Source organism: Streptomyces sp. NPDC051976 (assembly GCF_040680795.1).
Taxonomy (GTDB): Bacteria; Actinomycetota; Actinomycetes; order Streptomycetales; family Streptomycetaceae; genus Actinacidiphila.
Genome location: NZ_JBFAXL010000055.1, coordinates 1 through 57,432 on the forward strand (window position 1 = coordinate 1; position 57,432 = coordinate 57,432).

Genomic DNA, 57,432 nt, shown 5'->3' on the forward strand with positions numbered 1-57,432 from the left:
GGCGAAGTCGACACCACCCACGCCCGCATCGCCCAACTCGACGAATACGTCGGCCTGCCCACCGGCCACCCCGAGTCCTACCGCTCCGTCCTCCTGCGCGAAGTCCTCGAACCCCTCGCCATCCCCACCACCCACTTCCTCGGCCCCGACGGCACCGCCACCGACATCCCCGCCGCCTGCCACGCCTACGACACCGCCCTCACCCAAGCAGGCGGCGTCGACCTCCAACTCCTCGGCATCGGCACCGACGGCCACATCGGCTTCAACGAACCCTGCTCCTCCCTCGCCTCCCGCACCCGCATCAAAACCCTCACCCAGCAGACCCGCGCCGACAACGCCCGCTTCTTCGACGACGACATCACCCAAGTCCCCCACCACGTCATCACCCAAGGCATCGGCACCATCCTCGAAGCCCGGCACCTCATCCTCCTCGCCACCGGCGAAGGCAAAGCCGAGGCAGTGGCCCAGACCGTGGAGGGACCGGTGACCGCACTCGTCCCCGCCTCCGCACTCCAACTCCACCCCCACGCCACCCTCGTCATCGACGAACCCGCCGCCACCAAACTCAAACTCGCCCCCTACTTCCGCGACACCTACGCCGCCAAACCGGCCTGGCAGAGCATCTAGCGCTGCGCGCGGCTTCGGGGGACCTGTGCGGGTGGTCGTTCGCGCGGGCTTCGTCCTCAAACGCCGGACGGGCTGAAAGATGCTTCTGGCGGGGCGCTCCCTCGGGCTTCGTCCTCAAGCGCCGGACGGGCTTGATATTGATCGCCCGGGCGAGGGCATCGCGTCCTCAAACGCCGGACGGGCTGATTTTTGTGCGCCCAGGGACGCGGCGCGGCGGACGCCGACGGCGGTGAAGGCCCGCGAGGAGGCCCGCAGGCAGCCACCATCCGCACGGGTGGGCGGGTGGGAGGAAACGCAGGCGGGCGCGCAGCGCCCCGGGCATGGAAACGGCGGGCTGGGTGGGTGGGTCAGAGCGCCGTGGTGATCGCTTCCGCTGGGGCGCTCGTTGAGGGGCTGGCGCCGCAGGCGAGTGCCGCGCCCATGGCGGAGACGCAGGCCAGGAGGGCGAAAAGGCTGGGATAGCCAAGGGGCCCTGCAAGGGCCGTAGAAGCGAAGGGGGCGAGGGCTCCGGCGATCGTGACGGGGGCGGCGAGGAGGCCGGAGAGGTGGCCGTAGTGGGTGGCGCCCCAGCGGTCGGTGATGGCGGTGGCCTGGAGGAGGGTGATGTTGCCGCGGACCATTCCGGCGAGCATCGCGAGGGCGATGAGCAGGGGGAGGGGGCCGGGCACGGCGGCGAGGAGGGCGGTGGTGGTTCCGCCTGCGGCGATGAGTGTGACGGTGCGGGTGGTGGGGCCGGTGCGTCGGGCGAGGGTGGCGTAGAGGGTGCGGCCGAGGGTCTGTCCGAGGCCGCCGAGTCCGAGGGCCCAGGCGGCGGTGGTCGTACTCGCGCCGCGTGCGGTGAGCAGGGGGACGAGGCCGATGACGACGGCGTAGACCGCGAAGCCGGACAGGGTGAACGCGGCGGTGAGCAGGAGGAAGGGGCGGGTGCGGGCGGTGGTGTCGTGGCCCGCGGTCGGGCTGTGCGCGCGGTCCATGGAGACGGACGGCCATGGAGCGCGTAGGGCCAACGCGTGGGCGGGGACGGTGACCGCGGCGAGGATCGCGGCGAGTACGAGGTAGGCGCCGCGCCAGCCGAGGTGGTTGGCGAGAGTGGCGGTCAGGGGTGCGAAGACGGTGCTGGCCAGGCCGCCCGCGAGAGTGACGGTGGTGAGCGCGCGGACGCGGGCGGGTCCGTACCAGCGGGTGAGGGCGGCGAAGGCGGGCTGGTAGAAGGTTGCGGCCATGGCCACTCCGGCGACTGCCCAGGCCGCCAGGAAGACGCCGACGTCGGGCGCCGAGGCGACACCGGTCATGGCGAGGACGCCCAGGGCCGATCCGGCGGTCATCAGGACGCGGGGGCCACGGCGGTCCAGGGCGCGGCCGAGGGGTATGCCGATCGCGGCGGAGATCAGGAGCGCGAGGGAGAAGGCGGCGGTGACCAGGGAGTGCGGCCAGCCGGTGTCGGCGGATATGCGCGGGGCGAGGACGGGGAAGGCGTAGTAGACCACGCCCCAGCTGGTGATCTGGGTGACGCACAGAGCGGGGAGTACGGCGCGGGGCCGCGACCGGTCCCCTGTGCTGGTCGCGGCCGCGGTGGTGTCGGCCCGGGGCATCGGGTGCGTCAGCCGCAGCAGCCGCCGGACGACGCCTGGTCTGCTTCCCCTGCGGCGGTGGCGCCGACGCCGATCCGCACGAGCGTGGGCGCGGGTGAGGGTGCGGGTGCGCAGCAACCGCCGCCGTTCTGCTGGGCGTTGGGCTCGTCGAAGAGGCCCGCGCCGCCGCAGACACCGGATTCGGGGAGGGTGAGTTCGACGCGGTCGGCGGCTTCCAGGTCTCCGGCGATGGCGGCGGCGACCGAACGGACCTGCTCGTAGCCGGTCATGGCGAGGAAGGTGGGGGCGCGGCCGTAGGACTTCATGCCGACGAGGTAGATGCCGGGTTCGGGGTGGGACAGTTCCTGGTGGCCGTGGGGGTAGACGGTGCCGCAGGAGTGCTGGTTGGGGTCGATCAGCGGGGCCAGCGCGAGGGGGGCCTGGAGGCGTTCGTCCAGGCCGAGGCGCATCTCGGTCAGGAAGGAGAGGTCGGGGCGCAGGCCGGTCAGGACGATGACCTCGTCGACCGGGTCGAGGCGGCGGCCGTCGTCGCCGACCAGGACGAGTCGCTCGCCGTCGCGCTCGATGGCGTCGGTGCGGAAGCCGGTCACCGCGTCGGCGTACCCCTCGTCGACGGCTGCCTTCGCCGCGAGGCCGAGGGCGCCGCGGGCGGGGAGCTGGTCGGCGCTGCCGCCGCCGAAGGTGGAGCCGGAGATGCCGCGCCGCAGGACCCATACCGCGTGGGTGCCGTCGGCCTCCTTGGCGAGTGCGGCCAGGCCCGCGAGGGCGGTGAAGGCGGAGGCACCGGAGCCGATGACGGCGGTGCGCTTCCCGGCGTAACGGGCCCGTACGGCAGGGTCCTTGAGGTCGGGGACGCGGTACGAGACGCGGTCGGCGGCGGCTCGCTCCCCCAGCGCGGGCAGGCCGTTGCCTCCCGCGGGTGAGGGCAGGGTCCAGGTGCCGGAGGCGTCGATGACCGCTCGGGCGAGGAGGCGCTCCTCGCGGCCGTCGGCGGTGACGAGGTCGACGGTGAAGGGCTGCGCGTCGCGGTCGGCGTCCACGATCCGGTCCCGGCCGACGCGGGAGACGCCGGTGACCGTGGCGCCGTAGCGGACCTTGTCGCCGAGGACGTCGGCGAGCGGCTGGAGGTACAGCTCCGCCCAGTCGGCCCCGGTCGGGTACGCGGCGGAGTCCGGCTTGGTCCACCCGGTGGGGGCGAGCAGCTTCTCGGCGGCCGGGTCGGTCAGTTCGGCCCAGGTGGAGAAGAGGCGTACGTGACCCCATCCGCGTACGGCGTCGGCGGCGAGGGGGCCGGTCTCCAGGACCGTCACGTCGAGGCCGCGTGCGGTGAGGTGGGCGGCGGCTGCCAGGCCGGAAGGTCCGGCGCCGATGACGACGACGGGGAGCTGGTCGGGCAGTGTGCTGGTGCTCATCGGTCTCTTCCTTCGGCGGTACGCACGGGTGAGGGGCGGCGGTACGAGGTCAGCAACAGCCCGCGTCGACGGCCTGGGCTTCCTGCTTGGCGGCGGGGGCGCAGCAGGCGTCGGCCTCGGCCGCCGCCTGGGCCGTACCGCAACACGGAGCCGGGGCGGCTTCACGAGGAGGCTGAGCCTCGGTCGCTGCCGGGGCGGTGCCGCAGCAGGCCGAGGCGGTGGTCGCGGTGGTGGTGGGCTCGCTCATCAGAACCTCCAGGCGATATCGATGTGTATCGATATCCCGAAGCTTGCCTCGCGCATCGACGAGTGTCAATATTGACGCATGTCGAAATCATGGTTGGTCGAGTTGCCGGTCCTCCAGGACGAAACAGCCGTGGTGGCGTGCTGCCCGCCCATCACCGCGGGCGAGCTGTCGGTGGCGGACGCGGAGAAGATGGCCGCGATGTTCAAGGCACTGTCCGACCCGGTGCGGCTGCGCCTGTTCTCCAAGATCGCCTCGCAGCCGGACAGGGAGGCGTGCGTGTGCGACATCCAGGACGTCGGCGTCTCCCAGCCGACCGTCTCCCACCACCTGAAGAAGCTCCGCGAAGCCGGACTCCTCACCTCCGAGCGGCGCGGCAACTGGGTGTACTACACCGTCGCGCCGTCAGTGGTGGCCGGGATGGGGCAGCTGCTCACCCTCCGCTGAGGCGTCCTGCGGCGCTTTCCGCCCCCTGCTGGTGAAGATGACCGCGACCAGGGCCAGGCCCACGATGCCGCCCGCGAGTTGGGCGCCGATGAAGCCGGGCAGGGAGGCGGGGGCGATGCCCGCGAAGGTGTTGGTGAAGGCGCGGCCGATGGTCACCGCCGGGTTGGCGAACGAGGTCGACGAGGTGAACCAGTAGGCGGCGCCGATGTAGGAGGCGATCGCGACGGGGGCGAAGCGGAGGCGGTCGGTGCGGGCGAGGCCGAAGATCAGCAGGATCAGGCCCGCGGTGGCGACGACCTCGCCGAGCAGGAGGTGGCGGGACGAGCGGTGGTGGGTGGACCACGTCACGAGCGCCTTGCCGAACATCGCGTTGGCCAGGATCGCACCGAGGATCGCCCCCGCGATCTGCGCGGGGAGGTAGACGGCGGTCTCGCGGAGGGTGACGCCGGGGGCGCCGCGGCGGGCGTTCCACCACTCGGCGAGCGTGACGACGGGGTTGAAGTGGGCGCCGGAGACCGGGCCGAGCAGGGCGATGAGGACGCCGAGGCCGAAGACGGTGGCCGTGGAGTTCGCCAGGAGCTGGAGTGCCACGTCATGGGTCAGCTCGGTGGCCTGGATGCCGGAACCGACCACGACCGCCACGAGCCCCGCGGTGCCGACCAGTTCGGCGGCGGCCCGGGCGCCCAGCGGCGCCTGCGGCGGCGTCCCGCCGGGAGCGGGCTGCGGCCCGCCGGGCACCGAGGCGGATGCCGAGGCGTCGGGTGTGGCGGCGTCGGTGGCGCTCACGGCGTCTCCAGGGATACGAGGCCCGTTCGGGCCGGTTGGGCAAAGGCTTCTGGTGCTGCGGGGTGCGTGCCGGGCCGATCGGTCGGCGGGGTTCCTACGGGCAGGAGCGCTTGACGTTGTTGTCCGCCGTCGCGCGCGCTGTGGCGGCCAGTTCCGCGAAGGACCCGGCCAGGGACTCCAGCACCTCGGGGCGCAGCTTGTAGTACGTGAACCGACCGCACGGCTCGGTCTCGACGACTCCCGCGTCGCGCAGCACCTTCAGGTGGTTGGACAGGTTCGTCTGTCTGGCCCCGGTCTCCTCGACCAGGTGCGTGGTGCACAGGGTCTCGCGGGCCAGGAGCCCCACGATCTGGAGGCGGAGCGGGTCCGCGAGCACCCGGAGGAGATCAGTGTCGACTGACATCAGCATGGAGTGATACTTTCACATCAGCGGGCGCTGATACCAGGCCCCCCGATGTCCGGTGTCCGCCCGCGGCGTCGCCCGCGTCGCCCTGGACAGTCCCCGGCCGAACAGAGAGGCCCCCAGCCGTGTCCGACAAGCCCTCCGTGCTGTTCGTCTGCGTCCACAACGCCGGCCGCTCCCAGATGGCCGCCGCCTGGCTCACCCACCTCGCCGGAGACCGCGTCGAGGTCCGCTCCGCGGGCTCCGCCCCCGGCACCGCGGTGAACCCCGCGGCCGTCGAGGCCATGGCGGAAGTCGGCATCGACATCTCGGCCGAGGTCCCCAAGGTCCTCACCATCGACGCCGTCCGCGAGTCCGACGTGTGCATCACCATGGGCTGCGGCGACACCTGCCCCGTCTTCCCCGGCAAGCGCTACCTCGACTGGAAGCTGGACGACCCCGCCGGGCAGGGCGTCGAGGCCGTACGACCCATCCGCGACGAGATCCGGACACTCGTCGAGGACCTGATCGCCGAGATCGCCCCGCAGGACGCGCGCTGAGCCACCGGCCCACCGCATCCGACGCCGCAGGCGTCAACTCAGGCTTGCCCCGGCCACATTGGGGTGGCCCGCGCCCAGGAAGAAGATGCCGGGGTAGCCGGGGGTGGAGAAGCCGTGGCTGGGGTTGGAGCGCAGGGTTGAGGTGTGGATGTCGAGGGTGCCCGTGTGGTTGTTGCTGACGTAGAAGAGGGCACCGCCGCCTTCGTGGGCGTCGTTGTGGGTGAGCAGGGAGCCCTCGATGTGGACGGTGTAGCGGTTGCCGTCGGTGTAGAGGGCGCCGCCGCTGCCGCCGCCGGGGGTGCCGGAGCGGGCGGGGTTGGCGCCGGTGCCGATGGCGGTGTTGTAGGACAGGACGCTGTTGAGGATCACCCAGGAGACGCCGATGCTGCTGAGGGCGCCGCCGTTGGAGCAGGAGCCGCCCTGGCCGGGGGCGCCGCCGAAGGTGCTGCCGGTGATGTAGACGGGCAGGCCCTCGTACTGGTCGAGGACGCGGATCGCGGCGCCGCCGAGGTCGGGGCCCGTACGGTCGCAGCGGTTGCGGACGAAGCGGGTGTTGACGGCCTTGAAGCGGCCGCCGCGGACGAGGACGGCGCCGCCGCCCCCGCCCTCCGTGGTGTCGCCGGTGGAGTTGCCGTCGGCGAAGGTGAGGTTCTGCACGGTGAGTTGGGGCGTGCTCTGGTTCTGGCAGTGCGAGGTGGTCCAGCCCTGGGCCTGGTCGCAGGTGTTCATGTAGAGGATGCGGTGTCTGCCTCCGCCGCTGAGGGTGACCTTGCCGCCGCCGTCCAGGACCACGCGGGTGCTGGCGGCGTTACGGACCTTGGCGGTCGCCGTCATGGTGATCACGACGGGGCTGGGCCCGCAGGAGAAGGTGATGACGCCGCCCTTGGCGACCGCGGCCACCACCGCGGCCGAAGTGCAGCTCGCGGCGGTGCCGTTGCCGACCGTACGGGTCGGGTGGGAGGTGTCCACGGCCCGCGCGGCGGCCGGAACCGCCGCGTGGCCTCCGGGGTTTCCGAACCGCGCCACGCCGCCCGGTGCCGCGGACGTGTGCGAGGGGTGCGGCTTCGGCTTCGGCTTCGGGGTGCCGCTGGGTGACGCCGCCGCGCTGGTGGCGGGGCCCGTCGCGCCGGTCGGCCTCGTACCGGCAGAGGTGGACGGGGAGTTCGCCTGCCGCGACGCGTCGTCGCCGGAGCCGCCCGAGCCGCCGCAGCCCGCGACGACCGCGCAGGTCAGCAGGCACACGCCGAGGCGTACGAGGGTGGGCAGTGCGGCACGTAGGGACGCCATCGCCCGATGCTAGGGCCTGTCCGGCGGATTGTGGGCGGTCCAGGCGTTTCTGGGGGCGCCCCGGACCCCCGGCGCCCCCCCCGAGAGCCGGGGCGGAGTCGCTAGCGGAGGGTCTGCTCGGACCAGATGATCTTGCCCGTCGCCGTGTAGCGCGTACCCCAGCGTTCGGAGAACTGCGAGACGAGGAAGAGGCCGCGGCCGCCCTCGTCGGTGATCTCCGCGTAGCGCAGGTGGGGCGCGGTGTTGCTGGTGTCGGAGACCTCGCAGATCAGCTTGCGGTCGTACAGCAGCCGTACGCCGATCGGGCCGCTGGCGTGCCGGATGGCGTTGGTGATCAGCTCGCTGAGGATGAGCTCGGTGGTGAAGGCGATCTCGTCGTCCAGGCCCCATTCGCGGAGCTGTTCGGCGACGGCGGCACGCAGTTCGGCGACGGCCGCCGGGTCGGAGGGCACCTCCCAGTCGGTGATCTGCTCCGGCTGGAGCACCCGGGTGCGGGCGACCAGCAGGGCGATGTCGTCGCGCTGGTTGCCGGGCAGCAGGGCCTCCAGGACGGCCGAGCAGGTCTCCTCGGGGGTCCTGATCCGCTCGGCCAGCACCGCCCGCAGGCTCTCGAAGCCGACGTCGATGTCGCGGGAGCGGTCCTCGATGAGGCCGTCGGTGTAGAGGACGAGCTGGCTGCCCTCGTCGAGGTGCAGCTCCACCGTCTCGAACGGCATGTCGGCCAGGCCGAGCGGCGGTCCCGCGGGCAGGTCGGGGTACTCGACGGAGCCGTCGGGGCGGACGATCGCGGGCGGCGGGTGCCCGGCCCTGGCCAGCGCGCAGATCCGCGAGACCGGGTCGTACGTGGCGTACAGGCAGGTGGCGCCGGTGATCGCGTCGTCGCCCTCGGCGGAGGTGGACTCCTGGTCGATCCGGCTGACGACCTCGTCGAGGTGGCCGAGGAGTTCGTCGGGGGGCAGGTCGAGCGACGAGAAGTTGTGCACGGCGGTACGCAGCCGCCCCATGGTCGCGGCGGCGTGCAGACCGTGCCCCACCACGTCGCCCACCACCAGCGCCACGCGCGCGCCGGACAGCGGGATCACGTCGAACCAGTCGCCGCCCACGCCCGCCTGCGCCGGGAGGTAGCGGTAGGCGACATCGAGGGCGCTCTGGTCGGGGATGCCGCGCGGCAGCAGGCTGTGCTGCAGCGACACCGCCATGGTGTGCTCGCGGGTGTAGCGGCGGGCGTTGTCGAGGCACAGCGCCGCGTGCGCGCCGATCTCCTCGGCCAGCGAGCGGTCGTCGTCCTCGAAGGGGGCGGAGCCGCCGGAGCGCCAGAAGTTGGCGACGCCGAGCATCACACCGCGGGCCCGGAGCGGGACGGTAATCAGCGAGTGGATGCCGTAGTCGAGGATCTCGCGGGAGTGGTCGGGGTCCTCGGCCCGCCAGGCGGCGTCGGCCTCCAGACTGGCCTCCAGCCTGGAGTGCCCGGTGCCCAGGCTCCACGCCTGGGCGGTGGCGGGGCCGAAGATGATCCTGCTGCCGAGGGTGATCAGCGGCGCCCTTCCGTCGTCGGGGCGGACCGCGACCCGCAGCATCTCGGTGCCCGTGCTGACGGCGGGCTCCTCGCCCAGCAGGACACCCTCGGCGAGGTCGACGGTGACGATGTCGGCGAAACGGGTGAGGCCCGCCTCGGCCAGTTCCTCGGCCGTACGGGTGACGTCGAGCGTGGTGCCGATCCGTACGGTGGCCTCGTGCAGCAGCCTGAGCCGTCCGCGCGCCTCGTCGGCCCGGCCGGACAGCGCCCGCAGTTCGGTGGAGTCCCGCAGGGTGGCCACGCTGCCCGGCGGTCCGCCGTTGCGGTCGGTGGAGCGGATGTTCACCGCCAGTAGCCGGTCCGCCACGCTGACCACCTCGTCGGTGACCGCCGCCCCCGAGCCCAGTACCTCGGCCACCGGGGCGGGGAAGCCGAGGTCGGCGATGCGCTGCCCCTCCACGTCCGCGGGCAGCCCGAGCAGCCGCCGCGCCTCGTCGTTGGCCAGCCGTACCCGCCCGTCGTCGTCCAGGATCAGCACCCCTTCGCGTACGGCGTGCAGCACCGCGTCGTGGTGCTCGTACATCCGGGTCATCTCGGGTGCGCCCAGCCCGTGCGTCTGGCGGCGCAACCGCCGGGTGACCAGCGCGGTGCCCGCCGTGGACAGCGCCAGGGCGCCGAGCGCGCCGCCGAGCAGATACGGGAGCTGCTGGTCGGCGACCCCGTGGACCTTGCTGATGGTGATCCCGGCCGAGCACAGGCCGATCACCTTGCCGTCGGCCCCGTAGACCGGCACCACGGCCTGCACCAGGCGGCCGATCGTGCCGTTCACGGTCTCGGTGATGGGGTGCCCGGCCAGCGGCTGGCTGATGTCGCCGACGAACTTCTTGCCGATACGGTTCGGCTTGGGGTGCGTGTAGCGGATGCCGTGGGTGTCGGTGACCACGATGAAGTCCACCCCGGAGGCGATCCGGGCGGCCTCGGCCCGTGGCTGCAGGAGCGCGGTGGGATGGGGCGCGTGCAGCGCGGCGACGATGCCCGGCGAGTTGGCGAAGGTCTGCGCCACGGCCAGCGACCGGTGCCGCGCGTCCTCCGTCGTGTCGTGCTCCGCCTGCGTCACCAGTTCGGTCACCGCGAAGGCGACCAGCATCAGGATGATCCCGACCTGGAGCAGGAACACCTGCCCGGCAAGGCTCCGCACGCCCAGCGTCCACCAGCCGCGTCGCTTCGGCGCCGCCCGTCCCTGCCCCGAGCGCGCGCGCCGCTCCTCACCGGCTGCGCGACGCAGCTGTCCGGGTCGGCTCCGTGAGGCCCGCTCGTCGCGACGCGCGTACGGCAACGCCCAGGACCGGCCCCAAAACCGGGCCATACGACTATGTCTACTCTGCCTGTCCGCCGTAGGCCACCGCATGCGCGCTGCCCTGGCGGAGGACCAGGCACTGGAGGTGCCCCGAAGGGGCGCGGGGAAGCGCGCTGCGCTTGCGGAGGCCCAGGCACCGGAGGTGCCCCGTAGGGGCGCGGGGAAGCGCGCTGCGCTTGCGGTGGACCAGGCACCGTAGTGCCCCGAAGGGGCGCGGGGAACTGCGCGACCAGCCGTCGCGTGGCTGCAGGTCACCACCGGCCCCAATGGGGCAGACGCGTTGTTTTCGGGCCACCGGCCCGGTGGGGGCGGGCCGCGCAGTTCCCCGCGCCCCTACGGGGCACTCCGGTGTCACCGGCGACGCAGCGCGAGCGCACCTTCCCCGCGCCCCTACGGGGCGCACCGTCCTCCGTATGCGCGGCCAGCGCAGCGGATATGCTGGGCGGGATGACCATTCATTCTGTGTGCAGATTGGGGGTCCCGACCGCGCAAGGTGAGTGCTGATGCGCTCCCATGACGCGTCGGGGGATTCCCGGCTTTCCCGTTGGCTGCGCGTGCGCGAGTTCGCCGTGCCGCCCTCCATGATCGAGACCGCGACCGCCCGCCGGGCTGTGGGCGACTGGGCGGGGGCGTGCGCCGCCGCCGGTGTCGACGTCGATCTCCATCCGCGCTCCGTGGCGCGTACCCATGGCCAGGAACTGGCCGCACTGCTACGGGCCGACCTCCGCCATCTGGCGCCTGACCTGCTGCGCTGGCACATGCCCAGGATCGCCCCTGACGGACTGCTGCGTCCGGGCCTGACCTTCACGCTCGCGCGGTACGACACCCCGGCGGGCGAGGGCGCGCTGCACCTGGTGGTGCGGACGCCGCCCGCGTGGGCGGACGCCGGGCAGCGGGTCAGCCTCGCCCTGTGGGACGGCTCCGCCCGCTCCCCGGGCGGCACCCGGGACCACCCCCATCCGCGTCCCGACCGGCGGTTCCGGCTGGACCTGCACCGCCATCTGTGGGACGCGCGCCGGGCCGGTGAGCTGCGGACCCGGGCCGGGGCGGGGGCCGACCCGCTCGGCCTGGCGCCGCCCGGACTGCGCTGCGCCGCCGACCGGTGGGCGGCCGAGGGGGGCATCCTGCTCGGGGCCGAGGGACGGGCCGCCGGTACGGGGGCCTTCACCGTACGGCTCGGGGCGGGGCGCCGGCTGGTGCTGGCGCTGGTTGCGGACGCGGATGCGGACCGGGCCGGGACGCGCCTGGTGCGGGTCGCCGACGACGGCGCCGTGACGGCGGCGCTGCCCGTACTGCCCGACGCGGCGACCTGGGTGCTGCCCGATCTCGACCTGCTCCAGGCCGGGTTGATCGAGGCCGACCGGCTGCACCCGCTGGTCGCGGATGCGTTGGTGCCCGGTCGTACGGTGTCCGGTGCGCGGCGGGTGCCCGGGGAGGCGGGAGCGCCGCGGCGCGTGGAGTGCCGGGGAGCCGAGCACCGGATCGGCCTGGTCGACGGGGTGTTGGCGGCGCTGGACCACGACCCGGACGAGATCCGCAGGGAGGAGTTGCTGGCCGCGCTGACCGGCACTCCCCTCCCGTGCCTGCGGGCGATCGACAGCGCCCACCGGCATCCGGAGTGCCTCCCCGATGTACGGGCCCGGCTGGACCACGGCGACATCCGGGGCGCGTTGGCCGTCGTGGAGGGCCTGTTGGGGCCCGACGCGCTGCTGCGCAACGGTGATCTGCGGGACGAGTTGGAGGCGGTCGCGCTGCGGCGCGTCGACTACGGGCTGTTCAGGGCGGGGCTGGCCGAGCCGCCGCGCGGGCCGTGGTTCGGCGGCGGCACCGCGCCCGCGGTGCCACGACGCCGCCGCATGCGTCCGCTGGCGGCCGGCCACCGCCGCTCCCGTACCCGAACCAGTACCGCGTCCGCCCGCTGAACACCCGCTGACGTCCGCGCTCTGCCGCGCCGCCATGCCCGCGCGGCGTACCCCCGCACGTTCCACCCCTGGCCCCATGCGGGCCCTTCACGAAACCAAAGGTGATCACATATGACCGTACCCACCCAACTCGACCTCGCCGGTCAACTCCTCGATCTGCTGCGGCGGACCGACACCGAGCCACGCGCCGACACCCAGCTCGAAGCCCTCACCCTGGCGGTCGCCGCCGACCTGCCCGTGCTGCTGTGGGGCGAGCCGGGGATCGGCAAGACCGCGGCGCTGACCCAGCTCGCGGCGGCGCTGGACCTGCCGCTGACCACGGTGATCGCCAGCGTGCACGAGCCGTCCGACTTCGCGGGGCTGCCCGTCGTCGGTGACGATCCCGCCGCGCAGGGCGTCCCGATGGCCCCGCCGGACTGGGCGGTTCGGCTGGCCACGACCGGCCGCGGGCTGCTCTTCCTGGACGAACTGTCCACCGCGGCCCCGGCGGTGCAGGCCGCGCTGCTCCGCCTCGTACTGGAACGCCGCATCGGCGCTCTCCAACTGCCGCCCGGGGTACGCATCGTGGCGGCGGCGAACCCGCGGTCGTCGGCGGCCGACGGCTGGGAGCTGAGCCCGCCGCTGGCCAACCGGTTCGTCCATCTCCAGTGGACCCACGACCAGGACGTCGTGGTCCGCGGCCTCGGCGGGACCTGGCCGCGGGCGACGCTGCCGCGGCTCGACGCCGAGGGCCTGGCGGACGCGGTGGTCTTCGCCCGCCGCGCGGTGTGCGGGCTGCTGTCCGCCCGGCCCGCGCTGGTGCACCAACTGCCCAGCACCGAAAGCCGCAGGGGCGGCGCCTGGCCGTCGCCCCGGAGCTGGGAGATGACCCTGCGGCTGATCGCCTTCGCGACCGCGGCGGGCTCCTCGCGGGAGACGCTCGCCCTGCTGGTCAGGGGCGCGGTGGGGGACGGCCCCGGCCTTGAACTGCTGGCCAGCATCGACCGGATGGACCTGCCGGACCCGGAGGAGTTGCTGGCCGACCCCGCCGGCGCGGTACTGCCCGAGCGCGGCGATCTGCGGCAGGCCGTACTCGACGGTGTGGTGGCCGCGGTCCGCAAGCGGCCCGAGCGGGCCCGCTGGGACGCGGCCTGGGCGCTGCTGGCCCGCGCGGTGGAGACCGGGGCGCCCGACCTGGTGGTCGTCCCCGCGACCACCCTCGCGACCCTGCGCCGCGAGGACTGGGCCGTGCCACCGTCGATCGAGCGGCTGGCCGGAGCGGTCTCCCTCTCCCAACGCGCGGACCGCGCAGCCGCCCGCACCGCGACCCGCATCCCGACCGCCGCCCAGGGCCGCCGATGACGCCGCACCCGGCGGACAGCGCCGCGACCTCCAAACCGGCCGTCGTCGCGGACGCCGATACCGCCGTCGGCTCCGCCGACAATGCGAACGCCGACGCCGTCCCTGCGCCAGAACCCGCTGCTGTCCCCGGTTCGGCGACCACCGCCGCGACCTCCAAACCGGCCGTCGATCCCGCTCGCGACCCGGACACCGAAACCGCCGTCGGCCCCGCCGACAATGCGAACGCCGACGCCGTCCCTGCGCCGGACCCAACCCCCGACCAGGAATCCGCCACTACCCGCGGCCCGGGCGCCGGACCCGGCCCGGGTCCCGGGCCAGGCGTCGGGCCGGACGCGGACCCCGCCGCCGACCTCGACTTCGGCAAGCTCTTCGCCGCCCGCCTGCACGCCGCCCGCGTGCGTCCGTATCTGGCCACGGCGTTGTTCGCGCTGCATGTGGTGGCGTCGCGGCGGGTGCCGACGATGGCTGTCGACCGGCACTGGCGGTGCTACGTGTCGCCGGGGTTCGTACGGCTGACGCCGGTGGAGGAGCTGGCCGGGGTGTGGGTGCACGAGGTGTCGCACCTGCTGCGCGACCATCACGGGCGCGGCGAACGGGTCGCCCGGGAGCGCGAGTTGACCGGGCCGGGCGAGCGGCTGCGGATCAACATCGCGGCGGACTGCGAGATCAACGACGACGTGTACGGGGACGGGCTGGCCCGCCCCGAGGGCGCGGTGGACCCGCGGCTGCTCGATCTTCCCGAGGGCGAGCTGATGGAGGACTATCTGCGGCTGTTCCGGCTCGGGGCGCACACCGACCGGCTGGCCTGGCTGGACTGCGGCAGCGGCGTCGACGGGTGGGAACGGGGCTGGGACCTGGGGCCGGACGGCGCGCACGGGCTCAGCGCGCAGGAGCAGGACGCGGTGCGGTTCCGGGTGGCGCGAGGCATCACCGGCGCACCCGGGAGCGCGCCGCGCGGCTGGCGGCGCTGGGCGCGGGAGGCGTTCCATCCGCCGCAGCCGTGGCGGCAGTTGCTGGGCGCGGCCGTGCGCTCGGCCACCTCCGCCCCCGGGGTGGGCGAGGACTACACCTACGGCCGCCCCTCGCGCCGCTCGGCCGGGATGCCCGGTGTGGTGCTGCCGAGTCTGCGCCGCAGACCGCCGCGGGTCTGCGTGATCGTCGACACCTCGGGCTCGGTCAGCGACGACGAACTCGGCAGCGCGCTGCTGGAGGTCGCCGCGATCGGCCGCGCGGTGGGCGGCCGCCGCGACCTGGTCACCGTCCTGTCGTGCGACGCGGCGGCCCAGGCCGTGCACACGCTGTGCCGCGCCGAGGGCATCGGGCTGGTGGGCGGCGGGGGGACCAATCTGCGCGCCGGGTTCGCCCGGGCGCTGCGCGCCCAGCACCGCCCCGACGTGATCGTGGTCCTCACCGACGGCCAGACGCCGTGGCCCGACACCCGCCCCCCGTGCCGCACGGTCGTCGGCCTCTTCCCCCGGCAGCGCTCCTCGTACGACGAGGACGGCCCCGACTACGTACCGGACGCGCCGCCCGACTGGGCCCGGGTGGTCGTCATCGGCTCGCCCGCCCCCGCTTGGTAGGCGTCCGGCGCCCCTCTCACCGGAGCGCGCCCCGACACCTCTTTTACATCACCGGCAAAACTTGTCTAGCCAAGTTTGGCCCGGGTTCTTCCCTTCGACAGCAACGGCCGATACCTATGACCCGTTCATGACGAACGACGCGCGAGCAACCGGCACCACCACCCCTCACCACCGCTCACGGCACACACACTCACCAACGGGACGAGGTACACGCATGCGACTGCGCTGGAGATCATTCGGCGGCCTGATCGCCCTGCTGGGCGCACTGGTCGCCGCCGCACCCGCCACCGCTCAGGCGGCGGGCAGCAGCGGGAACCTGATCGTCAACGGCGACGCGGAGACCGGCGGCTACTGCACCAACGACTGGGGCGCGGCCACCACGGTCCCCGGCTGGACCACCCAGGCCGGGGGTGTGGACGTGATGTGCCACACCGCGGGCTCCTTCGGGCTGCCGAGCGACGGGAAGACCCCGGGCAAGGCGTTCTTCGGTCCTGGCAACTTCGGCGACGGCTCCATGTCGCAGACCGTGGACGTCTCGTCGGCCGCCGCGGCGGTCGACGGCGGCGGGGTGACGTACAACCTCGCGGGCTGGCTGGGCGGTTGGACGGTCTACGGCGGATACGCCGCGGTCAGCCTGCACTTCAGGGACGCGGGCGGCCACCCGCTCGGCGCGGCCGCGAAGCTGCCGACGGTCTCCGCGAGCGACCGGGGGCTGGCCACCAAGTTCCTCTCCCGCACCGCCACCGGCGCGGTACCGGCCGGGACCCGGTCGATCCAGGTCGAGGTGCAGTTCCTGTCGACCTCGAACGAGACCGGCTACCTGGACAACCTGTCGCTCACCCTCTCCACCCCGGTCACCGCTCCGGCGCCGGTCACCCCGCCGCCGTCGCACGTGCCGGGCTACGACCACGTGTTCGTGGTGATGATGGAGAACACCGACTACTCCGAGGTCATGAACGACCCGGCGGACACCCCGTACATGCACAGCCTGATGAGCCAGGGCGCGACCCTGACCGACGCGCACGGCGTCTACCACCCGAGCGACGAGAACTACCTCGCCATCGCGGGCGGCGACACGTACACCAAGGGCGCCACGTACTTCCCCAACATCAACTCGCCCCAGCGCAACCTGGGCGACACGATCGAGGCGGCGGGCAAGAGCTGGAAGGCGTACGAGCAGGGCATGGGGACGCCCTGCAACACCAGCAACAACAACGACAGTTACTACGAGCCCGACGACGCGCCGTTCATCAACTACACGGACATCAGCGGCAACGCGTCCCGCTGCGCGGCGCACCTGTTCGACACCACGCAGCTCACCACCGACCTGCGGTCGGCCGCGACGACCCCCAACTTCTCCTGGATCGCGGCGGACGACTACTACGACGGCGAGGCGTCCGGCAACGGCAGCGCCACCAGCCTGAAGACGCAGGACGGCTGGCTGCAGCAGACCCTCGCCCCGGTGCTGGCCTCCCCCGCCTGGACCCAGCAGCGCTCGCTGCTCCTGCTCACGTGGGACGAGAGCCAGGGCGAGGCGTACAACCACCTGGCCACCGTGGTCGTCGGCTCGCAGGGCACCGTCCCGGCCGGGACCAGCAGCCCGCTGCACTACGACCACTACGGCATCGGCCGCACCGTCGAGGCGGCCCTCGGCCTGCCGGGCCTGACGGGCAACGACACCTACGCGACCCCGCTGAACGCCGCGTTCACCCCGTCGACGGCCACCACCCCGACCCTCACCGGCGACCTCGACGCGGTGTCCAACGGCGGCAACGTCACCTTCCGGTACGCCGTCCCGTCCGCCGCGCAGGTGAGCGCCAAGAACTGGATCGGCCTTTACCCCAAGGGCGTCGTCCCCGGCCAGAAGGCCTCACTGACCTGGGCCTACGCGCCGAACGCCAGCGGCGCCCTGACCTTCTCCACCAGCAAGCTCAGTGGCGCGGGCAATTACGACGTCTACTACCTGGCGAACGACGGCTTCACCCCGCTGGCCGGACCGTTCCCGCTGTCCGTGAGCTGACCTTGAGCTGACGGTGAGTTGACCCGCGAGGGGGTGGGCCGGAATTCCGGCCCACCCCCTCGTGCGAATATGCCAGAATCGCAACCGCGGAGTCGCTGTGCGTGAGGGCGCGAAGGGGTGTGGATCCGGTTCCGGGTGGCCTCCGAGCGCGCCGGCGCGCTCGGGGCGGGGCGGTGCCGATGCGGACCCGGCGCGGGGCCGCACTGGTTGGTTTACGGAACAACAATCACATCCGCCCCATGGACTCCACTGGAAATCACCAGCACCGGGTTCCAGAGGGTTGATTTATGGTTCCCGATGAAAAAGAATCCATTCAATTGAAATGCCGGAGGAACCGGTAATATAGATCGCCGCGCACACCGGAGCCTTGTTCGTCGGGGCGCCGAACTCATCGGCTTCGTTACCGATAGTAGTCGGGGGGAATTCGTTGGAGTTCTGCATACTCGGGCACCTCGAAGTCTTCGCGGACGGGCGCCCGGTGCAGCTCGGCGGTGCGCGGGAGCGGACCATGCTGGCGATGCTGCTCCTGGAGGCCGGGCATGTGATCCCGGTGGAACGGCTCATCGACGCCGTGTGGGGCGACGACCCGCCGGCGACCTCGCGCGGCCAGATCCAGATCTGCATCTCCAACCTGCGGCGCCGTATCCTCGCGGCGGGCGGCGAGGATCTGATCGAAACCCGCAGGCCGGGCTACCTGTTGCGGGTCATTCCCGGCACGCTGGACCTGCACCGTTTCGAGGAGGAGGTCCTCAAGGGGCGGGCCGCGCTGGCGGCCGGCGACCCGGCGGGCTCGGCGCGCGTGCTGCGCGAGGCCCTCGACCTGTGGCGCGGGCCGGCGCTGGCCGACGTGGACAGCGCGCTGGTGCAGCAGGGCGTGGGCAGACTCAACGAACGACGGCTCGCCGTGCTCGGCGAGAGCCTGAACTCCGGACTGATCGCCGGTGAACAGCACCGGCTGATCGGGGAGTTAACGTCTCTGGTGGCGGAGTACCCGCTGCACGAGCACTTCAGAGCGCTGCTGATGATCGCGCTGTATACCGCCGGCCGGCAGGCGGAGGCGCTGGACGCCTATCGCAAGGTGCGTAAGGTATTGCAGGACGAGCTGGGCATCGAGCCGGGCAACGAACTGCGCGGTCTGCACAAAGCGATGCTGGGCGGAACGTTTTTCCTGCCCGGCACCAGTGCCGAGGAGACCACGTCCGCGTACACGCACGACCACGGCGCCGGTCAGGACGCCGCCGACCAGGGCCGGGGTGATCCGGGGTCCGGTCCCGGCTCCGCTTCGGGTTCCGGTTCCGCGGAGCCGGAACCCGCCTGGCTCCCGGCGCCCCGCGGCGCGCTCGACGACCCGGACGCCGCGGCGCCGGCCGTGCCCGAGCCCGGCCGGACGCAACTCCCGGGCCAGGCGCGGCCTTCCGCCGGAGCCCAGACGCAGACGCAGACACAGCCGCAGCCGGGTCCGCAGGCCCCCGCGGAGGAGCCCAAGCGGCGGGCGCCCAGCCTGCTGCCCGCGGACATCCCCGACTTCACCAGCCGCACCGAGACCGTCGACACCATCGTGCGGCAGGTCGGCGGCGACGACCGCAACCCCGCCGACCAGGCCGTACGGGTCTGTGTGATCGTCGGCCAGGGCGGTGCGGGCAAGACCACGCTGGCCGTGCACGTCGCCCATCTGCTCGCCCCCGACTTCCCCGACGGCCGCCTGTTCGCCCATCTGCGGGTCGGCGACCGCCCGGCCAACCCGTCCGACATCCTGGAGCGCTTCCTGCGCGCGCTCGGCGTCGTCGGCCCCAACCTGCCCAAGACGCTGGAGGAACGGGCCGAACTCTTCCGGGACCTGGTCAGCGGCAGACGCGTACTCATCGTGCTAGACGACGCCATGACGGAGCGTCAGGTGACCTGGCTGCTGCCCGGCACCGCCGACTGCTCGGTGATCGTCACCAGCCGCCAGCGGCTCACCGGTCTGCCGACGGCGGGCCGGGTGGAGATCGGCGCGCTCAGCGAGAGCGGCGCCGCCCAACTGCTGGCGCGTTTCGTCGGCGAGGCGCGGGTGGTCTCCGAGGCCGACAGCGTGGCGGAGCTGTCGCAGCTGTGCGGACGGCTGCCGCTGGCGCTGCGGATCTGCGCCGCCCGGCTGGCGGCCCGCCCGCACTGGAGCGTCGCCGACCTGGTCGACCGGCTGCTGGACGAGTCCCGCAGGCTCGACGAGCTGAACCACGGCGAGATGCAGGTACGCGCCAGCATCTCGCTGACCTACGACAGCCTCCCGGACGACGCCCGGCTGCTGTTCCGCCGCCTGGCGCTGCTGGACGTGCCCAACTTCGCCGCCTGGGTGGGCTCCCCGCTGCTCCAGGTCGACGTCTTCCGCGCGCAGGAGGCACTCGAAGTGCTGGCGGAGGCGTATCTCATCGACGCGACCCCGGGCCCCGGCGGCCATGTGCGCTACCGCTTCCACGACATCATGCGGCCGTTCGCGCAGGAGCGGCTCGCGGAGGAGAGTTCCGAGGAGCGGCTGGGCGCGCTGGAGCGCTGGCTCGGCGCGATGCTCTCGCTGACCGGCGAGGCGCACCGCCGCGAGTACGCGGGCGGCTTCCTGGAGCGGCGCAGCTCGGCGAGCCGCTGGCGGCTGCCCGACCGGCTGGTCGAGCGGCTGCTGTCCGACCCGCTCGCCTGGTACGAGCAGGAGCGTACGTCGATCGTCGCGGCCGTACGGCAGGCGTCGGCGGCCGGTCTGGTCGAGCACTGCTGGGACCTGGCGCTCAGTTCGGTGACCCTCTTCGAGGCGTACTCCTACTTCGGCAACTGGCGTGAGACGCACGAGATCGCGCTCAAGGCCGCCTGCCGGGCGGGCGACCGGCACGGCGAGGCGGCGATGCGGTACTCGCTGGGCTCGCTGCACATGTTCGAGCAGAGCACCGGGCCCGCGATGCGCCAGTTCGAGCGCGCGCACGCGCTCTACCTGGACCTCGACGACGAGCACGGCGCGGCGCTGGTGCTGCGCAACATGGCGTACCTGGACCGGCTGACCGGTGACATCGCCTCGGCGCAGGAGCGCTGGGAGGAGGCGCTGGGCGTCTTCCAGGTGACCGGTGACCGGATCGCCGAAGCCCACGTGCTGCACAACATGGCTCAAGTGCACGTGGACTGCGGGGACCCGGCCACCGCGCTGCGGCTGCTGGAGCGCGCCGAGACGATCTGCGACGAGGTCGGCAACCGGCGGGTCACCGCCCAGGTGCAGAACCGGCTGGGCGCACTGCATCTGCGCGCGGGGCGGCTCGACGAGGCCTATGTCGCCTACACCCGCGTGCTGGACGGGGTGCGGGCGACCGGCGACCAGGTCGGCGAGTGCTACGCGCTGCTGGGACTGGCGATCGTGGATCTGCGCCGCGGTGAGCCCGGCGTCGCACGGGTGATGCTGGTCGAAGCCCTGGAACTCGCGGTACGGGCCGGGGCCCGCATGGTGGAGAGCCGTATCGCCCTGGCACTGGCCGAGGTGGCGCTCATCTCGGACCTGGACGCGGCACCCGAGTACGTGGAGCGTGCGCTGACCGGTTTCGAGGCGATCGGTGCCACGCTCGACAAGGCCCGGGCGGTGGTGCTGCGGGGCCGCGTGCACGCGGCGGCCGGTGAACCGCGCGGGGCCAGGGCTGACTGGCTGGCGGCTGCCGGGATGCTGTCGGGGTTGAAGACCGACAAGGGCGGTGTGGCGCTGGTCGAGGAGGTCCACAGCCTGCTGCGTACGCTCGACGACGGCGGGGACGCCGGTGCGAAGGAGCTTCCGGCGGGTGCGGAGATCTCCGGCTGAGCAGCCGGCCCGCCGCGGGTGCGCTCGGGTCCGCTCGGTGGTGCGGGGTCCTGCGGGTGGTGCGAGGTCCTGCGGGTCGTGCGAGGTCCTGCGGGTCGTGCGAGGTCTTGAGTGGTGCGGTGTCGCGGGTGTCGCTCGGCGGAAGGGGCGCGATTCGGGCTTCCGCCACGGCTGTCGTGCGGGCGGTCAGTCCCAGATGGTGTTGCCGGGGGTCGCGGAGGGGTCCGGGGTGGGGTTGGTGCCGCCGTCGACCCGGACGACCGCGGTGTGGGTGTGGGTGGGCGAGTCGCTCGAGGAGGTGACCGCGACGGTGACACCGCCCGTGACGGCGACGAGAAGGGCGGCGGCGGCGATGCTGCGGCGGAAGGCGCGAACGTTCATGAGGTCATCTCCCAGTCTGTGGCCCCCGGTGCGGTGTCCCGGTGGCTCGATGACTTCATGGTTCGGCGGGCCGCTTTCGGTCCGTCCTCGCCCGGCTATCACCGCCGCTATCACGGCGCTCTCATCGGACGGCCGGACCCCCGGTCCGGCCGTCTCCCGCGGCGTCCGCCCTCACCACGGCCTCACGGCACCCTCGTTTCGCTATCGTCAGGGACCGGCGGGACGATGGCGGAACGATAGGGGCGTCCCGCACCGTCGTGGGCACCGAGGCGCGGCACTGATGGAAGCGCCGAAACCTGAGGCGGGAAACCGTGAGCCTTTGTGTGCACATCGTGGACAGTTCGTTCGGCGTACCGGCAGCGGATGTCGACGTCCTGCTCCGCCAGCACGCCGAGGACGACTGGCGGGAGCTGGTGCGTGGCCGGACCGGCCAGGACGGCCGGCTGGCGATGCTCGCCGACCGCCATGTCCAGCCCGGCGTCTACCAGGTGATCTGCGACCTGGACGGGTACTACGCGATGCTCGGCTCAATGCCGATGCATCCACGGGCCATCGTCGAGTTCCGGGTGACCGACTCCGATGCCGACGTGCAGCTGCCGATCGTGGTCTCCACCCACTCCTGCCTGAGCTACCGGGGCGCCTGACACCTCCGGTACGGGTGGCCTGCCGCCGCACCTGAACTACCCGGGCACCACCTCCCGTTCGCGGGGGAAGAGGTCGGCCCCCAGCGGCGCCGTGCGGGCGTCGTCCAGCAGCGCCCCGAGGGTGCGCTCCGGTGCGGTGGCCGCCCGCAGCGCCCCCAGGACGACGGTCCGCAGCACCGCGGTGACGTCCTCCTCGGGCAGCAGATCGGGATCGGCGCGTATGGTCAGCTCCACCCAGTGCGCGCCGTCGCCGTTGACCCGGACGTAGAAGGGGTGACCGGCGTTGCGCGCCGGGGGCGCCCAGGTGAGGGACGCGTCGGGCGTCTCGCCCGCCGCCGCCGGAAGACCCGTTGCGGGTTCGCCCCCGGTGGCCGCCGGTTCCGTCACGTAGTTGAACCAGCAGTCGTGGACGAAGAGCGAACCGTCGGGGCCGGGGGCCTCGGCGGCCAGCCGGGTCGCGGTGTCGACGTCGTAGCTCCCGTGCCGATAGGCCAGCAGCGAGTGCAGATGGGTGCGCTTGAGGAAAGCGGTCAGCGGGGCGTCGGGGTCGGTCGCGCAGACCAGCGGGACGAGTTGGTTCATGGTGCTGATGACCGGCTGCCACACCGGGTCGAAGCGGTTGGCGCACATCAGGCTCAGCATGGTCCGGCGCCGGTCCAGCACCCCGGCCAGCGCGGCCCCGGTCAGCGCGGTCAGCACGCTCTGCGGCGAGACGCCGTTGACCGCCGCCGCCTCGGCGACCAGTGCGGCCAGCCGGTGCGAGCGCAGGGTGGCCTGCACCCGGCGCTCCCGCGAACGGGGTTCCGGCGAGGGGAAGTTGGCCAGCGGACCGGAGTCCAGGATCTTCTTCCAGTACTTCTCCGCGCCGCGCCGGTGGCCGGCCCATGCCTCGCCGTGCTGGAGCGCGGCCAGCTCGCGCGGCGCGGGACCCGGACCGCGGCGGTCGGCGGCGGCCGGATCGGCGGCCGACTCCCTTAGCTGCGCCTCCAGTTCACGGATCGCCCAGACGTCCACCACCAGGTGCGACATCGACACGGCCAGATAGCGCGGACTGCCTCCCGAGGACACCAGGACACCGTGCCAGCCGGGGTCGCCGGTCACCGGGAACGGCTGCGCGTACAGCTCGCGCAGCACCCGGGCGCCGTCCTCCGGACCGGCCGACGGGAGCGCCAACCGGTCGATCCTGAACGGGACTTCGGTGTGCACGCGCTGGAACGGGCGGCCGTCGGCATCGGTGTGGAAGGTCGTACGGAGGGCCTCGTGGCGCCGCGCCAGCTCGTGCAGGGCGCGGTAGATCGCCGGAGCGGCGAGTCCCGCGACATCCCACAGCGCGGGGACGTTCACCTCCATCAGCCGGTCGGCGGCGAAGGTCTCGATCGAGCGCCAGGTCGACAACTGGCCGAAGGTGAGCGGGGAGTCGGCGGGCATGGTCCCTCCGGGAGACGAATGGGCGGTGGACGCGCGGGTGGTGGCCCGCGCCGCGCCCGTCGGCGCGGGGAAGCGGTGACGACGGGCGCGGCGCGTGAACGCTCGGCAGGGGCTCGGCGTCAGTGGCGGACGGCGCCGCGCGCGTGGCTCCGCGCCGTACAGACGACCCGGGTACAGACCACCCGGGTGCAGACCACCTTGCGCATGCGTGTCACCTCCTCCCGCGCTCGCTTTCCGGCATCGCGCCGGGGATTACCGGGGCGGCGGCGGACCGGTGCCGGGACGCCGTGTCCCGCTGTCTTTTCGCCGCACGACACACTTATTCACGGGCGGCTTCTCCTTGTCCATACGCGCGCGTTGGCATCAAGTTCCGGGTATTCCTTGCCACCGTATTCGCGGCGAACTTCCTTGACCGCGCCGGGCCGCCCGGTCCACGCTTCTGCCATGCCCGCAGCAGCCGGGACCAGCCGGAGAGCACCAGGCCGGCGGCCCGGTGAATTTCCCGGCAGGGACGCGACGCGAGGCGAAGCACACGAGAACGGCAATGCGTTCGGCAATTTCTCGGAATCGCTCGCAATCGCTCGGCAGTGACGCAGCAACTCGCTCAGCAATGACGCAGCAGTGCGCTCAGGAATGCGATCAGTAATAGCCAATCCACGAGAGGTGGGTCATGTCCGCTCTGGCTGAACGGCCCTCGGCCGCCGCGCCGGTCGCCGTCATCGGAATGTCCTGCCGACTGCCCGGTGCCACCGGCCCCGAGGAGTTCTGGCGGCTGCTGAGCGAGGGCCGCGAGGCCGTCGCCGAGGCGCCCGAGGACCGGCGCCCGGCGGACGACGGGACGGGGCGGAACAGGCGCGGCGGGTTCCTCGCCGACGTGGACCGCTTCGACGCGGAGTTCTTCGGCCTCTCCCCGGCCGAGGCCGCGGCCATGGACCCGCAGCAGCGGCTCGTGCTGGAGCTGGCGTGGGAGGCGATCGAGCACGCCAGGATCGTCCCCGCCGAGCTGCGCGGCGCGGCGGCCGGCGTCTTCATCGGCGCCATCACCGGCGACTACGCCCTGATCCACGACCGGCTCGGCGCGCAGGCGCTGGGCCGCCACAGCGTCACCGGCACCCACCGCAGTATCATCGCCAACCGGGTCTCGCACCTGCTGGGCCTGCGCGGGCCGAGCCTCGCGGTCGACTCCGGGCAGTCCTCGGCGCTCGTCGCCGTACGGCTGGCCTGCGAGGAACTGCGGCGCGGCACCGCGCGGGTGGCGCTGGCCGGCGGCGTCAACCTGAACCTGCTGCCCGAGAGCGACCAGGCCCTGGAGCGCTTCGGCGCCCTCTCCCCCGACGGCCGCTGCCACACCTTCGACAGCCGCGCCAACGGATACGTCCGGGGCGAGGGCGGCGGCCTGGTGCTGCTCAAGCCGCTGGCGGACGCGCTCGCCGACGGCGACACGGTGCACTGCGTCATCCTCGGCGGCGCCGTCAACAGCGGTACGGGCGAGCACCTCACCGTCCCCGACGCCCGGGCCCAGCGCGAGGTGGTCCGGCTGGCCTGCCGCGACGCGGGGGTCGCACCCGGCGACGTGGCCTACGTGGAACTGCACGGCACTGGCACCGCGGTCGGCGACCCGATCGAGGCCGCCGGGCTCGGCGCCGCCTTGGACACCGCGGCCCGCGCCGCGGCCGGCGGCGCACCGCTGCTGGTCGGCTCGGCCAAGACCAACGTCGGCCACCTGGAGGGCGCGGCGGGCATCGTCGGCCTGCTGAAGGTCGCACTCAGCCTCAGCCACCGCACCCTCGCCCCCAGCCTGAACTTCGAGACACCCCACCCGGCCATCGCGGCCGCGGCCCCCGGCATCGAGGTAGTCACCACCACCCGCCCCTGGCCCCCCACCGACCGCCCGATCGCGGGCGTCAGCGCCTTCGGCATGGGCGGCACCAACTGCCACCTCCTGCTGACGACGGCGCCCGAGAAGGCGGAGGCGGGCGCGGAGGCGCCCGACGACGCCGGCGGGGCGAGCGGCGAGGCGCCCGGGCGCGCTGACCGTACGGCGGGCGGCGCCGCCAGCAGTGCGGCGGCCGGTACGCCGAGCGGTCCCGGGAGCGGCGCGGCGCCTGGCGCGCCGACGGACACGGCACCTGCCGCGGCGGCCGGTACGCCGACGGACACCGCATCTGCCACTGCTGTCGGCGCAGCGACCGAAACGGCGCCTGCTGCGCCGAACGGTCCTGCGAGCGGCGCGGCGCCTGTCGCGGCGACGCACGCGGCATCTGCCGCGGCGGCCGGTACGCCCGGCGCGGATATCCCCTGGCTCGTCTCCGGGCGGTCGCCCCGAGCGCTGGCCGCGCAGGCCGAGAAGCTGGTCGCCCACCTCGGCGACCGACCCGGCACGCGCGCCGCCGATGTCGCGCTGTCGCTGCTGCGCACCCGTACCGCGTTCGCCCACCGGGCCGTGGTCCTCGGTGCCGACAGCGCCGAACTGGACCAGCGGCTGGGGGCGTTGGCGGCGGGGCGACCGGATCGGAAGGTCTTCACCGGGCGGGCGGTCGAGGGCGGGCGGGGCTTCGTCTTCCCCGGACAGGGCTCGCAGTGGCCGGAGATGGCACGCGAACTGCTGGACGGGGAGGGCCCGTTCGCCGTGCGGATCGCCGAGTGCGCCCGCGCCCTGGCCCCGTACACCGACTACGACCTGCTGGACGTGCTGCGCGGCGCGCCGGACGCGCCCGGGTTCGAGCGGGTGGACGTGGTGCAGCCCGCGCTGTGGGCCGTCATGGTGTCGCTGGCGCAGGTGTGGCGGGCGGCCGGTGTCGAACCGGACCTGGTGATGGGCCACTCGCAGGGCGAGATCGCCGCCGCGACCGTCATCGGCGCGCTCACCCTGGACGACGCCGCCCGGGTGGTGGCGCTGCGCAGCCAGGTGCTGCGGCAGGTCACCGGCGGCCGGATGCTGTCGGTGTCGGCGCCGCGCGAGGTGGTCGAGGCGCGGCTGGCGTCGTACGGCGAAATCAACGTCAGCGTCCTCAACAGCCCCGGGTCCACCGTCGTCTCGGGCCCACCGGAGCAACTCACCGCGCTGGCCGCCTCGTTCGACACGGACGGCTTCCGCACCAGCGTGGTGAAGATCGACTACGCCTCGCACTCCCCGGCGGTGGACGCGATCCGCGACGAGGTGCTCGCCGTGCTCGCGCCGATCCGGCCGGTCGCCGTCGACATCCCCTTCTACTCCTCGCTCGAAGGCGGCCGGGTCGAGGACACCTCGACCCTCGACGCCGAGTTCTGGTACCGCAACCTGCGCCACGCGGTCCGCTTCTCCGACGCCACCCGCGCCGCGCTCGCCGACGGCTGCGGCCTGTTCGTCGAGTGCAGCCCGCACCCCATGCTCGGCCACGCGATCGAGGAGACCGCCGAGGACGCCGGATACGAGGCCGCCGCCGTCGGGACGCTGCGCCGCGGCGCGGGCGGCCCCGCACAGCTGCTGCGCGCTCTGGCCGAGGGGTACGTGCGCGGCGCCGCGGTGGACTGGGCGCCGCTGGCCGCCGCGCCGGGAGCCAGGACGACGGACCTGCCCACGTACGCCTTCCAGCGCGAGCGGCACTGGCTCGGCGGCACCCCGGTCGTCCGCACCACGACCGCCGCGGGCCCGGTCGCCACGGACACCCGGCCGACGGCCGCCGCCGCGGCCCCGCACACCCCCGAGTCGGTACGGAGCCTGGTCGCCGCGAGCACCGCCGCGGTCCTCGGGCACGCCGACAGCGCGACGCTCGACCCGCGCCGAAGCTTCAAGGACCTGGGTCTCGACTCGCAGGGCACGGTCGAACTGCGCAACCGGCTCAAGGAGGCCACCGGCCTGCGGCTGCCGACCACCCTGCTCTTCGAGTTCCCGACCCCGAAGCGGCTGGCCGACCACCTGGCCGGGCTGCTGGCCGACGGTTCCGCCGAGCCCGCCGCCGCCCCCGCCACCCCTTTCGCCCCCGTCGCCCCGGCTACGGACTCCCGCGCCGCCGACGCCCTCGAGCCGATCGCGATCGTGGCGATGAGCTGCCGCTACCCCGGCGGAGTGGCCACGCCCGAGGAGCTGTGGCAGCTCGTCGCGACCGGCACCGACGCGACCTCCGGGCCGCCGTCCGACCGCGGCTGGGACCTGGACGCGCTGCTCGGCGCGGGCCCCGGCCGGCCCGGCACGCTCACCACCACAGGCGGCGGATTCCTGCATTCCGCACCGGAGTTCGACGCCGCGTTCTTCGGCATCAGCCCCCGCGAGGCGCTCGCCATGGACCCCCAGCAGCGGCTGCTGCTGGAGACGTCCTGGGAGGCCGTCGAGCGGGCGGGCATCGACCCGGCCGGTCTGGCCGGTCAGCCGGTCGGCGTCTTCGTCGGCTCGATGGCCTCCGACTACGGTCCCCCGCTGCACCAGCCGGGCAGCGGCGCCGACGGGCACCTGCTCACCGGCACCGCGCTCAGCGTCATCTCCGGCCGGGTGGCGTACACCCTGGGCCTGCGCGGCCCCGCGCTGACCGTCGACACCGCCTGCTCGTCCTCCCTGGTCGCGGTGCACTTGGCGGTACGGTCGCTGCGCGCCGGCGAGTGCCCGATGGCGCTGGCGGGCGGCGTGACCGTGATGTCGACGCCGGGCAACCTGGTGGAGTTCAGCCGCCAGCACGGGCTGGCCGCCGACGGCCGGGCCAAGGCGTTCTCCGCCGACGCCGACGGCACCTCCTTCGCCGAGGGCGCCGGAGTGCTGCTGCTGGAGCGGCTGTCCGACGCCCGGCGCAACGGCCACCCCGTACTCGCCGTCATCCGCGGCACCGCGGTCAACCAGGACGGCGCCAGCAACGGCCTCACCGCGCCCGACGGCCAGGCCCAACGGCAGCTCGTGCACCGCGCGCTGGCCGACGCACGGCTCACCGTCGACGACATCGACGCCATCGAGGCGCACGGCACCGGCACCTCCCTCGGCGACCCGGTCGAGGCCAACGCGCTGATCGCCACCTACGGCAGCCCCGGCGACGGCACCGACCCCGCCGCCGCGCCGCCGGTCTGGCTCGGCTCGGTCAAGGCCAACATCGGCCACACCCAGGCCGCGGCGGGCGTCGCGGGCGTCATCAAGATGGTCCAGGCGCTGCGCCACGAGACGCTGCCGCGCACCCTGCACGCCGACGAGCCGACGCCCCGGGCCGACTGGGACGCGGGACGGATCCGGCTGCTGTCCCGGGAGCAGGCGTGGCCGCGCGGCGCACGCGTCCGCCGGGCCGCCGTCTCCTCCTTCGGCATCAGCGGCACCAACGCGCACCTCGTGGTCGAGGAGCCCGCGGCCGCGGATCTGCCGACCCAGGCCCCCGCCGACACCGACCCGTTCACCGCCCGGCCGGTGACCGCCGATCGGACGCCCCAACCCGCCTTCGCAGAGGGCTTGTTCACCGCCTGGCCGATCACCGCCCGCACTCCCGAGTCGCTGCGTGAGCAGGCGCGGCGGCTGGCCGGTGCCGTGGGGGGCGCGCGCACCGCCGATGTCGCCCGCACGCTGGCCGGACGTACCGTCTTCGCGCACCGCGCCGTCGTCCTCGGCGGCACCGGCGACGACCTCGCCGCCGGACTGCGCGCCCTCGCCGACGGCGGCACCACGCCCGGCACCGTCACCGGCGCCGCCAGGACCAGCACCAGGACCGCGCTGCTCTTCACCGGGCAGGGCGGCCAGCGGCTCGGCATGGGACGCGAACTGCACGCCGCCTTCCCGGAGTTCGCGCAGGCCTACGACGAGGTCTGCGCCGCCTTCGACCCCTGGCTGGACCGGCCGCTGCGCGAGGTGCTCTGGGCGGACCCGGACAGCCCCGACGCCGTCCTGCTGGACGAGACCCGCTACACCCAGCCCGCGCTGTTCGCCTTCGAGACGGCCGCCTGGCGGCTGCTGCGCTCCCTCGGCGTCGAGGCCGACACGGTCGCCGGCCACTCGGTCGGCGAGTACGCGGCCGCCTGCGCCGCCGGAGTGTGGCAACTGGACGACGCCGTACGGCTGGTGGCGGCACGCGGCCGCTTGATGCAGCAACTCCCTCGGGGCGGGGCGATGTTCGCCGTCGCCGCGAGCGAGGAGGAACTGCGCGGCACGCTCGCCGAACCGGCCTACGCGGCACGGCCCGTGGGACTCGCCGCCGTCAACGGACCACGCTCCTGCGTGGTCTCCGGCGAGGAGCGGGCCTGCGAGGAGATCGCCGCCCACTGGGCGGGGCTCGGCCGCCGCACCAAGCGGCTCACCGTCAGCCACGCCTTCCACTCGCCGCTGATGGAGCCGATGCTCGACGCCTTCCGGCAGGAGGTCGCCGCCACGACCCTGGCCGAGCCCCAACTCCCCTACGCGTCCGCGCTGGGCGCCGACCGCTCCTGGACCGACCCCGCGTACTGGATGGACCAGATCCGTGACGCGGTGCTCTTCGCCCCGCTGGTCGACCGGCTGGCGGGGGACGGCGTGGGCGTGTTCTTCGAGGTGGGCCCGCAGGCGGTGCTCACACCGATGGCCCGCGAGAGTCTGGCGGGCCGGACCGGCACGGTCGTCTCGCTCGCCCGACGCGGCCGGGACGAGCGGGAGGCGCTGCTGCACGGCCTGGCCGAGGCGTTCGTCGCCGGGACACCCGTGGGGTGGGAGCGGATCGCGGGCGACGGCGCCCTTACCGACCTGCCCACGTACGCCTTCGACCGGCGCCGCTTCTGGCTCACCGACCGTGCCACCGGCGGCGACGGCGCTCCCGCTCTGCCCCGCACCTCGCTGCTGCGCCGCGCGACCTCCGTGGCGGCCGACGGCGGCCACCTGCTCGGCGGACGGCTCTCGCTGTGCTCCACGCCCTGGCTGGCCGACCACACGATCGGCGGGACCGTGGTGGTACCCGGCACCGCGCTCGTCGAATGCGCCCTCCAGGCCGCGGAGTTGGCCGGGGCCGCGGGAGTCGGCGGGCTCACCCTGCTCACCCCGCTGACGCTGCCGGCGCTGGGCGCGGTCGAGGTGCAGGTCGCCGTGGGCGGCGAGGACGCGGGCGGGCGGCGCACGCTGACCGTGCACGCCAGGCCCGCCGACGAGGACGCGCCCTGGACGGCGCACGCGACCGGCCACACGACGCCCGACGGCACCGCCTCCGAGGCGAGTTGGGCCGCGGCCTGGCCGCCGCCCGGCGCGCAGCCCTTCGACCTGACCGACGGCTACGACCGGCTGGCCGCCGCCGGATACGGCTACGGCCCGGCCTTCCAGGGCCTGGTGGGCGCGTGGCGCTCCGGCACCGAGCTGTACGCCGACGTGCGGCTGCCCGAGCATGTCCGCTCCGCGGCGGGTGACTTCACCGTCCACCCCGCACTGCTGGACGCCGTCCTGCACATCCTCGTCCTCGACGCCCAGGACACCGCTCCCAGCGGTGGCCGCCCGGTGCCCTTCTCCTTCACCGACGTCGCCATCGGCGTGACGGGAGCCGACGCCCTGCGCGTCCGCCTGACCCCCGCGCCCTCCGGCGACGGCATACGGATGGAACTGTGCGACACCACGGGGCGCCCGGTCGGCGAGACGACGGTGAGCCTGCGCAACGCCCCCGAGGGCTTCGGCCTCACCACCACTCCCCCGTCCGACACCGGCCTCTTCGACGTCACCTGGCTCCCGACCGACCTGCCGCCCACGGACGCCGACTCCACCCCCTGGACCGTCCTCGGCACCGGCCCCCGGGCCGAGTCGACCGCGGCGGCCCTCCGGGAGTCGGGGCGCCCGGCCTCGGTCGTGACCGACCTCGACGCGCTGAGCACGTCCCACGCGCCCGGCACGCCTGCCGGGTCCGGCACGACCGGCAGCGTCGCTGCCACGCCCGGCACATCGCCCGCCGCACCTGACGGCCTCACGGCGGTCAACGCCCCCGCTGTCCTGGTCGTCCCGGCGCCCGAAGACCCGGACGACCCGGCCACCCACGACATCCCCTCGGCCGTACGCCGTGTCCTCGCCGACGCGCTCGCGCTCGTCCGGCGGCGGGTCACCGACCCGGCGCTGGCCGGGACGCGGCTGCTCTTCCTCGCCGACCCCGACTCCCTGACCGGCGCACCGCTGTGGGGCCTGCTGCGCTCCGCGCAGACCGAGCACCCCGACGCCTTCGCCCTGGCCCACGCGACCGGCACCGACCCGCGCGAATGGCCTTTGCTGGCCGCCGCGTTGGCGCACGCCGAGCCGCAGACCGCCGTCCGCGGCACGCGACTGCTGGTCCCCCGACTCACCCTTCACGCCTCGCAGGCGTCCGGCGACGCCACCGTCACGACCGGCGCGGCGACCGACGCCGACTCCGGCAACCCGACGACCACGGGCGGTCCGGGGACCCCGGCCCCCGCCGTCACGACCGGCCCGAGCACAACCGCCACCGGCCCGGCGACCGTCGCCCACCCCGGCGCCCCCGAGCACACCGGCGCCCCGACCCTCGCCACACCAGGCGGGCTCGGCGCCGGCACCGTCCTCGTCACCGGTGGGACCGGTGGGCTCGGGGCGCGGCTCGCGGTCCATCTGGTGGAGCGGCACGGCGTACGTGACCTGCTGCTGGTCTCGCGGCGCGGTGCGGCCGCGGAGGGCGCGGAGGAACTCGCCGTACGACTGGGGGAGTTGGGCGCGACCGTACGGGTCGAGGCGTGTGATGTCTCGGATCGGGCGGCGCTCGCGGCGCTGCTGGGGTCGGTGCCCGGTGACCGCCCGCTGACGGGCGTCGTGCACACGGCGGGGGTGCTGGACGACGGACTGGTCGCGCAGTTGGACGGCGATCGGCTGGGGACGGTGCTGGGGCCGAAGGCGGACGCCGCCTGGCTGCTGCACGAACTCACCGCCGAACTGCCGCTGAGCGCCTTCGTCCTGTACTCGTCCATCGCGGGAGTGCTGGGGAACGCGGGCCAGGCGGGTTATGCCGCCGCGAACGGATTCCTGGACGCGCTGGCCGCCCACCGCAGGGCCGCGGGTCTGCCCGCCGCCTCGCTGGCCTGGGGCCTGTGGTCCGCGGAGGCCGGGATGGCGACGGCGCTGAGCGCGGTGGACCAGGCGCGGCTGGCGAGGATCGGCACCCTGCCGCTCGACCAGGAGCACGGCCTCGCGCTCTTCGACGCGGCGCTGGCCGCCGACCTGCCGAACGGCCGTACGGTGGCCGCCCGTTGGGACCTGGCCGGGCTGCGTGCCCGCGCCGCGTCCGGGGCCGCCCCCGTACCGCCGCTGCTGCGCACGCTGGTTCCCGCACCGCGCCCGGCCCGTACGACGACGGCGGCGACCGCCGCACGAACCGCCGCCACAGCGCCCGCGGCCGGCGGCACCGGGCTCACCGAGCGGCTGGCCGGACTCGACCGGAAGGCGGCGCACGCCGTGCTGCTCGACCTGGTCAGGGAGCGGGCGGCCGTGGTCCTGGGCCACGACCGTGCCGACCGGATCGAGACCGACCGGCCCTTCACCGAGCTGGGCTTCGACTCGCTGGCCGCGGTGGAACTCCAGGAGGGGCTGGGCCGGATGACCGGCATCCCGCTCCCCGCGACCCTCACCTTCGACCACCCGACCGTCGCCGACGTGGCGGCCCGGCTCGCCGAGACGCTGGCTCCCGCCACGTCCCGACCGGCGGCCGCGGCGGACGACCGCCCCTGGGACACCCTCGACTCCGCCCTGTCGGCCCTGCTCGACGGCACCGCTCCGGCGGGCCCGCAGGAGCGGTCCCGTACCGAGGCACTGCTGCGGGCGGCCCTGCGCCGGCTCCGCGACAGCCCCGCCACCCCGGGCCTCCCGGGCATCCGGGACGGCGGCGGCCGGGCCGACGGGACCGACCACCCGCTCACCCCGGAACTCCCCGGCGGCGGCCTCGCATCGGTCTCCCTCGCGACGGTCTCCGACGAGGACCTCTTCGACTTCATCGACAACCAGCTCTGACGACCAGCTCCGAACGCCCGGCCCCGACGACCGGCTGCTCCGAACGCCCGGCTCCGACACCGGCTCCGACATTCGCGACGACCTGACTTCTCGTACTGGAGGGACACGCTATGACCAGCGAAGAGCGGCTTCGCGAATATCTGAAGCGGGTGGTCGGCGACCTGACGGACGCCCGGCGCCGGCTGACCGACGCCGAGGACCGCGAGCACGAGCCGATCGCCGTGGTCGGCATCGGCTGCCGCTACCCCGGCGGCGTCGAGGCCCCCGACGACCTGTGGCGGCTGGTGGACTCCGGCACCGACGCCACCAGCTCCTTCCCCACCGACCGCGGCTGGGACCTGGAGAAGCTGTACGACCCGGACCCGGACACCCCCGGCACCAGCTACACCCGCCGCGGCGCCTTCCTGCACGACGCGGGCGACTTCGACGCCGCGTTCTTCCGGATCAGCCCGCGGCACGCGCTCAGCACCGACCCGCACCACCGGCTCTTCCTCGAAGCGGCATGGGAGTCCTTCGAGCGGGCCGGTATCGACCCGGCGACGCTGCGCGGTACCGACACCGGTGTGTGGGCCGGAATGATGTACGAGTTCTACTCGGCGCGCTTCCTCGGCGCCGTCCCCGAGGAGGTGGACGGCTCCCTGCTGGTCGCCAGCACCCCGAGCATGCTGTCCGGCCGGGTGTCGTACAGCTTCGGCCTCGAAGGGCCGTCGGTCACCCTGGACACCGCCTGCTCGTCGTCGCTGGTCGCGGTGCACCAGGCGGTACGGTCCCTGCGCGGCGGCGAGTGCTCGCTGGCGGTGGCGGGCGGCGTGACCGTACTGGCCGAGCCGGACCTCTTCGCGGAGTTCTCCCGGCAGCGCGGCCTGGCGCCCGACGGACGGTGCAAGCCGTTCTCCGCCGACGCCGACGGCACGGTGTGGGGCGAGGGCTGCGGCGTCCTGCTGCTGGAGCGGCTGTCCGACGCGCGGCGCAACGGCCGCCCCGTGTACGGCGTGATCCGCGGCACCGCGGTCAACCAGGACGGCGCGAGCAACGGCCAGACCGCGCCCAGCGGCCGCGCCCAGGAGCGGGTGATCGCCCAGGCGCTCGCCGACGCCCGGCTGGCGCCCCGCGACATCGACGCGGTCGAGGCGCACGGCACCGCGACGCCGCTCGGCGACCCGATCGAGGCCAACGCGATCCTGGCCGCCTACGGCAAGGAGCACACGGCCGAGGAGCCGTTGCGGCTCGGCTCGATCAAGTCCAACATCGGGCACACCCAGGCCGCCGCGGGCATCGCCGGAATGATCAAGATGATGCTGGCGATGCGGCACGGCAGGCTGCCCCGCACCCTCAACATCGGCACACCGACCACCCGGGTCGACTGGTCGTCGGGCACCGTACGGCTGCTCACCGACGACGAGCCCTGGCAGTCCCGCGACGGCGCCCCGCGCCGGGCCGCCGTCTCGTCCTTCGGCATCAGCGGCACCAACGCCCACGTCATCCTGGAGGAGCCGCAGCCGGCTCCGGAACCCCAGGGGGATTGCGCGCCGGAGGCGGCGCCGCTCGCCTGGGTGCTCAGTGCCCGCGGCGCCGACGCGCTGCGCGGGCAGGCCGACCGGCTCAGCCGCCAGGTGACCGCCGACCCCGGGCTGCGCCCGGTGGACGTGGCGTACTCGCTGGCCGCCACCCGGGTGCGCTTCGACCACCGCGCGGTGGTCGTCGGCCGCGGCCGTGACGAGCTGCTCGACCGGCTCGACGGCTTCGCCCAGGGACGCGAGGGCTCCCCCGTCACCACCGGCACGGCGTCCGGCACCGCGCGGACCGTCTTCCTCTTCACCGGCCAGGGCGGCCAGCAGCCCGGCATGGGGCGCGAGTTGTACGGCGCCTTCCCGGTCTTCGCCGCCGCGCTCGATGAGGTGTGCGACGCGCTGGACCCGTATCTGGAGCGGCCGCTGCGCGAGGTGATGTGGGCGGAGCCGGGCTCGGCGGACGCCGCTGAGCTGGACCGTACGTACTACACGCAGCCCGCGCTCTTCGCCTACCAGGTCGCCGTCTTCCGGCTGCTCGGTTCGCTGGGCCTGGTGCCCGACCGGGTCGCCGGGCACTCCGTCGGGGAGATCGCCGCCGCGCACGTGGCCGGGGTCTGGGACCTCGCGGACGCCGCCCTGATGGTCACCGCCCGCGCCCGGCTGATGCAGCAACTCCCGTCCGGTGGGGCGATGTTCGCGATCGCCGCCACCGAGCAGGAGGTGTCCGCGACGCTGGCGGGCAAGGAGCACCTGGCCCAGGTCGCCGCCGTCAACAGCCCCGGCGACGTGGTGGTCTCCGGCGACGAGGCCACCTGCGCCGCGGTCGCCGCGCAATGGGCCGAACAGGGCCGCCGCACCAAGCGCCTGACGGTCAGTCACGCCTTCCACTCGCCGCTGATGGAGCCGATGCTCGACGCCTTCGGCGCCGAACTCGCCACCCTCACCTTCCGCCCGCCCACCCTGTCGTGCGCGGTGAACCTCGGCGCCGAGCGGTCCTGGACCGACCCTGGCTACTGGGTCGACCAGGTGCGCCAGGCCGTCGGCTTCGCCGCCATGACCGCCCGCCTCGACGCCGCGGGCACCGATGTCTACCTGGAGATCGGCCCGCGCCCGGTGCTCTCCGGCATGGTCCGCACGTGCCTGCCCGACAGCGCCGCGGTGGTGACCGCGGTGGCCCGGCGTACCCTGCCCGAGCCCGAGGGGCTGCTCACCGCGCTCGCCGAGGCGTACGCGGCCGGGGCCCCGGCGGACTGGAGCGCCGCGGCGCCCGGCGGCCGGCCCGTCGAACTGCCCACGTACGCCTTCGACCACCAGCGGTACTGGCTGCTGCGGACCCCGCAGCGCGCCGACGCCGCCGCGCTCGGCCTCACCGAACTGCCGCACCCGCTGCTGGCCGCGGCGGTCACCGTCGCCGACGGCGGGCTGCTGGCCACCGGCCGTCTCACCGCCGACGACCTGCCCTGGCTGGCCGACCACGCGGTCGGCGGCGCGGCGGTCGTGCCCGGCACCGCGCTGCTCGACATGGTCGTCGAGGCGGGCGCCCGGGCCGGTTACGACCGGGTCGAGGAGCTGACCTTCCAGGCCCCGATGCCGCTGCCGGTGACCGGTGCGCTCGACCTCCAGGTCACCGTCGGCCACGACGGCGCCGTGGGCGTGCACGCCCGGCGTGACGGCGAGGAGAGCTGGACCCGGTACGCGTCGGGCAGTCTGGCCACCGGCCCCGCGGAGTCCGGCGGTTGTGGCTGGGCCGCCGCCTGGCCGCCGCCCGGCGCCGCCGCGGTCGACATGGACGCGGCCTACGAGCGGCTCACCGGACTCGGCTACGACTACGGCCCGGCGTTCCGCGGCCTGCGCGGCGCCTGGCGGCGCGGCGGCGAGCTGTTCGCCGAGGTCGAGGTGCCCGAGGCCGCCCGGCACGACGGCTTCGGACTGCATCCGGTCCTGCTGGACTCCGCCTTCCACCCGTACGCGGCCGAGGGCGAAGGGGACGACCTGCGGCTGCCGTTCGTCTTCCGCGGAGTGCGGCTGGCCGCGGTCGGCGCGTCGGTGCTGCGGGTCAGGATCGTCGCCGAGGACGGCGCCGACCAGCTCTCGCTGACCGCCGCCGACGAGAGCGGCGAACTGGTGCTGGACGCCCGCGAGATGCGGGTACGGGCGGTACCGGCCGCCACCATGCGGGCGCTGGCCGGCAGCGCCGCGGCCCCCGAGGGCTACTACGGACTGGAGTGGACCGAGACGCCGCTCGCCGCGGTGGCACCGGGCAGTTGGGTCTGCCTGGGCGCCCCCGTCGCCACGCTCCCCGTCCACTCCGACTACGACGCGCTCGCCGCCTCCGGCCTCCGCCCCGACCACGTGCTGGTCGACTGCGAGGCGCTCGCCGCCACCGCGGAGGGCCAACTGCCTGACGCCGTACGGGAGGTGACCGGCGCGCTGCTCGGTCTGCTCCAGCGGTGGGCGGCCGACCCGGCGTTCGGCGACGCGCGGCTGGTGCTGGCGGCCGACCCCGGATCGCTGCGTACCGCGGGGGTGTGGGGCCTGGTCCGCGCGGCGCAGGCCGAGTACCCCGGCCGGTTCGTCCTGGTGGGCGCCGAGGGCGGCATCACCGCCGCGCTCGCCGGCCAGGACCGGGTACGGGCGCTGCTGGCGGCGGCCGCGGCCGCCGACGAACCGCAGGTGCTGGTCCAGGACGGCCGGGTGCTCGTGCCCCGGGTCGCGCGCCGGGTCCCCGGGCCCGCCGTGGAGCCCGCGTTCGCCGACGGGACGGTGCTGGTCACCGGCGGCACCGGGGCGCTGGGCGCCCTGGTCGCCCGGCGGCTCGTCGAGCGCTTCGGCGTACGGCACCTGCTGCTGACCTCCCGGCGCGGCGCGGCGGCCCCCGGCGCCGCCGAACTGGCGGCGGAACTGGAGGAGGCGGGCGTCTCGGTACGGATCGAGGCGTGCGACGCCGCGGACCGCGGTGAACTGACCGCCCTGCTGGGCTCGTTGCCTCCCGAGCACCCGCTGACCGGGGTGCTGCACGCGGCCGGGGTCCTCGACGACGGGCTGCTCTCCGGCCAGTCGCCCGAGCGGCTGGCGGCGGTGCTGCGGCCCAAGGCGGACGCCGCCTGGCTGCTGCACGAACTGACCGCCGACCTGCCGCTGAGCGCCTTCGTGCTCTTCTCGTCGGTGGCGGGCGTGCTCGGCAACGCCGGGCAGGCCACCTACGGCGCCGCCAACACCTTCCTGGACGCGCTGGCCGCCCACCGCAGGGCCGCGGGTCTGCCCGCGGTCTCCGTGGCCTGGGGCCTGTGGTCGACGGCGGGCATGGGCGCGACGCTGTCGGCCGCCGACGAGGCGCGGCTGGCCAGGATCGGGGTGGCGCCGCTCGACGAACGGCAGGGCCTGGCCCTGCTGGACACCGCGCTCACCGACCCGGACGCCGAACCGTCCGTCGTCGCCTCGCGCTGGAGCCTGAGCGGTCTGCGGGCCGCCCAGGAGCGCGGCGAGCGGGTCCCGCAGATCCTGCGCGGCCTGGTCCGCGCGGGGCGGCGTGCCGCCGAGTCCGGAGGCGGCGGCCGTACGGGCGGCGACGGCAAGGCGGCCGGCGGCCTGGCCAGGACCGTCGAAGGGCTCACCGGTGAGGCCGCGCGACTGGCCGTCCTCACCGCCGTACGCCAGCACGTGGCCGTGGTGCTGGCCCATGGCGCCCCGCAGGCGCTCGACCCCGAACTGCCGTTCATCGACCTGGGGTTCGACTCGCTCACCGCCGTCGAGCTGCGCAACCGGCTCGAACTGGACTCAGGGCTCGCCCTGGCTCCGACGCTCGCCTTCGACCACCCGACCATCAGCGCCCTGGCCGCCCACCTGGCCACCGCACTGGTCCCAGCCCCGAAGGATCCCGTGACCGTCATGGAAGAAACCCTCGCCCGGATCACCGGCGATCTCAGTTCGGCGGCACCCGCACTGCGGGACCGCATGGTCGTGGCGCTGCAGGACGCGCTCAACCAGCTCGGTGTCCGCGTGGACACCTCCTCCGCGGTGCTCGACCAGGCGTCGGACGAAGAGATCTTCGCCTTCATCGACGCCCAGGCGTGAGCCCGCTCCACCCCTGACGCGCACACCCCGGCACCACCCCCACCAACCGGCAGAGGGCAGGAAGATGGCAGGCGAGGACAGACTCCGCGAATACCTGAAGAAGGCCACGGTCGACCTGGGCGAAGCCCGGCGCCGCCTGGCCGAGGCCCAGGCACAGACGCACGAGCCGATCGCAGTCGTCGGCATGTCGTGCCGGTTCCCCGGCGCCGGCTCGGTCGACGCCTACTGGGACCTGCTGGACCAGGGCAGGTCCGCGGTCCTCGACGAGGTGCCCGACGGCCGGTTCGACCTGGGCCCGCACATCGAGGAGCACGGCGTGTACACCACGCGCGGCGCGTTCCTCGACGACGTGGCGGGCTGGGACGCCGAGTTCTTCGGCAGCTCTCCCCAGGAGGCGCTGCGGATGGACCCGCAGCAGCGGCTGCTGATGGAACTGACCTGGGAGGCGCTGGAGGACGCGGGCACGCCGCCGCCGAGCCTGGCGGGCAGCCGAACCGGCGTGATGGTCGGCTTCTCCGACATCCTGCAGTACCTGCGGGTGCAGCAGGAGCAGGACGGCGCCACCGTGCTGACCGACCCGTACGCGGGCCAGGGCGGTTCCGCGAGCGTGGTGGCCGGGCGGCTGGCGTACCACTTCGACCTGCGCGGCCCGGCGCTCACCCTGGACACCGCCTGCTCGTCCTCGCTGGTCGCGGTGCACCTCGCCGGTACGGCGCTGCGCCGCGGCGAGTGCGATCTCGCCGTGGCCGGCGGTGCCTTCCTGCTGCTGCACACCGACATGTACGTCAACGCCTGCAACACCTCGATGCTGGCGCCCGACGGGCTCTGCAAGACCTTCGACGCGAGCGCCGACGGCTATGTCCTGGGCGAGGGCGCGGGCGTGGTCGTCCTGGAGCGGCTGTCCGACGCGGTACGCCGCGGGCACCGGGTGCACGCGGTCATCCGCGGCACCGCCGTCAACCAGGACGGCCGCAGCAACGGCCTGACCGCGCCCAGCCGGGGCGCGCAGGCCGATGTGATCCGGCGCGCGGTGGCCGCGGCGGGCGCCGCGCCCGACGACATCGCGTACGTCGAGGCGCACGGCTCCGGTACGAAGCTGGGTGACGCCATCGAACTCGGCGCCCTGGGCGACGTCTTCGGGCGCCGTCCGGCGGAACGGCCGCTGCACGTGGGCGCGGTGAAGACCAATGTCGGCCACACGCAGGCCGCCGCCGGGATGGCGGGGCTCATCAAGGCGGTCCTCGCGGTCAAGCACCGCACCGTCCCGCCCAACCTCAACATGACCACCCCCGCCGAGACCGTCCTGACCACCCCCACCATCCGCCCCGCCTCCACCCCCCAACCCCTCCCCCTCGACCCCACCACCCACCCCCACCTCGTCGGCGTCAGCTCCTTCGGCTGGTGCGGCACCAACGCCCACGTGATCCTGGGCGCTCCTGAGGAAGTGCCTTCCGGTGCGGAGGTGCCCGAAAGCCCCTCCCGTGATGCGGAGTTGTTGCCCGTGTCCGGGGCAGATGAGGCCGCGCTGAGTGGGCGGCTGGGGGCTCTCGCCGGTGTGGCCGGGCGGGTGGGGCTGGGGGATCTGGCGTACACGTTGCAGAGCGGGCGGGCCGGGCTGGAGTTTCGGCGGGCCGTGGTTGTCGCGGGGCCGGAGGACGCGGTCGCCGCGTTGGGCGGGGCCGCGGAGGCGGCCGGGGTGCGGACCGGGAGGGGGCGCCCGCGGCTGGCGTATCTGCTGCCGGGGATGGGCGACCACTACCGGGGCATGGCCCGCGATCTGCACCGTACAGAACCGGCGTTCGCCGAGGCCGTCGACCGGTGCCTGGCGATCGCCGAGGAGCGGTGCGGCATCGACCTGCGGGACGCGCTGCTGGGCGAGCCCGCGCAAGCGACCGGCTTCCTGGCCCGGCCCGGCAGCGGGGCGGACCCGGCGGACGACCCGGACAGCCACGCCGAGACCGCCCACCTGTCCCTCTTCACCGTCGAGTACGCCCTCGCGCAGCTGCTGTCGCGGCACGGCGTCCAGCCCGACCTGCTGATCGGCTACAGCCTGGGCGAGTACGTCGCCGCGACGCTGGCGGGCGTGTTCGAACTGGCCGACGCGCTGTGGCTGGTGGCCCAGCGGGCCCGGCTGATCGAGGCGGCACCGGCCGGCCAGATGCTGGCGGTCGCCGCCGACTCCGACCGGGTCCGCGCCGAACTGGCCCGCTGCGGCGCCCCGGTGGACATCGCCGCCGTCAACGGCCCCACCATGACCGTACTCAGCGGCGCCCCCGAGGCCATCGACGCCGCCGCCCGGCACCTGAACGAACAGGGCCTCGCCGCACGGCAGTTGCGCTCCGCGCACCCCCTGCACTCGGCGCTGCTCGCACCCGCCAGGGAGGGGCTGGCCGCCGCGGTGGCCGCCGTGCCCCGCCAGGCGCCGCGCGTCCAGGTCGTCTCCAACGTCACCGGCGCCCCGCTCACCGCCGAGCAGGCGGTCGACCCGGGCTACTGGGCCGACCACCTCACCAGCACGGTCCGCTTCGCCGACGGCCTGGCCGCCTGCGCGGAGCTGGGCGTGGACGGCTACGTCGAACTGGGCCCCGGCCAGACCCTCGGCGGCCTGCTGCGGCAGAACGACCGCAGCGGCACCGCCCCCACCGTTCTCGGCACCATCCCCGCGCAGTGGGCGGCGGGCGGCCCCACCGACGGCCGCACCCGGCTGCTGGAGACCTGCGGGCGGCTGTGGGAGCTGGGCGCCGACCTCAACTGGGCCTCGATCCGCGGCGACCGCCCCGGACGGCTGACCGAACTGCCCGCGTACCCCTTCACCCGTACCCGCTACTGGCCGCGCACCGGCACCGCGACCGCCGGTCCGACCGGCACCGCGTCCGGTACCGCCGGCACCCGTGAGCCCGAGGACCTCTGCTACGCCCCCGCCTGGCAGCAGGACGTCACGCTGCCCACCCCGGCACCGGCCGAACAGACCGCCCCGCTGCTGGTGTTCGCCGACGGCGACGGTGGCGAGGGTGTCGGGGCGCGGCTCGCGGACCTCGCAGCGGCCGCGGGCACACCGGTCACCGCGGTGCTGCCCGGCACCGGCTGGCGGCGCGACGGGCGCACGGTCACCATCGACCCGGCCGACCCCGAGCACTACCGGCGGGTCGTCGCGGAAGCCTGCGGCACTACCGCGGGACCGCTGCGGGTCGTCCACCTGTGGAGCCTGCGCGAGCCCTCCCGTACCCCGCTCTTCGCCGACGACGCGGAGCTGCGCCGGGCCGTACGGTACGGCTTCGACAGCCTGCTGCTGACCGTCCAGGCGCTGGGCACCGCCGCCGCCGAGCGCGGGGTGCGGCTGCTCACCGGCACCGCGGGCGCCGCGGAGGTGCACGGCGGCGACTGCACGGCGCCCGACCGGGCGCTGGCCCACGGTTTCGCCCGGATCGCGCACGCCGAACAGCGCGGCCTGGCCTGGCGCGGTGTCGACCTCGACCCGGCCGCCGACGCCGCCCGCTCCGCCGCCCACCTGGCCGAGGAGATCGGCCACCGACCCTGGCAGGCCGCGGACCCGGCCACCGTCCCCGCCCTGATCGCCTGGCGCTCGGGCCGCCGCCTCCTCAAGGACTGGCGCCTGGTCCCGCTGCCGACCCCGGACGACACGACCGCGGCGGTGTCCACCCCCGCACCCCGTACGACGACCGGCCCGGCGACCCGGACCACGACCGGCGCCACGACCGGCCCGGCGGCACCCGGCGGCATCGCCACCACAGCCGTCACGACCCCCAGCACGACCGGCCCCGGCACCGGCACCACGACCCGCACCACCACCGCCACCGCCGAACCCGGCTTCCCCGTACGGGCCGACGGCGCGTACCTCGTCACCGGCGGCACCCGCGGTCTCGGCCTCGGGGTCGCCAGGGAGCTGGTGCGTGCCGGGGCGCGGCGGCTGGCGCTGGTCGGCAGGACCGACCTGCGGGCCGCCGCCGCGGCCGAGCCCGAGGGGCGGGCCGCGCGCAGCCTGCGAGACATCGCCGAACTGGAGGCGGCCGGCGCCGAGGTGCTGCTGCTCACCGCGGACGTCGGCGAGCCGCGGGAGCTGCGCGAGGCGCTGCGGGCCTGCCGGGCACGGTTCGGCGCGCTGACCGGCGTGCTGCACGCGGCGGGCGTACCGGCGGGCGGCATGGCCGTACGACTCACCCCCGCGGGCGCCCGCGGCGTCCTCGCGCCGAAGGTGCTCGCCATGGGCCCGCTGGCCGAACTCGTCGGCCCCGGCACCCCGGAGGCCGAACGGCCGGAGCTGCTCGTCCTGTACTCCTCGGCCGTCAGCGTCTTCGGCGGACTCGGCGAGGGCGACTACAGCGCCGCCAACACCGTCCTGGACGCGTACGGCGCCGCGCTCGCCGACCACGCCGCGGCCACCACACGGGTGCTCACCGTCGCCTGGGGCCCCTGGCAGCACGACGACTGGCAGGCCGAGGCGTCCGGCGGCGGCCTGGCGGAACGCGTCCGCGAGCACCGCGCCCGCTACGGCTTCACCGAGTCCGGCGGCAACGCGCTGCTGGGCCGGCTGGCCGGCGCCGCCCGCGGCAGCCTGCTGGCGGTCCGGATGCCGATGGCCGAGGGGCTGCGCGAGTGGGCGGCGCTGACCGACCTGGACACCCTCGTCGCGGCCGGCACCGCGGCCCCCGACCCCGGCCAACCCCGTTTCCCGCGGCCGCGGTTGCGCACCGAGTACCTGGCGCCGCGCACCGAGCTGGAGACGGTCGTCGCCGACAGCTGGGGCCGCCACCTCGGCATCGACGGCATCGGCGTCCACGACCCGTTCTTCGACCTGGGCGGCAACTCCCTGGTCGGCATGGCGATGGTCGCCGACATCGAGAAGCGGCTCGACCGCAGGATCGCCCCGGCCGTCCTGTTCGAGCACCCCACGGTCGCCGCCTTCGCGGCGGCACTCGACGGCGGTCCCGCGCAACCCGCCACCACAGCACGCGACTCCGGCCTCGCCCGGGGCGAGCGACGGCGCCGCGCCCGCGGTGCCCAGCCTTCCACCACCCGGTCCTAGGAGGACGGATCCATGCCGCGCATACCCACCGAGGTGTCCCCGGAGGACATCGCCATCGTCGGCCTGGCCGGGCGCTTCCCCGGCGCCGCCGACACCAGGGAACTGTGGAGCACGCTCCGCGACGGCCGCTCGGGCATCACCCGGTTCACCGACGACCAACTGCGCGCCGCGGGCGTCCCCGACGAACTGATCGACGACCCCGCCTACGTCAAGGCGGCCGCGGTGATCGACGGGATCGACCGCTTCGACGCCGACTTCTTCGGGATCAACCCGAAGGAGGCGCAGATCCTCGACCCGCAGCACCGGCTGTTCCTGGAGCACAGCTGGCACGCGCTGGAGGACGCGGGCTGCGACCCGGCCAGCTTCGACGGCTCGATCGGCGTCTTCGCGGGCTGCGCGATCAGCACCTACCTGACACGGAACGTGGCACCGTCCGGGATCGGCCGCAGCGTCGGTGAGTTGACCGTCGGCCTGGCCAACGACAAGGACTCGCTGACCCTGCGCGTCGCCCACACCCTGGGCCTGTCGGGCCCGGCGTACGGGATCCAGAGCTACTGCTCGACGTCGCTCGTCGCGGTCTGCGCGGCCGCCACCAGCCTGGCGAACTTCGAGTGCGACCTGGCGCTGGCCGGAGGCGCCGCGATCGCCGTCCCCGACGACACGGGATACCTCTACCAGCCGGGCGGCATCAGCTCCCCCGACGGCGAGTGCCGGGCCTTCGACGCCTCGGGCCAGGGCAGCCTGGTCGGCAACGGGGTCGGTGTGGTGGCGCTGCGCCGGCTCGGCGACGCGCTCGCCGACGGCGACCAGGTGTACGCGGTGATCCGCGGCTGGGCGGTCAACAACGACGCGGGCCGCAAGGTCGGCTTCACCGCCCCCGGGGTCAGCGGCCAGGCCGAGGTCATCGCCGAGGCGCTCGCCGCCACCGGTCTCGAACCGGAGGACATCGACTACGTGGAGGCGCACGGCACCGGCACCGCTCTCGGTGACGCGGCCGAACTCGCCGCCCTCCAGCAGGTGTTCGAGGGCACCGAGGTCATGATCGGCTCGGTCAAGACCAACCTCGGCCACCTCGACCGCGCCGCGGGCGTCACCGGCCTGATCAAGACCGCGCTGTCCCTGCACCACGGCGAGATCCCCGCCACCCGCAACTACACCCGGCCCAACCCGCAACTCGACGCGGGTGAGGCGCGGTTGACGGTCCTCACCGAGCGGCACCCGTGGCCGCGCGGCGAGCGCCCGCGGCGCGCCGGGGTCAGCGCCTTCGGCATCGGCGGCACCAACGCCCACGTCATCCTGGAGGAGGCCCCGCCGGTCGCCGCCCGCAGCACGGGCCCGGGGCGCCGCGGCGAGCTGCTGGTGTGGTCCGCGCGCAGCGCCGCCGCGGCCGACGAGGCCACCGCCAACCTGGCCGCGCACCTGGACACCGTCGACGCGACAGGGTCCGAGGCCGGTACGGGCCTGTCCGACGTGGCCTACACCCTGCAGAGCGGACGCAAGGTCTTCACCCACCGGCGCGCCCTGGTCGCCGACTCGGCGGGCGGCGCGGCACGCGAGCTGCGCGCCGGTGCCGCCCTCGGCCGGGCCGACAGCACCACCGGCCGCCCCGTCGCCTTCCTGCTGACCGGCGCCGCGGACCCGTACCCCACCGCGGTGGCCGAACTGTACGAGGCGGAGCCGGCGTTCCGCGGCGCGCTCGACGAGTGCCGGGCCGCGGCCCAGGCCGTCGGCGGCGCCCCGCTCGCCGGGCTGCTGACCCCCGACAGGACCGGCGGCCCCGACAGCGACGGGCACCGGGCGTTCGCCGTCGGGTACGCGCTCGCCACCCTCTTCCGCTCCTGGGGCATCGAGCCCGCCGCCGTACTCGGCCACGGCGTCGGCGAGTTCGTCGCCGGATGCCTGACCGGGGTGCTCTCCCTCCGGGACGCCTTCGCGCTGCTGCACCAGCGGGCCCGGACGAGCGGGCAGCCGCTGACCGAATGGGCCGCGGGACAGCTCGCCTTCGGCGTCCCCGGGACCACCCTGCTCTCCGCCGCGACCGGCGGCAGTCTGACGGCGGCCGAGGCCGCCGACCCCGCGCACTGGGCCGAGCGGCTGTCCGGTACGTCCGGTACGGACACCGACCCCGGCGCCGCACTCGGCGCGCTGGCGGAACTCGGCGACCTCGCCCTGCTGGAGATCGGCGGCGGCACGCTCGGCCGGGCGCTGCGCGTACACCCCGCCTTCGGCCCCGACACCGGCGACCTGCTGGTCACCGCGCTGCCCGGCGACGACGACCCGCGCGAGGCCGGTACGGCGCTCGCCGAGGCCGTCGGGCGGCTCTGGCTGACCGGTGCGGCCATCGACTGGTCCGGCTACCAGCAGGGCCGGGATGTCCTGCGCACCAACCTCCCCGGCTACCCCTTCCAGCGCTCCCGCTACTGGATCGACGCCCCCACCGCGTCCGCGGCTGCCGCCCCGGCCTCCTCACCGCGCCCCGCGGACGGTGGCAGCACGCCGAAGAGCCCTGACCAGCATGTCCAGTTGACGGCCCGGGTGTGGACCCCGGAGGACGCGACGGACGGCCCGGCCACCGGCCGCTACCTGCTGGTCGCGGACACCACGGGCGTCGCCGACGCCCTGGCCGAGCGGCTGCGCGACGGCGGCGCCGAGGCCGCCACGGTCACCGCGGACACCGCTTCCTCAGATGAACTCGTCCCCGGTGACGGCCCGTTGACCGTCGTCATCCTCTCCGCGCTGGACGCGGACCCCGCGGTGGGTACCGACCCCGCGCGGGCCGTGCTGGACGCCACCCGTACGGTCGCCGCCTGGGGCGGCTCGGCCGGGACCGGGGGGATCGTCGTGGTGACCCGCGGCGGCCAGAGCGTCGGCGCGGGCGAGGGGTGCGTGCCCGCGCAGGCCGCGGTGGCCGTGCTGCCGGTGGTCGCGGGACAGGAGTACCCGGGCCTGGACGCCCGCGGTATCGACCTCGACCCGGCCGACGGCCCCGCCGAGGCGGCGGCCCTGCTCGCCGCCGAACTCGCCCTCACCGAGGGCCCGGTGCTCACCGCCTTCCGCGGCGGACAGCGCCACACCCCGAGCTACCGGCCGATCGACGGCATCGGCAGCGACGGGACCGCCGAGTCCCCGTCCGACGGCGGACAGCCGCACACCCCCGAGCGCCGCACCCGGCGCGGCGGGACCTCCGTCGAGCCCGTCGTCCTCCCCGGCAAGGGCTACCTCGTCACCGGTGGTCTCGGCGACGTCGGTCTGATGGTCGCCGAGCACCTGATCCGCGGCGGCGCCGGACGGGTGGTGCTGGCGGGCCGTACGGGTCTGCCGGCCGATCCCGCCGACCCCCGCCGCCAGGCCGTCGCCCGGCTGCGCGAACTCGGCGCGGACGTCGAGGCGGCGCGGCTGGACGTCACCGACGCGGACGCCGTACGCGCGCTCCTCGCCGCCGAGGACTTCGACGGCCTGGTGCACGCCGCGGCCGACACCGCGGAGGACACCTTCCTGCCGCTGGACGCCGTCCAGGACGCCACCGTGGCACGGCACTTCGGTGCGAAGTACGAGGGCGCGCGGGTGCTGCGGGCGGCCGTCGCCGCCCTCCCCGCGGACCGGGCGCCGCGCTGGGGCCTGCTGTTCTCCTCCACCTCCGCGCACCTGGGCGGACTGGCCTTCGGCAGCTACGCGGCTGCCAACGCGGCGCTGGCGGCGCTGGCCGAGCCCGGCTCGGTGAGCGGGCCGACCCGCTGGACCTCGGCCGCCTGGGACACCTGGGCGCCGACGCTGGCCAAGGTCGGCGGCAGGACGGCCACCTCGATGGCGGCCCACGCGATGACGGCGGAGCAGTCGCTGACCGCGCTCGACCAGGTGGTGGCCCAGTCGCTGCCGTCCGTGGTCGTCGTGGCGGGCGGTCTCGCCGACCGGCTGCCCACCCGCCCGGCACCGGTCTCGGCCGGCGCGAGCGGTACGGCGCCGGTGGCCTCCTTCCCGCGGCCCGACCTGCCGCAGCCGTACATGACGCCGCTGACCGCCACCGAGCGCGAGCTGTGCGCGCTGTGGACCGAGACGCTCGGCGTGGAGCCGGTCGGCACCCGGGACAACTTCTTCGACCTGGGCGGCAGTTCGCTCTTCGCCCTCCAGATGCTGGCCACCGTCAAGACCCGCTTCGGGGTGACGGTGCCCACCGTGACGCTGTTCGAGGCGCCGACCGTGCACCGGCTGGCCGCGGTCCTCGACGAGCAGAAGCCGTCCCACCAGGCCCCGGCACCGGCACCGGCACCGGCCGTCCCGACCCCCGCGCCCGTACCGGTCGCCGCACCCACTCCCGTAGCCAAGGCCCCCGCACCCGCACCGGCGCCCGCCCCCGTCCCCGTACCGCTTCCCGAAGCCGACGGCCCCGACCTCGACCCCGACCTCGACCTCGACCGCCGGATCGCCATCGTCGGCATGGCGGGCCGCTTCCCCGGCGCGGGCGACGTCGCCGCCTTCTGGCGGAACCTGTGCGAGGGCGTGGAGTCCATCAGCTTCTTCACCCCGGAGGAGCTGATCGAGGCGGGCGTCGACCCGGACGCCGTCAACGACCCGGAGTACGTGCCCGCCCGCGCCGTCCTCGACGACATCAGCGGCTTCGACGCCGGCTTCTTCGGGATGAGCCCGCGGATGGCCGCGCTCACCGACCCGCAGCAGCGGCTGTTCCTGGAGGTCTGCTGGGAGGGCCTGGAGCACGCCGGGTACGCCCACGAGTCGTACCGCGACCGGATCGGCGTCTTCGGCGGCTCCAACCTCAGCACCTACCTGTTCGGCATGACCTCGCAGCTCGCCTCGGGCGACATCAGCCCGTACGAGATCATCATGAGCAACGACAAGGACGCGCTGACCACGTCCGTGTCGTACCTGTTCGACCTGCGCGGCCCCAGCGTCGCGGTGCAGACCTTCTGCTCCACCTCGCTGGTCGGCGTCCACCTGGCGGTGCAGAGCCTGCGCAACCGCGAGTGCGAGATGGCGCTGGCGGGCGGGGTGTCCATCTCCGTGCCCGACAGGATCGGCCACCGCCGCCAGCAAGGCGGCATGGAGTCGCACGACGGTCATGTGCGCACCTTCGACGCGCAGGCCAGCGGCTCGATGTTCGGTGACGGGGCCACCGTGGTGGTCCTCAAGCGGCTCTCCGACGCGCTGCGCGACGGGGACACCGTGCACGCCGTCATCCGCGGCTCCGCGCTCAACAACGACGGCGCCCTGAAGGTCGGTTACACCGCGCCCAGCGTCGCCGGGCAGGCCCGGGTGGTGCAGGACGCGATGGCCGACGCGGGTGTCGCCCCCGAGGACATCGGCTACGTCGAGGCGCACGGCACCGCCACCCCGATCGGCGACCCGATCGAAGTCACCGCGCTGGCCCGGGCGTTCGGCGCCGCGGGCGGCCCCGGCAGCATCCCGATCGGCGCGGTGAAGACCAACATCGGCCACCTCAACCACGCTTCGGGCACCGCCGGACTGATCAAGGCGGCGCTGACCGTACGCGACCGGCTCGTCCCGGCCACGCTGCACTTCACCGCCCCCAACCCGCAGATCGACTTCGCCGGCAGCCCGTTCTACGTCAACACCCAACTCACCGAGTGGCCCGCGCGGGACGACGGCAGGCCGCGGATCGCCGGACTCAACTCGCTCGGCATGGGAGGCACCAACGTGCACGTCGTCGTCGAGGAGCCGCCCGCCCGCCGTGGTGGCTCCGACACCCCCGGCGGCGGCAGGCGGCACCACTTCCTGCCCGTCTCCGCCCGTACGGAGGCCGCCGCCGACCAGGCGGTCCGCAACCTCGGCGAGAACCTGGCGGCCGCCCCCGGCACCCGGCTGGCCGATGTCGCCTACACCCTCCAGGTCGGCCGCAAGACCTTCGAGCACCGCCGCGCCACCGTCGTCTCCGCCCTGGAGCAGGCGGTGACCGCACTGGCCGGCACCGACGACAGCGCGCCGCTGGCCACCCGGGTGGAGACCGCGCACGGCCGCCCGGTGGCGTTCCTGCTGGCTGGGGTCGGTGAGCAGTACCCGGGCCTGGTGGGTGACCTCTACCGCCACGAGCCGGTGTTCCGCGCCGCGCTCGACCGCTGCCTGGACCTGCTGGGCCCGCTGCTGCCCGGTGTCGACCTCGCCGGTTTGCTGACCGGGGACCGTCCCGGCGGCGGCATGGACCTGGCCGCGCTGCTGGGCAGGGCGACCGGCCAGGCCGACGAGCGGGCCGCGGAGCTGGAGCGCACCGAGGTGGTGCAGCCGCTGCTGTTCGCCGTCGACCACGCCCTCGCCTCGACCCTGATGGCCTGGGGGCTGACGCCGTCGATGATGCTCGGCTACAGCCTCGGCGAGTACGTCGCGGCCTGCCTGGCCGGGGTGCTCTCGCTGGAGGACGCGCTCGCCCTGGTGGTGCACCGGGCCCGGCTGATCTCCGGCGCCGAGACCGGCGCGATGGCCGCGGTGCCGCTCGGCCCGGACCAACTCCGCGACCGCTACCGGCTGGAGGCCCGCGGTCTGGACATCGCGGCCGTCAACGGCCCGCAGACCGTGGTCGTGGCCGGTCCCTCCGACGCGCTGGCCCGGCTCGCCACCGACCTGGAGGCCGACGGCATCCCGAGCAGGGGCCTGCGCACCACGCACGCCTTCCACTCCCGGATGCTGGCCCCGCTCGCCGACGAACTGACCTCGTGGGTCGCGGAGAACATCCGGCTCAACCCGCCGCGGCTCCCGTACCTGTCGAACGTCACCGGCGGTGTCGCCGACGCCCGGCTGGTGCGCGACCCCGCGTACTGGGCGGCCCACATGTGCCGGACCGTACGGTTCTCCACGGCGGTCGAGACACTGCTGGCCGACCCGGAACTGGCGATCGTCGAGATCGGCCCCGGGCAGTCGCTGGGCGCGATGGTGCGCGGCGCCGGCTGCCCGCCGCAGCGCTGGCCGATGATCACCGCCACGCTGCCCGCGGAGAGCGACCCGCGCCCGGCCGACCAGGTGCTCACCGAGGCGCTGTCCCGGCTGTGGCTGACCGGCGCCGACCTGGACTGGGCGGCCTACCACGGCCGCGCCCCGCACACCGAGGAGCTGCACCGCGGCATGGCGCCGGGCCGGATCCCGCTGCCCACCTACCCCTTCCAGCGGCAGCGCTACTGGATCGAGCAGACCCCGCTGATCGGTGCCAAGGCCGAGCCGAAGGCGCTGACCGCCGCCCCGGGCACGCCCGGGGTGCCCGCCACCTTCGAGGACATCGACCTGGTGCCGCGGCTGCCCGAGGAGAACTGGGTCTGGCAGCCGGTGTGGCGGCAGACCGCCGCCCCCGCGACCGCCGCGGCCCAGCCCGCGAGCTGGCTGGTGTACGCCGACGGCGACACGGCCGACGCGGTGCTGGACGAGCTGGTCAGGTCCGCCGCGGCGGACGGCGCGGCCGTCACCGCGGTCCGCCCGGGCGACGGATACACCGCCGACCCGGCGACCGGCTACACCGTACGGCCGGGCAACGCGGGCGACGCCCAGGCCGTCCTGCGCGACCTGCGGCGGCGCGGTCTCGGTCTGGAGCGGGTGGTGCACCTGTGGACGCTCGCCGAGCGGCCCGGCGGCACCGACGAGGCGATCTCGCTCGGCCTGCACACCCTGGTGGCGCTGGCCCGCGCGGCCGGTGAACTGGGCTCCGGCGACTGGCAGTTGGACATGGTCACCGCGGGCGCCCACCAGGTGCTCGACGGCGCCGAGGCCCGGCCCGACGCGGCGACGCTGATCGGCCCGACGCTCGTGGTGCCGCTGGAGTACCCCCACGTCACCACCCGGCTGCTGGACGTCGAACCGGCCACCCCCGCCTCCGTGGTCGCCGCCGAGCTGCGCCGCCCGCGGACCGACGCGGCCGTCGCGCTGCGCGGCAGCCGCCGCTGGGTGTGCGGCTACGAGGTGCTGCCCGCCCCCGACGACGAGACCGCCGCGGCGGTGCTGCGGGACCGCGGCGTCTACCTGATCACCGGCGGCCTGGGCGGCATCGGGCTCGGCATGGCCGAGCACCTGGCCCGCCAGTGCCGGGCCCGGCTGGTGCTCTTCGGCCGCCGCGGACTCCCCGCCCGCGAGCGCTGGGAGGCGATCGCGGCGGGCACCGATCCGGCCGACGAGGCGGTACGGGACCGGGTGAGCCGGGTGCTGGCCATCCTCGAACTCGGCGCCGAGATCGAGATCGTGACCGGCGACGTGGCCAGCGCGCCCGACGTACGGCACGCGATCGACGTCGCCGAGGAGCGGTTCGGCGCCCTGCACGGCATCCTGCACACCGCGGGCGTGCCCGGCACCGGCCTGATCCAGTTCAAGCAGTCCGACGACTCCGACCTGGTGCTCGCACCCAAGGTGGCGGGCGTCCGGGCGCTGGACGAGGCACTGCGGATCGGCCGGCCCGACGAGACGGCGCTGGACTTCCTGGTGCTGTTCTCCTCGATCACCGCCGCCACCGGCGGCGGCCCGGGCCAGGTCGACTACTGCGCGGGCAACGCCTACCTGGACGGTTACGCCGCCCGGCAGGCGGCGACCGGCCGCCGGGTGCTGTCGGTGGACTGGGGCGAGTGGACCTGGAACGCCTGGGACTCGGGCCTGTCCGGGTACGACGAGGGCCTGCAGGCGTTCTTCCGCAAGCACCGGGAGGTCTTCGGCATCACCTTCGCGGAGGGCTGGCGCTCGCTGCTGCGGGCCCTGGCCTCCGGTGAACCGCGGGTCGTGGTCTCCACCCAGGACCTGCCGACCATGGTCAGCTACAGCACCGGCTTCACCGTGGAAGCGGTGATGGCCCCGGCCGGCGGCGCCTCCGGCCCGGCCGGCACCCGCCACCCGCGGCCCGAGCTGCTCACCCCGTACCGCGAGCCGTCAGGGCCCGCCGAGGAGCGCCTCGCCGAGGTGTGGGGCGAGATGCTCAAGCTCGAACGGGTCGGCGCCCGCGACAACTTCTTCGAACTCGGCGGCAACTCGCTGCTCGGCATCGCCCTGCTCGCGGCGCTGCGCCGGGCCTTCGAAGGCGCGGAGCTCCCTCCGCACATCCTCTACGAGGCCCCGACCATCGAGGCCCTCGCCAAGGTCGTGGACGGTCCCGCCGCGGACGCGGCCCCCGTCCCGGAGCCCGACGGCCAGGAGCAGGCGCGACTGCGCCGGTCCGGCCTGAAGACCGCCGCCAGGCGGCGCAGGAGTTGATCCCGCACCACCCAGCGGCCGTCGACGGCCGCTTCCACCAACGAAACCAGGAGAGATCATGACCGTCGTAGGAGTTGTCGGTGCCGGGGTCATGGGCATCGGTGTGGCGCACAACCTGGCCCAGTGCGGCTACGAGACCGTCCTCGTCGACATCGACGAGCAGATCCTGACCGACGCCAAGGCGGCCATCAGCCGCAACTGCCGGCTCAGCCGTCTGATGGGCGGCCCGGCCCTGGACCCCGACGAGATCCTCGGCCGGATCACCACCGCGGTCGGCGTCGAGGCGCTCGCCAAGGCCGACTTCGTGATCGAGAACGTCACCGAGAACTGGGACGTCAAGCGCCAGGTGCACGCCGACCTCGACCGGGTGCTCAGCCCGGAGGCGGTGGTCATCGTCAACACCTCCGCGATCCCGATCACCCGGGTCGCCGCGGTCGGTTCGCACCCGGAGCGCGTGGTCGGCGTGCACTTCATGAACCCCGTCCCGGCCAAGCCGGTGGTGGAGCTGATCCCCGGCTTCCACACCGCCCAGGAGACCGTCGAGGTCACCCGTCAACTGCTCAGCGGCATGGGCAAGAAGGCGGTGGACGTCAAGGACGCCTCCGGCTTCGTCTCCAACCGGGTGCTCATGCTCACCGTCAACGAGGCCGCCTTCCTCGTCCACGAGGGCGTCGCCACCGCGGAGTCGGTGGACGAGGTGTTCCGCGGGTGCTTCGGGCACCCGATGGGACCGCTGGAGACCGCCGACCTGATCGGCGTCGACACGATCCTCTACAGCGTCGAGGTGCTCTACGAGCACTACGCCGACAGCAAGTACCGGCCCTGCCCGCTGCTCAAGCAGATGACGGACGCCGGACTGCACGGCCGGAAGACCGGCCGTGGCTTCTACACCTACGACAACAAGGGATGACGACCATGTCGAACACCACCGCGCAGACCCAGATCCTCTCCTTCATCGAGGCCCGCTTCCCGCAGGCCAGCATCGAGACCGGCCAGGACATCTTCTCGCTCGGCTACATCAACTCGCTCTTCGCGATGGAGCTGGTGATGTTCATCGAGAAGACCTTCGGCCTCACCATCCCCAACGACGAACTGCGCATCGACAACTTCCGCACCGTCGAGGCCATGGCGGACCTCGTCGCCCGCCGGAGCGTCCCCGTCTCCGTCGACTGAGGAGCCCACAATGACGAGCTTGACCACGGCGCCGCCCCTCGCGGCGGCGCCGGCGGGGGCCCGGATCACCCGGGACTCGGCACGTGCGTTCGTCGACACCCACATCATGCCGGTGGCCGACGCGTACGACCGGGCCGGCGCCGTCCCCGAGGAGTTGCAGGAACGGATCGGCGAGGCGGGCCTGTGGGCGCCGTTCCTGCCGGTCGAACTGGGCGGCCAGGACCTTGACCTGGTGACGCTCGGCCAGGTGCACGAGGAGGTGGGCCGGGGCTGCTCCTCGGTCCGCTCCCTCCTCACCGTGCACACCATGCTGACGTGGGCGCTGCTCCGCTGGGGCAGCCCCGCCCAGATCGAGCAGTGGGCGCCGTCGCTCGCCGACGGCCGGGTACGCGGCGCCTTCTGCCTGTCGGAACCCGCCGGCGGCGGCAGCGACACCGCCGGCATCCGTACCACCGCCACCCCGCACGGCGGCGGCTGGCGGCTCAGCGGCCGCAAGAAGTGGATCACCGGAGGCCAGCGGGCGGACCTGTTCCTGGTGTTCGCCCGCACCGAGTCCAGCGTCATCGCCCTGCTCGTACCGCGCCGGTCACCCGGCGTGCGGGTGATACCGCTGCAGGACGTGCTCGGCACCCGGGCGTCGCTGATCGCGGAGCTGGAGTTCGACGGTGTCGAACTCGGCCCCGACGCGCTGCTGGGGCCCAGCTCCTTCGCCTCCGGCATGGTGCTCAGCGGCACCCTGGACCTGGGCCGCTTCTCGGTGGCCTCCGGTTCGGTCGGCATCGTCCAGGCGTGCCTGGAGGCGTCGGCGCACTACACCGCGCAGCGCACGGTCGGTGGCAGCAAGCTCCGCGAACTCCAGCTCATCCGGGCGAAGTTGTCGGACATGGTCACCGATGTCCGGGCGGCCAGGCTGCTGTGCCACCAGGCCGGTGTGCTCAAGGACGCCGGGGACCCGGCGACCATCATGGCCACCTGGGTGGCGAAGTACTTCGCGTCCACCGCGGCGGCACGGCACGCCACGGAGGCCGTGCAGATCCACGGCGCCAACGGAATGAGCGCCGACTACCCGGTCGCACGGCTGTACCGGGACGCGAAGGTCATGGAAATCATCGAGGGCAGCAACGAGATCCAGCGGATCACGATCGCTGACGAGGCGTACCGGGAGTGGGCACTGTGACAACGACCATCCAACCGCCGGAGTCGGCTTCGGCGACCGCCGCGGCCCCGCCGCAGGGGCCGTACCGCAAACCCGCGCAGGGCAAGATCAAGTGCGTGGTCTGGGACCTGGACAACACTCTGTGGGACGGGGTGCTGCTGGAGGACGGCGACGTGCGGCTGCGGGCCGGCGTGGTGGAGCACATCCGGCGGCTGGACGCGCTGGGCGTGCTGCACTCGGTGGCCAGCAAGAACGACCACGACACGGCGGTCGCGAAGCTGCGCGAGTTCGGCATCGAGGACCTGTTCCTCTACCCGCGGATCGGCTGGAACGCCAAGTCCGAGTCGGTCCGGCAGATCTCGGCCAAGCTCAACCTGGGCCTGGACGCGTTCGCGTTCGTCGACGACCAGGACTTCGAACTGGCCGAGATGGAGTTCTCGCTGCCCGAGGTCACCCGGGTCAACGCCGAGGACATCGACACCGAGCTGCACCGGATCGAGTTCCGGCCGCGGTTCGTCTCCGACGAGTCGGCGCAGCGCCGCGCGATGTACCACAGCCAGCTCGCCAGGGACGAGGTGGAGGGCGAGTTCGTCGGCACCAACGAGGAGTTCCTCGCCAGCCTGGGCATGACCTTCACCATCGCCCCGGCCGCCCGGGAGGACCTGCAGCGGGCCGAGGAACTCACCATCCGCACCAACCAGCTCAACTCCACCGGCAGGACGTACTCCTACGACGACCTGGACGCGCTGCGCGAGTCGCCCGACCACCTGCTGCTGGTGGCCACCCTCACCGACCGGTTCGGCTCCTACGGCAAGATCGGCCTGGCGCTGGTGGAGACGGGCGAGCCCGACTGGCAGCTGCACATGATGCTGATGTCGTGCCGGGTGATGTCCCGCGGTGTCGGCTCGGTGCTGCTGAGCCACATCATGGAGCGCGCCGTGGAGGCGGGCGCGGGGCTGCGGGCGGACTTCGTGGAGACCGGCCGCAACCGGATGATGCAGATCACCTACGCCTTCAGCGGCTTCCGCGAGGTGGCCAGGGAGGGCGAACGCCTGGTGCTGGCCGCCGATCTGACGCAGATTCAGCCGCTGCCCGGCTATGTCGACGTCGAGGTGACGCGGTGACCACCGCACTGGCCCCGGCGCAGCCGGCCACCGCGGCGTGGCTGCCCTTCGCGGAGCAGCCCGGCTGCACCGGCGTGCGGCTGTACTGCCTGCCGCACGCCGGGGGTTCGGCCTCGGCGTACCGCTCCTGGTTCGGCAGGCTGGGCGGGGTGTCGGTGCGCCCCGTCCAGCTGCCGGGCCGGGAGACGAGGCTGCGCGACACCCCGTACGACCGGATGGACCTGCTGGTGCCCGACCTCGCGGACGCGGTGCTGGCGGACTTGGTACGGGCCGACACCTCCCCCGGCGGGGAGACGCGGCCGTACGCGGTGTACGGGCACAGCCTGGGGGCGCTGGTCGGCTTCGAGCTGGTGCGGGAGATCCGCCGCCGCGGCGGCCCCGCGCCGGTCCACCTGTTCGTCTCCGGCTGCGCGGCGCCCGGCTCCCCCGACGACGGGGAGCCGCCGGTGGCCGGGATGACGGAGGGCGAGGTCGTGGCGCTGCTGCGGCGGATCGGCGGCACCCCGGAGTGGATGCTCGCCGACCCGACGGTGCTGCGGATGATCCTGCCGCCGTTCCGCGCGGACTTCGGCGTCCGTGACACCTACGTCTACCGGCCCGGTCAGCCGCTGGAGGTGCCGATCACCGCGCTGGCGGCCACCGACGACCCGCGGGCGGGCACCGCCGACGTCGCGGGGTGGCGGGACCAGACCACCGGCCGCTTCACCACGCACACCCTGACCGGCGGGCACTTCGCGGTACTGGAGCAGGCCCCGGTCACCCACCGGCACATCGACCTGGCGCTGCGCGGCGCCCCGGCCCCGTGGCGCGGCACCCGCCCGTCCCCCGTCAGCTGCGTCACCCCCGTCCCCACCAGATCGCGGGAGGCACACATTGCTCACCACTGACCCCGTGCGCCGCCCGGCCCGGCCGGGCGGCCCGCCCCCGGAGAAGGGGAACCGGCC

General features: G+C 74.3%; 27 protein-coding genes. 18 read left to right on the forward strand and 9 right to left on the reverse strand.

Going from position 1 to position 57,432, the window contains the following annotated elements; translation table 11 throughout:
- Window positions 1-627: glucosamine-6-phosphate deaminase (locus AB0M29_RS36090; protein ID WP_365390730.1), on the forward strand; the 627-nt coding region annotated here is incomplete at its 5' end.
- A 347-nt stretch (window positions 628-974) separates the two neighbouring features.
- Here AB0M29_RS36090 and AB0M29_RS36095 read toward each other — a convergent pair.
- From AB0M29_RS36095 to AB0M29_RS36105, 3 genes are read right to left on the reverse strand one after another with little or no spacing between them, the layout of a single operon-like run.
- Window positions 975-2,219: an MFS transporter gene (locus AB0M29_RS36095; protein WP_365390732.1), complete on the reverse strand. Its 1,245-nt coding sequence runs from the start codon at window positions 2,217-2,219 to the stop codon at window positions 975-977.
- Between the two features lie 8 nt (window positions 2,220-2,227).
- Entirely contained in the window at window positions 2,228-3,631 is a 1,404-nt protein-coding gene (locus AB0M29_RS36100; RefSeq protein WP_365390734.1) for an FAD-dependent oxidoreductase, read from the reverse strand.
- A 49-nt stretch (window positions 3,632-3,680) separates the two neighbouring features.
- The gene (locus AB0M29_RS36105; RefSeq protein WP_365390736.1) at window positions 3,681-3,878 is read right to left on the reverse strand and encodes a hypothetical protein; all 198 of its coding nucleotides are present in this window, start codon (window positions 3,876-3,878) and stop codon (window positions 3,681-3,683) included.
- A gap of 78 nt (window positions 3,879-3,956) precedes the next feature.
- Between AB0M29_RS36105 and AB0M29_RS36110 the strand changes: the two genes are divergently transcribed.
- Window positions 3,957-4,322: a metalloregulator ArsR/SmtB family transcription factor gene (locus tag AB0M29_RS36110; RefSeq protein ID WP_365390738.1), complete on the forward strand. Its 366-nt coding sequence runs from the start codon at window positions 3,957-3,959 to the stop codon at window positions 4,320-4,322.
- On the opposite strand, the gene AB0M29_RS36115 is transcribed toward AB0M29_RS36110, so the two are convergent.
- Both AB0M29_RS36115 and AB0M29_RS36120 read right to left on the reverse strand, forming a co-directional pair.
- Complete coding sequence (locus AB0M29_RS36115; RefSeq protein WP_365390740.1) at window positions 4,281-5,108, reverse strand: MIP/aquaporin family protein; 828 nt, start codon at window positions 5,106-5,108, stop codon at window positions 4,281-4,283. The two genes, AB0M29_RS36110 and AB0M29_RS36115, sit on opposite strands and share 42 nt — an antisense overlap.
- 94 nt (window positions 5,109-5,202) lie before the next feature.
- A complete protein-coding gene (locus tag AB0M29_RS36120) occupies window positions 5,203-5,517 on the reverse strand; it encodes a metalloregulator ArsR/SmtB family transcription factor (protein ID WP_365390742.1) in 315 nt (104 codons plus the stop codon).
- 119 nt (window positions 5,518-5,636) lie between these two features.
- Between AB0M29_RS36120 and AB0M29_RS36125 the strand changes: the two genes are divergently transcribed.
- Window positions 5,637-6,050: an arsenate reductase ArsC gene (locus tag AB0M29_RS36125; RefSeq protein ID WP_365390743.1), complete on the forward strand. Its 414-nt coding sequence runs from the start codon at window positions 5,637-5,639 to the stop codon at window positions 6,048-6,050.
- Between the two features lie 33 nt (window positions 6,051-6,083).
- Here the strand turns inward: AB0M29_RS36125 and AB0M29_RS36130 are convergent, their stop codons facing one another.
- Together AB0M29_RS36130 and AB0M29_RS36135 are read right to left on the reverse strand one after the other, a co-directional pair.
- Entirely contained in the window at window positions 6,084-7,337 is a 1,254-nt protein-coding gene (locus AB0M29_RS36130) for a hypothetical protein (protein ID WP_365390745.1), read from the reverse strand.
- Between the two features lie 101 nt (window positions 7,338-7,438).
- Complete coding sequence (locus AB0M29_RS36135; RefSeq protein ID WP_365390776.1) at window positions 7,439-10,000, reverse strand: SpoIIE family protein phosphatase; 2,562 nt, start codon at window positions 9,998-10,000, stop codon at window positions 7,439-7,441.
- 713 nt (window positions 10,001-10,713) lie between these two features.
- Here AB0M29_RS36135 and AB0M29_RS36140 point away from each other — a divergent pair.
- From AB0M29_RS36140 to AB0M29_RS36160, 5 genes are all read left to right on the forward strand, one after another.
- Complete coding sequence (locus tag AB0M29_RS36140) at window positions 10,714-12,132, forward strand: hypothetical protein (protein ID WP_365390747.1); 1,419 nt, start codon at window positions 10,714-10,716, stop codon at window positions 12,130-12,132.
- 111 nt (window positions 12,133-12,243) lie between these two features.
- Window positions 12,244-13,473 carry an AAA family ATPase gene (locus AB0M29_RS36145; protein WP_365390748.1) on the forward strand — a complete coding sequence of 410 codons (1,230 nt, stop codon included), beginning with the start codon at window positions 12,244-12,246 and terminating at the stop codon, window positions 13,471-13,473.
- Window positions 13,474-13,853: 380 nt separating this feature from the next.
- Window positions 13,854-15,053: a VWA-like domain-containing protein gene (locus tag AB0M29_RS36150; protein WP_365390778.1), complete on the forward strand. Its 1,200-nt coding sequence runs from the start codon at window positions 13,854-13,856 to the stop codon at window positions 15,051-15,053.
- A 214-nt stretch (window positions 15,054-15,267) separates the two neighbouring features.
- Window positions 15,268-17,073 carry an alkaline phosphatase family protein gene (locus AB0M29_RS36155; RefSeq protein ID WP_365390750.1) on the forward strand — a complete coding sequence of 602 codons (1,806 nt, stop codon included), beginning with the start codon at window positions 15,268-15,270 and terminating at the stop codon, window positions 17,071-17,073.
- Between the two features lie 427 nt (window positions 17,074-17,500).
- Complete coding sequence (locus AB0M29_RS36160) at window positions 17,501-20,878, forward strand: BTAD domain-containing putative transcriptional regulator (RefSeq protein ID WP_365390752.1); 3,378 nt, start codon at window positions 17,501-17,503, stop codon at window positions 20,876-20,878.
- 186 nt (window positions 20,879-21,064) lie between these two features.
- On the opposite strand, the gene AB0M29_RS36165 is transcribed toward AB0M29_RS36160, so the two are convergent.
- Entirely contained in the window at window positions 21,065-21,259 is a 195-nt protein-coding gene (locus AB0M29_RS36165; protein WP_365390754.1) for a hypothetical protein, read from the reverse strand.
- Window positions 21,260-21,570: 311 nt separating this feature from the next.
- Here AB0M29_RS36165 and AB0M29_RS36170 point away from each other — a divergent pair, with 311 nt between their 5' ends.
- Window positions 21,571-21,903, forward strand: coding sequence for a hydroxyisourate hydrolase (locus AB0M29_RS36170; protein ID WP_365390756.1), 333 nt, complete (start codon window positions 21,571-21,573; stop codon window positions 21,901-21,903).
- Between the two features lie 36 nt (window positions 21,904-21,939).
- Here the strand turns inward: AB0M29_RS36170 and AB0M29_RS36175 are convergent, their stop codons facing one another.
- Window positions 21,940-23,331, reverse strand: a complete 1,392-nt coding sequence (locus AB0M29_RS36175; protein ID WP_365390758.1) for a condensation domain-containing protein — start codon at window positions 23,329-23,331, stop codon at window positions 21,940-21,942.
- Window positions 23,332-24,001: 670 nt separating this feature from the next.
- Here AB0M29_RS36175 and AB0M29_RS36180 point away from each other — a divergent pair.
- The 9 genes from AB0M29_RS36180 (at window position 24,002) to AB0M29_RS36220 (ending at window position 57,375) form a co-directional block, all read left to right on the forward strand.
- A complete protein-coding gene (locus AB0M29_RS36180; protein ID WP_365390759.1) occupies window positions 24,002-33,223 on the forward strand; it encodes an SDR family NAD(P)-dependent oxidoreductase in 9,222 nt (3,073 codons plus the stop codon).
- 110 nt (window positions 33,224-33,333) lie between these two features.
- On the forward strand, window positions 33,334-38,808 hold the full coding sequence (locus AB0M29_RS36185) for an SDR family NAD(P)-dependent oxidoreductase (RefSeq protein ID WP_365390761.1): 5,475 nt from the start codon (window positions 33,334-33,336) through the stop codon (window positions 38,806-38,808).
- A gap of 64 nt (window positions 38,809-38,872) precedes the next feature.
- Window positions 38,873-43,852, forward strand: coding sequence for an SDR family NAD(P)-dependent oxidoreductase (locus tag AB0M29_RS36190; protein ID WP_365390762.1), 4,980 nt, complete (start codon window positions 38,873-38,875; stop codon window positions 43,850-43,852).
- A gap of 12 nt (window positions 43,853-43,864) precedes the next feature.
- On the forward strand, window positions 43,865-53,035 hold the full coding sequence (locus AB0M29_RS36195; protein ID WP_365390764.1) for a beta-ketoacyl synthase N-terminal-like domain-containing protein: 9,171 nt from the start codon (window positions 43,865-43,867) through the stop codon (window positions 53,033-53,035).
- A gap of 58 nt (window positions 53,036-53,093) precedes the next feature.
- Entirely contained in the window at window positions 53,094-53,945 is an 852-nt protein-coding gene (locus AB0M29_RS36200; protein WP_365390766.1) for a 3-hydroxyacyl-CoA dehydrogenase NAD-binding domain-containing protein, read from the forward strand.
- Window positions 53,946-53,950: 5 nt separating this feature from the next.
- The gene (locus AB0M29_RS36205) at window positions 53,951-54,208 is read left to right on the forward strand and encodes a phosphopantetheine-binding protein (RefSeq protein WP_365390768.1); all 258 of its coding nucleotides are present in this window, start codon (window positions 53,951-53,953) and stop codon (window positions 54,206-54,208) included.
- A 10-nt stretch (window positions 54,209-54,218) separates the two neighbouring features.
- Window positions 54,219-55,385: an acyl-CoA dehydrogenase family protein gene (locus tag AB0M29_RS36210; protein WP_365390770.1), complete on the forward strand. Its 1,167-nt coding sequence runs from the start codon at window positions 54,219-54,221 to the stop codon at window positions 55,383-55,385.
- Window positions 55,382-56,488, forward strand: coding sequence for an HAD-IIIC family phosphatase (locus AB0M29_RS36215; protein WP_365390772.1), 1,107 nt, complete (start codon window positions 55,382-55,384; stop codon window positions 56,486-56,488). The genes AB0M29_RS36210 and AB0M29_RS36215 overlap by 4 nt, the downstream gene beginning before the upstream one ends.
- Window positions 56,485-57,375, forward strand: coding sequence for a thioesterase domain-containing protein (locus AB0M29_RS36220; protein WP_365390774.1), 891 nt, complete (start codon window positions 56,485-56,487; stop codon window positions 57,373-57,375). Before AB0M29_RS36215 ends, AB0M29_RS36220 begins: the two co-directional genes overlap by 4 nt.
- Window positions 57,376-57,432: the final 57 nt, after the last annotated feature.

What these genes read in the sequence shown, in the direction of transcription:
- AB0M29_RS36105 (WP_365390736.1), bottom strand. Translation starts at nt 3,878, where the DNA reads ATGAGCGAGCCCACCACCACCGCGACCACCGCCTCGGCCTGCTGCGGC.
- AB0M29_RS36190 (WP_365390762.1), top strand. Translation starts at nt 38,873, where the DNA reads ATGGCAGGCGAGGACAGACTCCGCGAATACCTGAAGAAGGCCACGGTC.
- AB0M29_RS36120 (WP_365390742.1), bottom strand. Translation starts at nt 5,517, where the DNA reads ATGCTGATGTCAGTCGACACTGATCTCCTCCGGGTGCTCGCGGACCCG.
- AB0M29_RS36155 (WP_365390750.1), top strand. Translation starts at nt 15,268, where the DNA reads ATGCGACTGCGCTGGAGATCATTCGGCGGCCTGATCGCCCTGCTGGGC.
- AB0M29_RS36135 (WP_365390776.1), bottom strand. Translation starts at nt 10,000, where the DNA reads ATGCTGGTCGCCTTCGCGGTGACCGAACTGGTGACGCAGGCGGAGCAC.
- AB0M29_RS36175 (WP_365390758.1), bottom strand. Translation starts at nt 23,331, where the DNA reads ATGCCCGCCGACTCCCCGCTCACCTTCGGCCAGTTGTCGACCTGGCGC.
- AB0M29_RS36130 (WP_365390745.1), bottom strand. Translation starts at nt 7,337, where the DNA reads ATGGCGTCCCTACGTGCCGCACTGCCCACCCTCGTACGCCTCGGCGTG.
- AB0M29_RS36095 (WP_365390732.1), bottom strand. Translation starts at nt 2,219, where the DNA reads ATGCCCCGGGCCGACACCACCGCGGCCGCGACCAGCACAGGGGACCGG.
- AB0M29_RS36180 (WP_365390759.1), top strand. Translation starts at nt 24,002, where the DNA reads ATGTCCGCTCTGGCTGAACGGCCCTCGGCCGCCGCGCCGGTCGCCGTC.
- AB0M29_RS36100 (WP_365390734.1), bottom strand. Translation starts at nt 3,631, where the DNA reads ATGAGCACCAGCACACTGCCCGACCAGCTCCCCGTCGTCGTCATCGGC.
- AB0M29_RS36195 (WP_365390764.1), top strand. Translation starts at nt 43,865, where the DNA reads ATGCCGCGCATACCCACCGAGGTGTCCCCGGAGGACATCGCCATCGTC.
- AB0M29_RS36165 (WP_365390754.1), bottom strand. Translation starts at nt 21,259, where the DNA reads ATGAACGTTCGCGCCTTCCGCCGCAGCATCGCCGCCGCCGCCCTTCTC.
- AB0M29_RS36210 (WP_365390770.1), top strand. Translation starts at nt 54,219, where the DNA reads ATGACGAGCTTGACCACGGCGCCGCCCCTCGCGGCGGCGCCGGCGGGG.
- AB0M29_RS36140 (WP_365390747.1), top strand. Translation starts at nt 10,714, where the DNA reads ATGCGCTCCCATGACGCGTCGGGGGATTCCCGGCTTTCCCGTTGGCTG.
- AB0M29_RS36200 (WP_365390766.1), top strand. Translation starts at nt 53,094, where the DNA reads ATGACCGTCGTAGGAGTTGTCGGTGCCGGGGTCATGGGCATCGGTGTG.
- AB0M29_RS36110 (WP_365390738.1), top strand. Translation starts at nt 3,957, where the DNA reads ATGTCGAAATCATGGTTGGTCGAGTTGCCGGTCCTCCAGGACGAAACA.
- AB0M29_RS36145 (WP_365390748.1), top strand. Translation starts at nt 12,244, where the DNA reads ATGACCGTACCCACCCAACTCGACCTCGCCGGTCAACTCCTCGATCTG.
- AB0M29_RS36205 (WP_365390768.1), top strand. Translation starts at nt 53,951, where the DNA reads ATGTCGAACACCACCGCGCAGACCCAGATCCTCTCCTTCATCGAGGCC.
- AB0M29_RS36185 (WP_365390761.1), top strand. Translation starts at nt 33,334, where the DNA reads ATGACCAGCGAAGAGCGGCTTCGCGAATATCTGAAGCGGGTGGTCGGC.